The sequence below is a fragment of the Flavobacterium sp. A45 genome (assembly GCF_002001005.1).
Taxonomy (GTDB): Bacteria; Bacteroidota; Bacteroidia; order Flavobacteriales; family Flavobacteriaceae; genus Flavobacterium.
Map to the genome: position 1 here is coordinate 1 of NZ_MUNX01000045.1, position 45,997 is coordinate 45,997.

At 35.1% G+C, this 45,997-nt stretch carries 32 protein-coding genes; 19 read left to right on the forward strand and 13 right to left on the reverse strand.

The window, feature by feature from the left end; translation table 11 throughout:
• Positions 1 to 107 precede the first annotated feature (107 nt).
• Complete coding sequence (locus B0E44_RS02190; protein WP_077370567.1) at positions 108 to 986, reverse strand: AraC family transcriptional regulator; 879 nt, start codon at positions 984 to 986, stop codon at positions 108 to 110.
• Positions 987 to 1,264: 278 nt separating this feature from the next.
• Between B0E44_RS02190 and B0E44_RS02200 the strand changes: the two genes are divergently transcribed.
• The 8 genes from B0E44_RS02200 (at position 1,265) to B0E44_RS02235 (ending at position 11,968) form a co-directional block, all read left to right on the forward strand.
• Positions 1,265 to 2,410 carry a glycoside hydrolase family 26 protein gene (locus tag B0E44_RS02200; RefSeq protein ID WP_077370569.1) on the forward strand — a complete coding sequence of 382 codons (1,146 nt, stop codon included), beginning with the start codon at positions 1,265 to 1,267 and terminating at the stop codon, positions 2,408 to 2,410.
• Between the two features lie 25 nt (positions 2,411 to 2,435).
• A complete protein-coding gene (locus B0E44_RS02205; RefSeq protein ID WP_077370570.1) occupies positions 2,436 to 3,827 on the forward strand; it encodes an MFS transporter in 1,392 nt (463 codons plus the stop codon).
• Positions 3,828 to 3,850: 23 nt separating this feature from the next.
• Positions 3,851 to 5,044 (forward strand): glycosidase, encoded by a 1,194-nt coding sequence (locus tag B0E44_RS02210; RefSeq protein ID WP_077370571.1) that lies wholly within the window; start codon positions 3,851 to 3,853, stop codon positions 5,042 to 5,044.
• 2 nt (positions 5,045 to 5,046) lie between these two features.
• A complete protein-coding gene (locus B0E44_RS02215; protein ID WP_077370572.1) occupies positions 5,047 to 6,231 on the forward strand; it encodes an AGE family epimerase/isomerase in 1,185 nt (394 codons plus the stop codon).
• 12 nt (positions 6,232 to 6,243) lie between these two features.
• Positions 6,244 to 7,476, forward strand: coding sequence for a glycoside hydrolase family 26 protein (locus tag B0E44_RS02220; protein ID WP_077370573.1), 1,233 nt, complete (start codon positions 6,244 to 6,246; stop codon positions 7,474 to 7,476).
• A 186-nt stretch (positions 7,477 to 7,662) separates the two neighbouring features.
• A complete protein-coding gene (locus B0E44_RS02225; protein ID WP_077370574.1) occupies positions 7,663 to 8,961 on the forward strand; it encodes a beta-mannanase in 1,299 nt (432 codons plus the stop codon).
• A 43-nt stretch (positions 8,962 to 9,004) separates the two neighbouring features.
• Complete coding sequence (locus tag B0E44_RS02230) at positions 9,005 to 9,934, forward strand: ROK family protein (protein ID WP_077370575.1); 930 nt, start codon at positions 9,005 to 9,007, stop codon at positions 9,932 to 9,934.
• Positions 9,935 to 9,979: 45 nt separating this feature from the next.
• Entirely contained in the window at positions 9,980 to 11,968 is a 1,989-nt protein-coding gene (locus tag B0E44_RS02235) for a glycoside hydrolase family 97 protein (protein ID WP_077370576.1), read from the forward strand.
• Between the two features lie 164 nt (positions 11,969 to 12,132).
• Here B0E44_RS02235 and B0E44_RS02240 read toward each other — a convergent pair whose 3' ends face one another.
• From B0E44_RS02240 to B0E44_RS02255, 4 genes are all read right to left on the reverse strand, one after another.
• On the reverse strand, positions 12,133 to 13,089 hold the full coding sequence (locus B0E44_RS02240; protein WP_077370577.1) for an aldo/keto reductase: 957 nt from the start codon (positions 13,087 to 13,089) through the stop codon (positions 12,133 to 12,135).
• A gap of 98 nt (positions 13,090 to 13,187) precedes the next feature.
• The gene (gene bglX, locus B0E44_RS02245; RefSeq protein WP_077370578.1) at positions 13,188 to 15,482 is read right to left on the reverse strand and encodes a beta-glucosidase BglX; all 2,295 of its coding nucleotides are present in this window, start codon (positions 15,480 to 15,482) and stop codon (positions 13,188 to 13,190) included.
• 260 nt (positions 15,483 to 15,742) lie between these two features.
• Complete coding sequence (locus B0E44_RS02250) at positions 15,743 to 17,122, reverse strand: sialate O-acetylesterase (protein ID WP_077370579.1); 1,380 nt, start codon at positions 17,120 to 17,122, stop codon at positions 15,743 to 15,745.
• A complete protein-coding gene (locus tag B0E44_RS02255; RefSeq protein ID WP_077370580.1) occupies positions 17,112 to 18,209 on the reverse strand; it encodes an SGNH/GDSL hydrolase family protein in 1,098 nt (365 codons plus the stop codon). The genes B0E44_RS02250 and B0E44_RS02255 overlap by 11 nt, the downstream gene beginning before the upstream one ends.
• A gap of 350 nt (positions 18,210 to 18,559) precedes the next feature.
• Between B0E44_RS02255 and B0E44_RS02260 the strand changes: the two genes are divergently transcribed.
• A complete protein-coding gene (locus tag B0E44_RS02260) occupies positions 18,560 to 20,599 on the forward strand; it encodes a M48 family metallopeptidase (protein WP_217341286.1) in 2,040 nt (679 codons plus the stop codon).
• 84 nt (positions 20,600 to 20,683) lie between these two features.
• On the opposite strand, the gene B0E44_RS02265 is transcribed toward B0E44_RS02260, so the two are convergent.
• The gene (locus tag B0E44_RS02265; RefSeq protein WP_077370582.1) at positions 20,684 to 21,115 is read right to left on the reverse strand and encodes a DUF1573 domain-containing protein; all 432 of its coding nucleotides are present in this window, start codon (positions 21,113 to 21,115) and stop codon (positions 20,684 to 20,686) included.
• A gap of 141 nt (positions 21,116 to 21,256) precedes the next feature.
• Between B0E44_RS02265 and B0E44_RS02270 the strand changes: the two genes are divergently transcribed.
• Together B0E44_RS02270 and B0E44_RS02275 are read left to right on the forward strand one after the other, a co-directional pair.
• On the forward strand, positions 21,257 to 22,516 hold the full coding sequence (locus B0E44_RS02270; RefSeq protein WP_077370583.1) for a sensor histidine kinase KdpD: 1,260 nt from the start codon (positions 21,257 to 21,259) through the stop codon (positions 22,514 to 22,516).
• Positions 22,516 to 23,202, forward strand: a complete 687-nt coding sequence (locus B0E44_RS02275; protein ID WP_077370584.1) for a response regulator transcription factor — start codon at positions 22,516 to 22,518, stop codon at positions 23,200 to 23,202. Before B0E44_RS02270 ends, B0E44_RS02275 begins: the two co-directional genes overlap by 1 nt.
• 42 nt (positions 23,203 to 23,244) lie before the next feature.
• Here the strand turns inward: B0E44_RS02275 and B0E44_RS02280 are convergent, their stop codons facing one another.
• The 4 genes from B0E44_RS02280 to B0E44_RS02295 form a co-directional block, all read right to left on the reverse strand.
• The gene (locus tag B0E44_RS02280) at positions 23,245 to 24,786 is read right to left on the reverse strand and encodes an acyl-CoA carboxylase subunit beta (RefSeq protein ID WP_077370585.1); all 1,542 of its coding nucleotides are present in this window, start codon (positions 24,784 to 24,786) and stop codon (positions 23,245 to 23,247) included.
• Between the two features lie 3 nt (positions 24,787 to 24,789).
• On the reverse strand, positions 24,790 to 26,232 hold the full coding sequence (gene accC, locus B0E44_RS02285; protein ID WP_077370586.1) for an acetyl-CoA carboxylase biotin carboxylase subunit: 1,443 nt from the start codon (positions 26,230 to 26,232) through the stop codon (positions 24,790 to 24,792).
• 4 nt (positions 26,233 to 26,236) lie between these two features.
• Positions 26,237 to 26,722, reverse strand: a complete 486-nt coding sequence (locus B0E44_RS02290; protein WP_077370587.1) for an acetyl-CoA carboxylase biotin carboxyl carrier protein subunit — start codon at positions 26,720 to 26,722, stop codon at positions 26,237 to 26,239.
• Positions 26,723 to 27,041: 319 nt separating this feature from the next.
• Positions 27,042 to 29,240: a radical SAM protein gene (locus B0E44_RS02295; protein ID WP_077370588.1), complete on the reverse strand. Its 2,199-nt coding sequence runs from the start codon at positions 29,238 to 29,240 to the stop codon at positions 27,042 to 27,044.
• Between the two features lie 162 nt (positions 29,241 to 29,402).
• On the opposite strand from B0E44_RS02295, the gene B0E44_RS02300 reads away from it, so the two are divergent.
• Together B0E44_RS02300 and B0E44_RS02305 are read left to right on the forward strand one after the other, a co-directional pair.
• Positions 29,403 to 31,562, forward strand: coding sequence for a hypothetical protein (locus B0E44_RS02300; RefSeq protein WP_077370589.1), 2,160 nt, complete (start codon positions 29,403 to 29,405; stop codon positions 31,560 to 31,562).
• 362 nt (positions 31,563 to 31,924) lie between these two features.
• Entirely contained in the window at positions 31,925 to 33,445 is a 1,521-nt protein-coding gene (locus B0E44_RS02305; protein WP_077370590.1) for a T9SS type B sorting domain-containing protein, read from the forward strand.
• 62 nt (positions 33,446 to 33,507) lie between these two features.
• Here B0E44_RS02305 and B0E44_RS02310 read toward each other — a convergent pair whose 3' ends face one another.
• The 3 genes from B0E44_RS02310 to B0E44_RS02320 all read right to left on the reverse strand — a co-directional run bounded on the left by B0E44_RS02310 (position 33,508) and on the right by B0E44_RS02320 (position 36,028).
• The gene (locus B0E44_RS02310) at positions 33,508 to 34,884 is read right to left on the reverse strand and encodes a S9 family peptidase (protein ID WP_077370591.1); all 1,377 of its coding nucleotides are present in this window, start codon (positions 34,882 to 34,884) and stop codon (positions 33,508 to 33,510) included.
• A 228-nt stretch (positions 34,885 to 35,112) separates the two neighbouring features.
• Entirely contained in the window at positions 35,113 to 35,769 is a 657-nt protein-coding gene (locus B0E44_RS02315) for an SdpI family protein (protein WP_077370592.1), read from the reverse strand.
• A gap of 4 nt (positions 35,770 to 35,773) precedes the next feature.
• Positions 35,774 to 36,028 carry an autorepressor SdpR family transcription factor gene (locus B0E44_RS02320; protein WP_077370593.1) on the reverse strand — a complete coding sequence of 85 codons (255 nt, stop codon included), beginning with the start codon at positions 36,026 to 36,028 and terminating at the stop codon, positions 35,774 to 35,776.
• Between the two features lie 244 nt (positions 36,029 to 36,272).
• Between B0E44_RS02320 and B0E44_RS02325 the strand changes: the two genes are divergently transcribed.
• The 6 genes from B0E44_RS02325 (at position 36,273) to B0E44_RS02350 (ending at position 45,734) form a co-directional block, all read left to right on the forward strand.
• Entirely contained in the window at positions 36,273 to 36,890 is a 618-nt protein-coding gene (locus tag B0E44_RS02325; protein ID WP_077370598.1) for an RNA polymerase sigma factor, read from the forward strand.
• A gap of 89 nt (positions 36,891 to 36,979) precedes the next feature.
• Complete coding sequence (locus B0E44_RS02330) at positions 36,980 to 38,095, forward strand: FecR family protein (protein ID WP_077370594.1); 1,116 nt, start codon at positions 36,980 to 36,982, stop codon at positions 38,093 to 38,095.
• A 165-nt stretch (positions 38,096 to 38,260) separates the two neighbouring features.
• Positions 38,261 to 41,962, forward strand: a complete 3,702-nt coding sequence (locus tag B0E44_RS02335; RefSeq protein ID WP_174565122.1) for a SusC/RagA family TonB-linked outer membrane protein — start codon at positions 38,261 to 38,263, stop codon at positions 41,960 to 41,962.
• Between the two features lie 12 nt (positions 41,963 to 41,974).
• Positions 41,975 to 43,456: a RagB/SusD family nutrient uptake outer membrane protein gene (locus B0E44_RS02340; RefSeq protein ID WP_077370595.1), complete on the forward strand. Its 1,482-nt coding sequence runs from the start codon at positions 41,975 to 41,977 to the stop codon at positions 43,454 to 43,456.
• A gap of 17 nt (positions 43,457 to 43,473) precedes the next feature.
• Positions 43,474 to 44,331: a substrate import-associated zinc metallohydrolase lipoprotein gene (locus B0E44_RS02345; protein ID WP_077370596.1), complete on the forward strand. Its 858-nt coding sequence runs from the start codon at positions 43,474 to 43,476 to the stop codon at positions 44,329 to 44,331.
• Between the two features lie 59 nt (positions 44,332 to 44,390).
• The gene (locus tag B0E44_RS02350; protein WP_077370597.1) at positions 44,391 to 45,734 is read left to right on the forward strand and encodes a DUF4302 domain-containing protein; all 1,344 of its coding nucleotides are present in this window, start codon (positions 44,391 to 44,393) and stop codon (positions 45,732 to 45,734) included.
• Positions 45,735 to 45,997 lie beyond the last annotated feature (263 nt).

Here is a 45,997-nt window from a genome sequence, read left to right on the forward strand (position 1 = left end):
TTATTATTTAATACCTATTATATATACCATATACTTAATTATAAAAACAAAAAATGCCTCCAGAAAGATTCTCTCTGGAAGCATTTTAACAAAAAAGTAAATGTTTATTACAAAATTCTCTTTAATCCCGAAAAATCATCACGGTATTGGCTAGGAGTACATTTCTTAAAAGCTTTAAAGCTTCGATTGAAATTGGCTATATTATTAAAGCCTGATTTGAACGCAACTTCAGACACACTAAGGTCTTTCTCAACCAGCCATCTGGCGGCATAACCAATTCGAATATCATTAATATAATTGACAAATGTTTTTCCTGTTCGTTTTTTTATAAACCTATTAAAAGAAATCGTTGTCATATTGGCCACGCCTGCCACTTCTTCCAATGACAATTTCTCTGCAAAATTCTTTTGAATATAATCATAGATCAATTTCATTTTGTCATACTCTTCAAAAGTATCATTTTCGACGGTAAAAGTTGACAAAAGCCTTTGATTACGGGAGTTCGCTAGATCATACAATATTGAGATAATCTCCAAGAAATAGTCCATACCATCCAACTTGGATATCTTTATCAACCTCGGAGTGAGCATTTCGGCTACCTGATTTGAAAATAAAATACCATGTACAGAACGATTAAACATCTCCTTTATAGGTGTCATAATTCGCCTGGACAGCAAAAATTCATGAAAAAGATCATGATGAAACTGAATTGTTATCTCGTGAATATCTTTGTTTTTACATTTATGTTGTTCCCAACCATGATACAAATTAGGCCCAACCAACACCAACTCCACATCATCAATCTCTTCTATATTGTCACCTACCACGCGTTTTACCCCTTTTCCGTTCAATATAAAATTGATTTCAAATTCAGGATGATAATGAATTGGATAATCAAATTCATCCTTAACTCTGTCAAAAACCAAAAAACTATCTTGTGCTGCAAGGGGAACAATTTCCCTATGAAAATTTTTAAAAGCGCTCATAATTCATTTTTTTATTTGCAATAATAAGATATAAAATTGATAAAATAATATTAATCCAAAAGATCTTATTACTATATCTTTGAAAAATGAAATTTTATTTTTGAATATAAAAACAGCTTCAAAAAATACAAATCCTTTTAAAGCGTTTAATTTTTTAACATTTTGACAAAAAATTAGTAAAAACATAAAATTTCAACTTTAAAATAGCAACTATTTGAAAATCAATTTTAATCGATTTTAAATTTATTTTAAGCCAATCAAAACTCATTTTTTTAATTATGACAAAATCAAACTATATACTCTCACTTTTTTTTGCTTTTAGCACATTTTGTTCGTCTCATTCACAAACAAGTGATACTAAATTATCATTATCTGATAAAAAATCAACAAAAAACACAGTTAAATTATACGAAAATTTAAATAAAACAACTCAAAAAGGTATCTTATTTGGACATCAAGACGATTTGGCATACGGTGCGAACTGGAAGTATGAAGCAGGACGAAGCGATGTAAAAGATGTCGTTGGCGATTTTCCAGCAGTTTATGGATGGGATTTGGGAGGTCTTGAAAGCAAATCGGACAAAAATATAGACGGTATTCCTTTTGACAAAATGAGGCAATACATAATTGAAGGACACAACCGAGGAGCCGTTATCACAATCAGTTGGCATCCAAACAATCCTTTAACAGGAGGAAATGCTTGGGACACCACACCAAAATCATTAGCTTCTGCTTTACCTGGTGGTGTAAGCCATGAAAAATTCAAGTCTTGGCTGGATGAAGCAGCAAAATATATTTTAACTTTAAGAGATAAAAAAGGAGATTTAATTCCAATACTATACCGCCCTTATCATGAACTTACCGGAACTTGGTTTTGGTGGTGCAAAAACAACGGAAGTCCTGAAGAGTTTAAAATCCTTTGGAAATTTACTCTCGATTATTTTCAAAAGAAAGGAGTTAACAATTTAATTTACGTGTACAATACCGCCGATTTCAACTCTAGGGAAGATTTCTTGGAATACTATCCCGGAACCGAATATGTTGATGTTTTGAGCTTTGATAAGTATCAATACAGTGATCCTACAAAAGACAACTCATTCATTGAAAGTTGCCAAAAACAATTTGGAATCATAGACCAAATCGCAAAAGAGCAAAACAAAATTATTGCTTTTGCAGAAACAGGCTACGAGGCTATCCCGTATGACAAATGGTGGACAGACACCTTAATGAAAGCTATGGGTGACTACAAAATATCTTATGTGCTGGTTTGGAGAAATCATGGCTGGCAGGAAAAAGAACAAAAAATGCATTATTATGCTCCTTTCAAGGGACAAGTGAGTGAAAAAGATTTTGTAGATTTCTATAATCTAAACAACATTCTTTTTGAAAAAGATGCTGCAAAAATTAACCTATATAAAAAATAACCCCAAAAGACATTAACCTCTAAAAATGGAAGAAAAAATTAAATTAAAAGAAAAAATCGGTTACGGATTAGGTGATGCTGCTTCCTCAATGTTCTGGAAAATTTTCAGTATGTATCTAATGTTTTTTTACACAGATGTCTTTGGACTAGCACCTGCCGTAGTTGGAACAATGTTTTTAATTACGCGTATCTGGGATTCCTGTTTTGATCCTTTGGTAGGTATTATTGCAGACCGCACCAAAAGCCGTTGGGGAAAATTCAGACCTTACTTATTGTGGACAGCTATTCCTTTTGCCATAATAGGTGTACTTACTTTTTACACTCCTGATTTTGACGAAAAAGGAAAAATAATATATGCATACGTTACTTATTCCTTAATGATGATGATTTATTCCATCATTAATGTGCCCTATGCATCCTTGCTTGGTGTAATGTCGGGTGACCGCAAAGAACGCACAACACTTTCGTCCTACCGTATGGTTTTTGCCTTTGGCGGAAGTTTATTGGCTCTTTGGTTAATTGAACCTTTGGTTAATCATTTTGGAGGAAATTTAAATTCTAAAATGGGCTGGTTATACACCATTATTGTTTTTGGAATGATTACTACAGCTTTCTTTTGGGGTTGCTTTTTTCTTACCAAAGAAAGAGTACAGCCTATAAACGATGAAAAACCTAACTTAAAAGAAGACTTGAATGATCTTCTTAAAAACAGACCTTGGTGGATTTTATTGGGTGCCGGAATCGGAGCTTTGATATTCAACTCTATACGTGACGGAGCCGCAGTTTATTATTTTAAATACTATGTAAGCAGCACTGTAAGCTACAGTTTCAACATTCTGGGAGAGAATTTTGCAATGACTCCAACCACACTTTATTTAGTATTAGGACAAGCCGCAAATATCATTGGTGTTATTGCAGCTACGCCTATTGCAAATAAAATCGGAAAAAAGAAAACCTTCTTTGGTGCAATGGCTCTAGCTGCGATTCTGAGTGTCATTTTCTACTATTTAGGAAAAGAAGATGTTATGCTTATCATGATTTTCCAAGTACTTATCAGTATTTGTGCCGGCTGTATTTTCCCATTAATCTGGTCGATGTATGCTGATAGTGCTGATTACTCCGAATGGAAACAAGGAAGAAGAGCAACAGGACTTATTTTCTCTGCCTCTTCGATGTCACAAAAATTTGGATGGACAATTGGCGGCGCTGCTACAGGCTGGCTATTGGGATACTTTGGTTTCCAAGCCAATGTAGCACAAACAGTAACTGCACAGACCGGAATACAGTTAATGCTGAGCATTCTTCCTGCAATTGCAGCAGCCATCTCAGTACTTTTTATCATTTTCTATCCGCTGTCAGAAGAGAAATTGCAGGCTATTGAAGATGACCTTAATGACAAAAGAAATATCAATAAATAATATACGATTTAGAACATTCAATTATGAGTACAACAGCAATAAAAGCCGATTCAGGACAAATAAAAATGGAACTTGAAAAGCAATTTAACACGCTTATACAAACAGAAAACCAGCCTCAAGACGGGATCGGGAACGGCATATATACACGTTATAAAAATCCTGTTTTAACCGCTGCACATACACCATTGGAATGGAGATTTGATTTTAATCCAAAGACAAATCCGTTGTTTTTGGAAAGAATTCAAATAAACGCCACATTCAATGCAGGAGCTATAAAATGGAATGATAAATATGTGCTTGCTGTACGTGTTGAAGGTGCCGACAGAAAATCTTTTTTTGCTATTGCAGAAAGTCCGAATGGAGTAGATAATTTCAAGTTTTGGGACAAGCCCTGCGTTATTCCTCAAACTGAAGAACCAGATACTAATGTATATGACATGCGTTTAATAAAGCATGAAGATGGTTGGATTTACGGTATTTTTTGTACCGAAAGAAAAGATCCCTCTGCGCCACAAGGCGATACGAGTACGGCTATTGCAAATGCAGGAATTGTTCGTGCCAAAGATTTAATAAATTGGGAAAGACTGCCAGATTTGATTTCGAATACTGGACAGCAGCGGAACGTGGTATTGCATCCGGAATTTGTAGACGGAAAATATGCTTTATACACACGTCCTCAAGACGGATTTATTGATGTTGGAAACGGCGGTGGAATTGGGCTAGGCTATGTTGATGACATGACTAATCCAATTGTAAAAGAAGAAAAAATAATATATGGAAAAAAATATCACACCGTATATGAATTAAAAAACGGACTTGGACCTGCACCTATCAAAACTGAAAAAGGTTGGTTACATTTAGCTCACGGAGTTCGTAATACAGCTGCAGGTTTGCGTTATACACTATACATGTTCATGACGGATTTGAATGATATTGCAAAAGTTACTCATGCTCCTGCTGGTCATTTTATGGGACCTGAAGGTGTAGAAAGAGTTGGTGATGTTTCTAATGTTTTATTTTCTAATGGATGGATCGAAGATAAAGACGGTACAGTCTACATCTATTATGCTTCTTCTGATACTAGAATGCACGTGGCGGTTTCTTCAGTGGAAAGATTAGTGGATTATGTTATAAATACTCCTGAAGACACTTTGACATCTGCAGGTTCCGTAAATGCTATTATCAATCAAGTGAATAGAAACAAAGAAATTTCATAATTGTGAATTCCAATTTAAAAAATCTAAAAATAGAACTAAAGCTTGAGCTTCAAAGTATCCTCTCCTATTGGATGGATAATACTATGGACGAAAAAAACGGTGGCTTTGTTGGACAAATAGATTACAATAACAACACAAATAATAAAGCCGAAAAAGGGTCTGTACTTAATGCAAGATTACTATGGACTTTTTCTGCTGCCTATAAAATTTCACATAATAAAGAGCATTTAAACATTGCAAAACGTGCTTTTGAATATATTTCGGAACACTTTTACGACACTGAATTTGGCGGGATTTTTTGGAGCATCAATTATAATGGCACTCCAAAAGATACTAAAAACCAAATTTATGCATTGGCCTTTGTTATTTATGGTTTGAGCGAATATTATTCGGTTACCAAAGATGAAAAATCTTTGGAACTTGCTATCGCTTTGTACACTAAAATTCAGGAATACAGCTACGATGCAGACAAAGGCGGTTACTTAGAAGCCTTTACCCGCGATTGGCAGCCTATTGATGATTTACGCTTAAGCGAAAAGGATGCCAACGAAAAGAAAACAATGAATACTCATTTGCATATCGTAGAAGGATTTGCAAATTTATACACCGTTTGGAAAGACGAATCATTACGAAAAGTCATTGTTGAATTATTAGCAACTATCGAAAAATACTTCATCAATACCGAAACAGGACATTTAAGGTTGTTTTTTGATGAAAATTGGATTGAAAAGAAAGACGTCATCTCGTATGGTCACGACATTGAAGCAGCCTGGCTATTATTGCGATGCGCAGAAATTGTGGAAGACGAAAAACTCATTTCTAATTATAAAAAACATGCCATTCAAATTGCAGAAGTCACCAAAGAAGGAATAGATCACGACGGCGGATTATGGTATGAATACGATCCAGAAACGAATGAATTAATGGCCGAAAAGCATTGGTGGCCACAAGCCGAGCTGATGATCGGTTACTTTACTGCTTGGCAGCTTTCAGGAAAACATGAGTATTTGGACATTGTTTTCAAAAATTGGGATTTTACAAAAAAGCATATCATTGACAAAGAAAATGGGGAGTGGTTTTGGGGTGTACTCAGTGATTATTCGAAGATACAAAAAGACAAAGCCGGTTTCTGGAAATGTCCTTATCACAATGGCAGAGCGTGCATTGAATTAATTAACCGAATCTAAGTACACGACACTATGAGGAATACTTTTTTAAAGATTATAATTCCAAGCTTTCTAATTACACTTAGCAGCTGTTCCAAAGACGATCCTGCAACTGACCCAATTGTTGTTCCTCCAGTTGAAGTAACCGATGCACTGACGACACAAAACGTAAAAACCTATATGGTTGACCCAAATGCCTCAGCAGAAACGGTTGCCCTGTTTTATAACTTAAAAAAACTGGCTAAAACTAAATTTGCAATTGGACAGCAAGATGCTTTTAGTGGTTTTTACAATAATGGCTCAACTACTGAATCAGATATTAAGAAAACTACGGGATATGATCCAGCACTTTTAGGAAACGACTTTATATTTATAACTGATAAGCAAAATAATAATCAAGCGGACAATTGGTTTTACCAACAGGAGCAAAAAACAATAAATGATGTTAAAGCAGCTTACGCTAAAGGTATAATAAACACTTTTTCCTGGCACATAAGAGAACCGTATAATGAAGACAGCTTTTATACTGCCGATATGACAACAGAGCAAAAATCAACCGCTTTTAAAAGTATTTTGCCTGGCGGTGCCAATCACGAATGGTACAAGAAAAAACTCGATAAAATAGCCAGCGTTTTCTTAAAATTGACAGGGTCAAAAGGAGAATTTATTCCGGTTATTTTCAGACCTTTTCATGAGTTTGACGGAAGCTGGTTTTGGTGGGGAGCTAATTTTTGTACCGCCGAAGAATATAAAACGGCTTATCAATTTACAGTTACTTATTTAAGAGATACAAAAGGTGTTCACAATGTTTTATATGCCTTCTCACCTGATAATTCCTACTCCAAATCGGCTGATTATTTGAGTCGTTATCCTGGAGACAAATATGTAGATGTGCTGGGAATGGATAATTACGGGGATTTCGCTGCCGGACAAGCGCAAACAGGTGCTACTAAAGCCAATGCCAAACTAAAAATGATTTCGGATTTGGCAATAACAAAAGTAAAGATTGCCGCAATGACCGAAACTGGTTATTATGTTACCGCAACGACTCCGCCAATAAACGAATGGTTTTCGACCTATTTATATAGTGCACTGACAGCCAATAGCGTTCAAATTAGTTATGTTATGTTTTGGAATAATAGCAAAGACGGCTATTGGGTCCCAACCCCAACAGCAACAAATGCAGCTGATTTTAAAACATTTGCAACAAAACCAAAATCGGCATTGATAAATACTTTACCTAAAATGTATGAGTTGCCAAAATAAATTTTAAGTTCTCTTATATAACGAAAAGCTCTAGCCCTGATAATAGTGGAAAGCCCGGAGTCTCGCTGATTTAATTTTTTTGTGTTTGAAAAGCGACTGAAAGAAGCTCTTTCAAACACTTAAAAAATTTATCAGCGAGATGAGGACTTGTAACGGATAGCAGGATTAGCTTCTAAAAAATAAACCATGAAAAAGACATTCTTCTATTTAGCCTTAATTGCATTAGTACTTGTAAATCTTGATGGTTATGCCCAAAAACAGCAGGCAAGAATCACCGTAAAAGGAACGCAGTTTTATAAAGGCGACAAGCCTTATTCCTATATTGGAACGAATTATTGGTATGGAAGTTTACTGGCTTCAAAAAAAGTGGGCGATCGAAAAAGACTGCTTCGCGAACTGGATTTAATGAAGAAAAACGGTATCGATAACTTACGGATTTTGGTGGGTGGTGATGGTGGAAAATACGATTTTACCGTTCGTCCCGCTTTGCAGTATGAGCAAGGAAAATATGATGATGATTTACTGGACGGCTTGGATTTTTTGATTGCCGAAATGGGGAAACGCAACATGTATGCAGTATTATTTTTGACCAATAACTGGGAATGGTCCGGCGGAATGTCACAATATTTAGAGTGGAATGGTAAAGGGGCGATTCCTGTGCCTGCAATAGCTCCAAATACTTGGCCACAATTTATGGCGTACACAGAACAATTCCATAGTTGTGAGCCCTGCATTGAAGGTTTGAACAATCATGTAAAATATATTGTTGGCAGAACAAATACTTATACAAAAAGAAAATACACCGAAGACAACACGATTATGGCGTGGCAAGTCGGAAATGAACCAAGACTTTTTACGGTTGAAAATGAGGCGAAATTCACTGTTTGGCTGAATAATATTGTGAATTTAATTGACAGCTTGGATAAATACCACTTGATTTCTACTGGCTCTGAAGGACTAAATAGTTCGAATGATGACATTGGGATTTTTGAAAGAACACATTTAAACCCAAATATTGATTATTTGACAATGCACATCTGGCCGAAAAACTGGAATTGGTTCAAAGCTGATAATGCCGAGAAAACATTGTCAACAACTCTAGAAAACACAGGGATTTATATCGATAAGCATATAAAAGTAGCTCAAGATTTGAAAAGACCAATTATTATTGAAGAATTTGGTTTGCCTAGAGAAAATGAAAGTTTAGTAAATGGCACATCGGTTGCCAATAGAGATGTTTTTTACAATTATATCTTCAACCGAGTTGCAGAAAGTGTCGCCAACAAAAGCGTTCTGCAAGCTGCTAATTTTTGGGGATTTGGCGGTGAAGGAAAACCAGTTATGACTGATGGAAAATGGAATCCTGGAGACCCTTTGACAACGGATCCGCCACAGGAGCCACAGGGATTAAATTCGGTTTTTTCTTCTGATAAATCGACTTTAGAATTGGTAAAAAAGTACAATCTGGAATTGAAAAAAAATTAACCGAATTAGAACATAAAAAACAAATTAACTAACCGAAAAGACAATGAAAAAGGAGTATGCCGTAGGATTGGATATAGGAGGAACCCACATTACCGCTGGAGTCATCAATCTTACCAACATGAAAGTTCTCGAATCTTCCATGCATAAAGAGTCTTTTGATTCTAATCTGCCTGTAGATCAGGTTTTGGATATTTGGGAAAAAACGATCCGTGCTTCATGGGATAAGTCAGAAGTAGAAACTATGACAGGAATAGCAGTTTGTATGCCCGGTCCGTTTGATTATGAAAATGGCATTTGCTGGATAAAAGGACAATCCAAATACGAGCATTTTTATGGATTAAATATTGCGGATTTACTTCGAAATAGGCTTAAACTTCCTAATGATTTTAAAGTCTTTTTTGAAAATGATGCGGTTTGTTTTGGTAAAGGAGAAGTATATAAAGACAACACTAATCTTTCGAAAAAAGTAATGGCTATTACAATCGGAACTGGATTAGGATCTTGTTTTATTGATAAAGGATTCTCTATCAGTTCCGGAAATCAAGTCCCTACAGACGGAGAAATATGGAATCTTCGGTTTAAAAATGGAATCGCCGAAGACTATGTGTCGTTAAGAGGGCTTGTCTCAAAGTATTTTGATTTAGAAAAAACAACCGTAGAAAGTGGATTGGAACTTTATAATCGTGCCGTGGCTGGGGACGAAATGGCGATAAAAGCATTTGAAAAAATGGGAGAAGATTTAGCACAAATTGTGATTCCTTGTTTAAAGAATTTTTCGGTTGAACACTTTATTATTGGCGGGAAAATCGCAGATTCAAGTGCTTTATTTTTACCTTCTTTGAACAAAAAAATCAAAGATGCAGGTTTAGAAATTACCATACAAATCTCTGATGACAATGAAAATGCGGCTTTACTGGGTGCTGCAAGTTTACTTCTTAATAGCCGCATTTTAAATAATGCATTGGCTGAGTAAACAAAACGGTAAAATCACAGTCAACGAATATTACCTTTTAAAATTATGAAAAAAACGATACCCTTACTTCTAGCATTATTACTTTTTAGCCCCATTTTTTCCCAAAAGAAACAAAATTTTCAATTAGTTTCCCCAAATGGAAAAATTGACATCAATATTTCTCTTTCCGATAAAATAACTTGGGCGATTACGCACGAAAAAGAAACTATTTTGAGTGCTTCGCCAATGTCTATGACACTAAATGAAAGTGAAATATTAGGCAAAAACCCAGTACTTTTAAATTCAGAAAAAGTAAATATCAAAAATTCATTTGAAACTCCGTTTTACAAAAAGAAAACAGTCGAAGACAATTACAACCAATTATCACTACAATTCAAAGGCGACTTCAGCCTAGAATTTCGTGCTTTTGATGAAGGAGTTGCCTATCGATTTATCACTAAAAAGAAAGGAAATTTTACCGTAAAATCAGAAGAAGTAGTTTTGAATTTCGATCAGGATTACACTACTTTAATGCCCTATGTTCGCGATTTAAGAAACCCAAAAGACCCTTACATTTCTTCTTTCGAATCCCATTACGAAAACAAAAAAATAAGTGAATTTGCAAAAGACACATTAGCATTTCTTCCTTTTTTGGTTGATTTTAAAAATCAGAAAAAAGCCGTTTTTCTGGAGGCAAATCTTCATGATTATCCAGGAATGTTTGTGACCAACAACAAAACAAAATCAGGATTTGAAGCCCGTTTCCCAAAATACCCTTTGCAGGAAATGAACGGAGGATTCAACTACCTCAACAAACTAATCAGTCAAAGAGCCGATTATTTGGTGACCACAAAAGGCACTAGAACTTTCCCTTGGCGAATTGTAGTTATCTCAGAAAACGATGCGGTCTTAGCCAATAATGATATGGTTCAGCGATTATCAGAACCTTCCAAAATAAAAGATATAAGTTGGATAAAACCGGGTAAAGTGGCTTGGGATTGGTGGAATGACTGGAACATCTACAATGTCAATTTTCAGGCAGGAATCAACACCGAAACCTATAAATATTATATTGATTTTGCTTCCAAAAACAAAGTGGAATATGTTGTTTTGGATGAAGGTTGGAGCGTGGAGACCAACATTATGGAACACAATCCAAAAGTGGATTTGAAAGCCTTAATTGCATACGCAAAAGAACAAAATGTAGGCATTATACTTTGGGCGTCATGGATGGCATTGCACGAAAATATCGAGGCTATTTTCAAAAACTATGCAGATTTGGGAGTCAAAGGTTTTAAAGTTGATTTCATTGACCGTGACGATGCCAAAATGGTAAATTCTGTTTATGAAATTGCACAAAAAGCCGCCGATTATAAATTACTGCTTGACTTTCACGGGATGTACAAACCAACAGGAATCCAACGCACTTATCCCAACATTTTGAACTTTGAAGGTGTAAAAGGATTGGAGAACAACAAATGGACACCAAACGATGATGTTCCTACTTATGATTGCACCATTCCGTTTATCCGAATGATCGCTGGCCCAATGGACTACACTCCCGGAGCGATGCGAAATGCCACAAAAAGTGAATTCAAACCTAGCCATTCGAATCCTGTAAGTCAAGGAACAAGATGCCATCAACTGGCTTTGTACATGATTTTTGAAGCGCCATTGCAAATGATGGCCGACAGTCCAACAGCTTACATAAAGGAACAGGAATCAACCGATTTTATAGCAAAAATCCCAACCACTTTTGATGAAACGGTGGCATTAAATGGAAGTGTTGGTAATTATATTTCTATGGCCAGAAAGAAAGGAAACAACTGGTATTTGGGAGCCATTACTAACTGGAACGGCAGAGACGTTACGATTGATTTTTCATTTTTAGAAAAAGGAAAAAATTTCGAAGCCGATTTATTTACAGACGGCCATAATGCTGAAAAAGCGGCTGTCGATTACAAAAGAGAAAAAATCACAGTTGATTCCACTACTAAAATGATTTTTCATTTGGCAAGTGGCGGAGGATTATCGGCAATAATTTCGCCTAAATAAGAGTAGTCTTTAAAGAACAGAAGATAAAGAATGAATTTAAATTTAGAACCTGCGTGAAAATATAGGCACGCAGATTCAGCAGATTTATGCAGATTTTATAAAATTTGAATAACTGAAAATGTAAATTTTGTAAAAGAGTATGCCTTGAAATTTTATCTTTTTTATTATCTCAAAATATTTTCGATTGCATTCAATTCATCAGTCGAAAATTGCAGATTCTGCAAACTGTCAATATTATTATTTAATTGTCCCACAGAACTGGCACCAATCAATACCGAAGTAACTCTGTTGTCTTTTAGCAACCAAGCCAAAGCCATTTGCGCCAAAGACTGATTTCTTTCTTTAGCAATGTCATTCAATTGAATAATTTTCTGGATTCTTTCCTCCGAAACCTCATCTTCTTTTAAATGTCCATTTGGATTATGAGCACGAGAATTTTCTGGTATTCCTTTAAGATATTTATCAGTTAAAAGTCCTTGTGCCAAAGGAGAAAAAGCAATACAGCCTACCCCTTTTTCCTCAAGAACATCAAGTAACCCTTCTTCAGGTGTTCGAACAAACATTGAATACTTCACTTGATGAATCAAACAAGGCGTTCCCAATCGTTTCAAAATTTCGGTAGCTTCTCTTGTTTGCTCGGGATTATAATTAGAAATTCCTGCATACAAAGCTTTTCCACTACGAACGGCATAATCCAACGCCATCATCGTTTCTTCCAAAGGCGTTTCTGGATCAAAACGATGCGAATAGAAAATATCTACATATTCCAAACTCATTCTTTTTAGACTTTGGTCTAAACTAGACAATAAATACTTTCGGGAACCCCAATCGCCATAAGGACCATCCCACATCGTGTAACCTGCTTTAGTCGTGATTACGATTTCGTCACGAAGATTTCCCTGAAAATTATTTTTAAGAATAGTACCAAAATTAGTCTCCGCCGAACCCGGAATTGGACCATAATTATTTGCCAAATCAAAATGGGTTATCCCCTTGTCAAAAGCAGCTTTGGCAATACTTTCCGCATTTTCAAAACTATCTACTGAACCGAAATTGTGCCATAATCCTAGAGAAATTTGAGGTAATAACAACCCGCTTTTTCCACATCTATTGTATTTCATTTATTTAATTTAAAAATTGGTGTAAAAAAATCCAACACGAATTTCACAAATTTTCACGAATTAATTAGTGGAAATTCGTGAAATTCGTGTTTAAATATTTAATTCAATTCAAAACCACCTTCCAAACCTTTATCAGAGCTTCCTCCAACCATAATTTTAAAAGTTCCTGGCTCTACCAAATAATTCCCTTCGTTATCAAAGAAACCTAATTCCTTGCCCGTCAAAGTAAAAGTTACAGTTTTCGTTTCTCCTTTTTTCAAACTAATTAGTTCAAAACCTTTTAATTCTTTTACTGGTCTAGCGATACTTGCAGCAACATCATGAATATACAATTGAGCCACTTCTTTTCCGTCATAGTTTCCTGAATTGATAATATCTACCGAAACCACTACTGACTCTCCTTTTGCGAAAGCATTCTTATTGATTTTTAAATTTTTATATTCGAAAGTAGTATAACTCAACCCAAATCCGAAAGGATATAAAGGTGTTTTCTCTACATCGGTATAATGCGACCAGAATACGTTTTTATCACTATTTACAGGTCTTCCCGTATTGTAATTATTATAGTAAATTGGCACTTGCCCTACGTTCCTTGGAAATGACATTGGTAATTTTCCACTTGGATTGTAATCTCCGTACAACACTTGAGCCACTGCATTACCTGTTTGCGTTCCAAGATGCCAAGCCTCAACAATAGCTGGAATATGTTCTGCTGCCCAAGGCAAAGCCAGAGGTCTTCCGTTATTTAAAACCAAAACAATATTTGGATTTACTTTATAAATTTCTTCCAATAATTCTTGTTGCACACCAGGCAAATCTAGATTCGTTCTACTACGTCCTTCCCCCGACTGAAAACCATGCTCTCCCAAAACCATTACCACAACATCAGCGTTTGCAGCTACTTTTTTAGCAGCATCAAATCCGCTTTTGTTCGTAGTATTAAAAACCAATTCAGCTGTAAAAGTTGCTTTTTCTGTTATCAAATCGGCTCCTTTTTCAAACGTCAATTGATTGCCTTTGTATTGTTGCATTCCTTCCAAAACAGAAACTCCTGTATTGTCGTCAGAAGCTATTCTCCAACTTCCCAATGGACTGTTTTTGTCATTAGCCAAAGCGCCAATCAAAGCAATTTTCTGTCCTGATTTTTTTAGAGGAAGCAAACCTTTATCGTTTTTCAAAAGTACAATCGATTTTTTGGCCATATCCAAAACAGCGTCGTTATTTGCTTTGTTTCCAATTGTTGCTTTTTCTCTTTTCTCGTCACAATATCTGTAAGGATCGTCAAATAATCCCAATTCGAATTTAACTCGCAAAATTCTTCGAACAGCATCGTCAACCAAAGCTTCTTTTACTTTTCCGTCTTTTACCAATTTAACCAATTCGGAAACATATAAATACGCTTCCATATCCATATCCGATCCCGCAGTTATAGCTTTTGCTGAGGCATCTGCACCGTCTTTAGCATAACCATGAGCAATCATTTCGCGCATTGAAGACCAATCCGAAACCACAAAACCATCAAATTTCCATTTCCCTTTTAGAATATCTCTTTGCAAAAATGAATTTCCGGTTGCTGGAACACCATTCAAAATATTAAAAGAATTCATCATGGTACGAACGCCAGCATTAGTCGCAGCTTTAAACGGTGGAAAAACGGTATTATACAATTTTGTGTTACTAATATCCACAGTATTGTAATCCCTACCCGATTCGGCAAATCCATAGGCAGCAAAATGTTTGGCGCAAGCCGCAATCGTATTTACTTTTTGCAAGTCGGCTTTTGTGTCACCTTGAAAACCGGTAACTCTTGCCTTTGCTATTTTACTTCCCAAATAGGGATCCTCTCCCGCACCTTCCATCACACGCCCCCAACGGGCATCTTGCGAAATATCAACATTTGGTCCAAAAGTCCAGTTAATACCCGATGCCGATGCTTCGTCTGCCGCTATTTGAGCCGATTTCTTAATTGCTTCCATATCCCAACTCGCCGCTTCTGCCAGCGGAATTGGACTCAACGTTTTATACCCGTGAATCACATCAAAACCTATGATCAACGGAATTCCCAATCGGGTTTCCTCAACGGCAATTTTCTGAACAGCCTTTACTTCTTTTACACCACGGACAGATAGCATCGAACCAACCCAACCATCACGCAAATGTTTGTATTTCATTTCGGCATTTCCTCCTTTTGGAGCTGGTCCGGTTACTTCCCAAAAACCATTATATTGATTCATTTGCCCGACTTTTTCTTCCAATGTCATTTGTTTCATCAACAAATCAATTCGCTCTTCAATTGGTTTTGATTTGTCTAAATGTGGCATTTTCTGTGCATTCATAGTTCCTGTCGTAATCAGGGTAAAAATCCCTGCAATAATTAATGTATTGTTTTTCATAATTGGTATTTTATTTTTTGGGCGTATCCCTCCAGAAAAAGTCGGGTCGGGCTATCCGTTGCAATCTCCCGAGAAAAATCGGGAGGATTTTCACTACTATCCCTTACGCGGATTCACAACAACTTCAATTTATCTCGCGAAGACGCAAAGGCGCAAAATTCTGAGTCACTGTCTTTGCGTCTTCGCGCCTTTGCGAGAACTAGATTTAAAAGAAAACGAGAAACTCTTAATCGGGTGAAAACTGAAAACTGCAACCTTAACTATTCGCTTATAAAACTCGAAGCAGGCAAATTAGCTTTATTAAAAAGCGTTGCCTGATCGGTATTCTTCCAAGCATAACGCACTTTAACAGGCGATTTCACCTTATCCGATTTAAGTACCACTGTATTGTCCTTGATTACAGCGGCTGCTTTATAAAACACATTGTCACTTCCTGCAACTTCAAACAAATCGGCTTTCTTGTCCTTAAAATACAAACCGTCTGCATAATCAAAAGTGACTGTTATTTTATTTTTTTCAATGTAAATTCCTTTATAAAGCGGGCCGTTTACCAATGCTCTATTCGTTTTATAAGTATTCGCCAAAGCCAAATTCGCCAAACGAGTTCCAACCGATTTCTTGTCTTTTGGATGAATATCGTCAATTGGAGAAATGTCGCTGGTTACTGCCATTCCTGTATTCGGAACTTCCTGCAATACTTTTCGCTGCGCATCCCGAATGATTGAACCGCCAAAATGATCTTCTCCATATTTATAAGGAGCAATCTGTACATAATAAAACGAAAAATCATACTTCCATAATTTTCTCCAAGAAGTAATCAAAGACGAAAGAGTTCTGTCATAAACCGTAGATCCCACATTGCTTTCTCCCTGATACCACAATGCTCCAGCAATTTTAAATTTTGCCAACGGATAAATCATCGCGTTAAAAGCGCGTCCTGGCTGGTTTGGACCGTAACTTTCTTCTTTACGTGTTTTAGCAGCTTCTAATAAAATAACATCATTTTGGATTACTTCTTCCGGCATCCATATCTCAGCTGGCGTTCCTCCCCAATTGGATGAAATCAAACCAATCGGTACATTCTTTAATTCTTCCTGCAGGCGTTTTCCAAAAAAATACCCAACTGCACTAAAATATTTCATCGTTTCCGGTGTGCATTCTGTCCAAGTTCCAGACAAATTATTTTGAGGAGTTGTAGCCGTTAATTTGGGTACAGCAAAAAATCGAATCGAAGAATTTGTTGCATTTTTCACAGACTCATCACCGTTCTCAATTCCCCAACTGGCATTCATTTCCATATTAGATTGTCCGGAACAAATCCAGACTTCGCCAATCAGAATGTTTTTCAAAACGATTTCGTTATATCCTTTTATGGTAATCGTATAAGGGCCTCCTTCTTTTGGAGTAGGAATAATAACCTCCCATTTAGCCTGATTGCTGGCTTTGATTTTATAAATTTCTTTATTCCAGCTTGGCGTTATCACAACTTCTTCCTGCGGATTGGCAAATCCCCAAATGGTAACTTCACTATTGCGTTGCAAAACCATATTATCCGAAAAAATATTCGGAAGCGTAACATTTGCGGAAGCGATATTTGAAAATATTAGGAAAAGAACAAAGACAATAAGCTTACTTTTCATTTAGCATTTTTTTGAAATAAGGGATTAACTGATCGGCCATTACTTTATCATCAGCGATATCAGGATGATAACCACAGCCTTTTGGAGACATTGGCTGGAATTCGAACAATGCAATTGGTTTGTGCATTTTATCATTTTCAAAAGCCTGAATCACTTTTTTCAGACATTTTACCAAAGTCACATTTCGCTCTCCCGAAACCATCGGACTGTTCAATAAAACAATTCTCGTGTTTGGTGCGTGTTTGTAAACTGTTTTGATAAAATCAATATAATTTGAAACATATTTTTCTTCATTAAAAGGAAGTCGCGCTTTTTTACCATCACCGTCTGAAAGATCATTAGTTCCCAAACAAATGCTCACTAAATCAGGCTGAAAAACAAAATCATACGGTTTTGAACTGTCTTTATTCAGATACAGATTTTCATACACATCCGGAATAATGGGTTCGTTCTCATGCTCATCATTCCAGTTGCGGTACATCCCATAACCAGAAACAGAACTCAACACAAAATCGATATCCAATGCTCTGGAAAGCACTGGACCATAAGCCCAATAAGCATTGTGCTGATCGTACCAATCTCCGCTCCCGCAAGGAATTGTAGACGCATCATTACCATATCCGCAAGTTATAGAATCACCTATCAGTTCAATTTTTTTCTTCTTTTTGGACGCAGTAGATTCTACTAACTTCGCAGTTGTTCCTGCAAATAAAACACCACCGTTAGCGGCTTCGGTAGCTTTATAAATGGAAAGGTGATGCGTTTTTTTACTATTGGGTACAGCAATTGGAAAAGATTTTACTTCCCCTTTTTCTATACGAACTCTCCCGATATATTTACCATCGAGTTCCAAGGAAACATAGTTTTGGTGATCCTCCATGCTTTGTAATAAAACAGCACAGGAGTTTCCTTCAAAATCAAAAGACACTGACGAAGCTGCACCAATAAGGATCGCTTTATTGTCCAGCATTTTCTCGATTCTCCCTTGATATTCAAAAAGCGAATGGGTTTCAGCCTTTTTTTGGGCAACAGAAAAAGACGAAATGGCAATCAATAAAAATAAAAGGTATTTTTTTTTGTAATTCATAATCTTTTGGGACTTTCTTTGTAATATAGTAAACAAATATAAAACTATTGTAATTTAGGATTAGATACTATTTTTTCAAACTATAATCAAAAATTTACATGATTCATTACAATTCATCTTTTATTGTAATAACAGTATTTACGATTAAAAAAAACATAAACTAGAATAGTTTTTTATTTATTTTTATGGATCAATTATCTAAACTTCTAAAACAGATGAATTAAAACAACAAATAAAAAACGCGTATGCGGTCTGCCTGCGGCTGACAATTCCCCAAATCATGTAACGTAAAAAACCTAACCAAATAAACCTGCAAAATGAATATTCAAGTATCTAAAAACTTTAAAAAAATGACAACAAAAGCAATTTTTTCTATTGCTTTATTTATACTCACTTATATCATTTTATTAATCTTAGCCATTTGTCTAACCATTTTATGCATAGCTGGAGCTATTGCCATTATTGCAGCAAAACCAATGTTTGCAACTGTTGCTTTAGGAATTGGTTTAGGCAGTTTAGGTTTATTCATAATTGCATTTTTATTCAAATTCATCTTTAAAAAACATAAAATAGACCGAACACATTTAACAGAAATCACCAAGACTGATGAGCCCAAGCTGTTTCAGTTTATTGAAGAAATCACAATAGAAACAGAGACCCATTTTCCAAACAAAATTTATTTATCATCAGATGTAAATGCTTGTGTGTTTTATGATTCAAGTTTTTGGAGTATGTTCTTTCCAATTAAAAAAAACTTACAAATTGGATTGGGGCTTGTGAACACAATTACGGAACAAGAATTTAAGGCAATTTTGGCCCATGAATTTGGTCATTTTTCCCAAAGAAGCATGAAAGTTGGAAGTTATGTTTATAATGTGAACCAAGTAATTTTCAATATGCTTTACGATAACGAATCTTTCGATAAAATGATACAAAAATGGGCTAGCACTAGTGGCTACTTTGCAATTTTTGTGATGCTTTCACTGAAAATCATTAAAGGAATTCAATGGATACTTAAGAAAATGTATGACTATATTAATCTAAATTATTTGGCCCTTTCCAGAGAAATGGAATTTCATGCGGATGAAGTTGCGGCAAATGTTGCAGGATATCCACCTCTTAAACATTCCCTTCTGAGAATGGATTTGGCTGATCATTCCTATAATTCAGTTCTGAATTTCTATTCTGAAAAAATATCTGAAAATATTAAAAGTGAAAACATCTACAAAGAACAAAGTTATGTAATGAGTTTTTTAGGAAAAGAAAGCGATTTAACTTTCAAAAACAATTTACCTGAGGTAACGGAATTAGACCTGAGTAAATACAACAAATCAAAACTTAACATAAAAGATCAATGGGCGTCGCACCCTAGTGTTGAGGAGCGTATCTTAAATATTGAAAAAACAAATATCATAAAAGAAAACCCGAACAATATTCCGGCAATTCTGTTATTTAATAATCCAGAGTTAATACAAACAAAACTTACTGAAAAATTGTTTTCACAAATAGAATACACGGATAAAATCACTTCTTTTAAAATGGATGATTTTAAGAGTGAGTACGTTGATAACTATGAAAAAAACAGTTTTAATAAAATCTTCAATGGGTATTATGACAATAAAAATCCAAACTATTTTGATGTAGATACTATTGATACATCCCAAAAATCAGAAACCTTTGAATCGCTTTTTGATAAAGAAAAAATTGACATGGTTTATGATTTTATTGCTTTGGAAAATGACAAAAACACGTTAACCGACATCTCAAAGAATAATTTTCAAATAAAAACATTTGATTATGACGGACAAAAATTCAAAGCAAATGAAGCCCAAGGAATCACAACAAGACTTGAAGAAGAAATTGAAAATTTAAAAGCTAAAATTACCGAAAATGACATAAAAATTTACTCTTATTTCTACCAACAAACTCCAAACAAGGACTACCGTGAAGCATTAAATCTAAAATACCGTAACTTCTTTAAATTTGACGCAGCGTTTAATCTAAAAATTGAGATGTATTCCAATCTTTTAAATGCAGCGCATTTTTTCCATGTTGTTACCCCTCTTGAACAAATCAAATCAAATTTGACAGAATTTAAAAAAGTAGAAAAAGAATTTAAAAAGGAAATCTCTGATGTCCTTCACCAAGAAATTTACAAACCCGAATTGACAGAGCCAATAAAAGAAAACTTTGAAAAATACCTTGCTGAAGATTGGGTTTACTTTAGCAATCAAAACTATTTGGACAATGAAATGGAAATTTTATTTACAGCAATGAACGACTATAATTACGTTCTTTCAAAAGGATACTTTCAAACAAAAAAGGATTTGTTGAATTTCAAAAACAAACTATTCGAAAATAATCATCTCCTTAGCAATGTCGTTTCCTAAACTACACTGACTATTTCACAAACTTTATATCACAAAAAAACCACCCTCATCAGGGTGGTTTAAAATTATTTACCGATAATCAAACTAGCTTTTCACTGCCGTAGAAGCAGCCACTACTGTTCCTTTAATCGTTAAGACTTTGACAGTCGTTTCAGCATTTGTTGTTACCGATACTGTTTTGGTAAATGCCCCAGCATTTGCAGCGTTATAAGTCGCAGTAACGGTACCTGACTTCCCTGGCGCAATTGGTGTCTTGGTATAATTAGTTGCCGTACATCCGCAAGAACCTTGCACATTGGTAACTATAACAGCTGTTTTTCCTGTATTTTTAAATTCGAAAACAATTGGTTTCGGTGTATTTTGAGGAATTGTTCCCACATCTATAGTCTCGCTTTTCCATACAACTGATGAAGCTGCTGCAATAGTTTTAGAAACTAACGTTTTTACAGGTTCGATAGCCGAAAAAGACATTAAACTTAGAGTCAATGCCAGCATTGAAATTTTAATCATTTTCATATTGTTATTTTTTATTGGTTACTGTTTTGAATAATCCAAAAGTAGATTAGAAAAACAGATACCCTTGTTAAGCGGTATCCAATGTTTGTTAACGACTTGTTAATGCAAAAAAGACAGCCAAATTTTGACTAATATTACATAATGAAACTGACTAAACTCAATAGCAGCATCCTAATTGGATTAATCGCCATTATAGGAATCCTGATAGCCCAATTGCTTTGGACAAAAGAAGCTTTTACTATTGAAGAAAAAAAGTTCAGCCAAAGAGCACACATCGCCTTACTGGAAGTGGTCAAAAAATTATATCTTGGAACCAATCATGAACTTCCCGGTAAAAATCCTGTGAGCAAAATTTCTAATGATTATTATATTGTAAATGTTGATAACGATTTTGAACCCGAAATTTTAGAATTTTATCTCATATCAGAATTCCGAAAAATGAATATAACTACGGATTTTGAATATGCCATGTACAATTGTCAAAGCGACGAAATGGTTTATGGCAATTACATCTCACTATCCGAAAAGAAACAGACCAAACATTCTGTACATTTCCCCAAACACAAAAATTTTGTTTATTATTTTGCCATCCGATTTCCTAATGAAACTACATATCTGTTCAGCTCATTGCGGTTTTGGTTCGTACTTTCGATTGCATTAATTATCATTTTACTGGTCTATGTGTATTCAATTTTTACGCTTTTACAACAAAAAAAATACTCCGATTTACAGCGTGACTTCATCAATAATATGACCCATGAATTTAAAACTCCCTTGTCTTCCATACTAATTGCCTCCAATTACCTCATCAAGCAAAATCCAATTCTGCAAGATGAAAAACTGGAAAAGTACACCCATATCATTATTGACCAAAGCAACAAATTAAACCAACATATCGAGAAAATTTTAGCGGTTGCAAAATCTGATAATGCTCCTTTAGTGTTAAACAAAATTCAGCTGAATGTTTTACCAATTTTAGAATCTGTAATTGAAAACATTAAGCTAAAACATCCCGAAACCCAAATCGAAATTAAAACCGATTTAGCTTCCATCACTATTGAAGCTGACGAATTTCATTTCACCAATTTAGTTTATAATCTGCTGGATAATGCAATCAAATACTGTGAAAATAAACCCGAAATTAGTATTGCTATTGCAAAAATTGGAAAGCATTTGCAATTAAACTTTACTGACAACGGCATTGGAATCTCCCCAAAAAACATCCCCTTTGTATTTGATAAATTTTACAGAGTACCGAGTCAAAAAAGCAATGAAGTAACTGGGTTTGGACTAGGTTTATACTATGTCAAGAAAATTTGTGATCTTCATCATTGGAAAATAACTGTAAAATGTAATCTAGAAAAAGGTTGTGCCTTTTCACTACTAATTCCACAAAATTAATGAGTACTGTTCGAATATTATATACCGAAGACGATGCAACCTTAGCATTCCTGACCAAAGATAATTTGGAACAAAATCACTATGAAGTGACGCATTGCGAAGATGGAAAATCTGGTTTTGAAGCTTTCAAAAAGGGAGCTTTTGATATTTGTATTTTGGATATAATGATGCCAAAAATGGATGGATTTGAATTGGCAACCGAAATCAGGAAACTAGATACCGATGTTCCGATAATATTCCTCTCTGCCAAAACCCTGAAAGAAGACCGCATTAAAGGTCTCCGACTGGGAGCCGATGATTATCTCGTAAAGCCTTTTAGCATCGAAGAATTACTCCTTAAAATTGAAATATTTTTGAGGCGCTCCCGTAAAAATAATGCGGTTGACAAATCAATTTATGAAATTGGAAAATACCAATTCGACACCAAAAATTTCATCCTTTTTAATGAAACCGAAAAGATAACTCTCACCCAACGTGAAGCCGATCTCTTAAAATTATTTCTGGACAATAAAAATGTAGTTTTAAAACGGGAGCAAATCCTAACCTCTCTTTGGGGTGACGATGATTATTTTATGGGACGCAGTCTTGATGTTTTTATTTCCCGTCTTCGCAAAATTTTGGCAAACGAAAAAGGAATTGCTATTGAGAATTTACATGGTATTGGATTTAGGTTTACTGTAAAATAAAAAAACCACCCTCATCAGGTGGTTTTTCAATTCTTATAAAAACTACAAAGGAATATTCCCGTGTTTTCTATCAGGAGTTACACTTACTTTATTCTCCAGCATACTAAACGCTTTTATCAGTTTGCGTCTTGTGTCCTGCGGAAGGATAACCTCATCTACAAAACCGCGTTGTGCTGCTGTGTAAGGATTAGCAAATAACTCGGCGTACTCAGCTTCTTTTTCTAGAAGTTTGGCTTCGTGGTCTTCGGCATCGTGGATTTCTTTTTTGAAGATAATTTCAGACGCGCCTTTAGCTCCCATTACGGCAATTTCTGCAGTAGGCCATGCAAAATTCATATCGGCGCCAATGTGTTTAGAATTCATTACATCATAAGCACCACCATACGCTTTACGGGTGATTACGGTTACTCTTGGCACCGTAGCTTCGCTTAATGCGTAAAGCAATTTTGCTCCGTGAACAATAATTCCGTTCCATTCTTGGTCAGTTCCTGGCAAAAAGCCCGGTACATCCACCAATACCAATAACGGAATATTAAACGCATCGCAAAAACGAGTAAAACGCGCTGCTTTTATCGAACTGTTTACATCCAGACAACCCGCCAAAAACATTGGTTGGTTGGCTACAATTCCTATACTTCTACCTCCCAATCGGGCAAAGCCCACGAGGATGTTTTCGGCATAGTTTTTATGGATTTCAAAAAACGAATCTTCGTCAATAATCCCTCCGATTACACTGTGCATATCGTAAGGCTTATTCGGATTATCCGGAATAATATCAGCTAATTGCAAACGCACCTCATCTTTAAGCTCATAAGGCAAATTATGTGCAGTTTCTTTGTTGTTTTGAGGCAAATAACTCAACAATCTCTTGAGGTCTTCTAGACAAACCACATCATTCGTCGAAGTGCAATGTGCCACACCCGACTTGGTAGAATGCGTACTCGCCCCTCCCAATTCCTCCGAAGTTACGGATTCGTTAGTCACGGTTTTCACCACATTCGGACCTGTAACAAACATATAACTGGTGTCTTCAACCATCATAGTAAAATCGGTCATAGCTGGAGAATACACAGCTCCACCGGCGCAGGGTCCCATAATCGCAGAGATTTGCGGAATTACACCACTGGCTTGTACATTTCTGAAGAAAATATCAGCATATCCACCCAGTGAACGAACTCCTTCCTGAATACGTGCTCCACCCGAATCATTCAGTCCAATCATAGGCGCACCCATTTTGACAGCCATGTCCATGATTTTACATATTTTCTCTGCGTGTGTTTCGGAAAGCGAACCTCCAAAAACCGTGAAATCCTGAGCAAAAATATAAACCAATCTTCCATTGATGGTTCCGTATCCCGTGATAACACCATCACCGTAATACATTTCATTTTCCATCCCAAAATCGGTAGTTCGGTGTGTTACCAACATCCCGATTTCTTCAAAAGAACCTTCATCCATCAAATAATTGATTCGCTCTCTTGCAGTCAGCTTTTTGTTCGAATGCTGTTTCGCAATACGTTTTAATCCTCCACCCAAATGGGCTTCGGCAATTTTATCATTTAGTGTTTTTATCTTGTCTTGCATAATTTACTGAATTGGTAAGCGTACGATTTTTTGATCTTCAAAATACTGTTTCAATGCCACCAAAGCAGCAATTTCGGCTTCCTGAGCCATTTGGTTTTTCAATACATCAGCATTGTAATATTTCTTCACAAAATGTGTGTCGAATTTCCCCGAACGAAACGCCTCGTGTTCAAAAACAAATTTCCCGAAAGGCAAAGTTGTATAAACACCTTCCACTTGATAGTTTTCAATAGCTTTAATCATCAATTGAATTGCTTCTTCACGCGTTTGTCCGTAAGTGATTAATTTAGCCAACATCGGGTCATAATAAATCGGAATATCCATACCTTGTTCAAATCCGTTATCCACACGAATTCCTTCGCCAATTGGCAATTGATACACATCTAAATGCCCTACACTAGGCAAGAAATCATTCATCGGGTCTTCGGCATAAACACGCAATTCCAATGCGTGACCTTTTATTTTCAAGTCTTCTTGTTTAATGGATAATGCTTCCCCCCTTGCCACTCTAATTTGCAGTTCAACCAAATCAGTACCGGTAATCAATTCCGTAACAGGATGTTCTACCTGCAAACGGGTATTCATTTCAAGGAAATAGAAATTATTGTTTTCGTCCAATAAAAACTCAACTGTTCCTGCTCCAAGGTAATCACAGGATTTAGCCACCAAGACAGCTGCCTCACCCATTTTCTTACGCAATTCCGGCGTTAAAACAGCCGAAGGGGCTTCCTCTACCACTTTTTGGTGACGACGCTGAATACTACATTCTCTTTCAAACAAATACAAAATATTTCCGTGACTGTCTGCCATCACCTGAATTTCGATATGTCGTGGAGAAGCCACATACTTTTCGATAAAAACCGAACCATCACCAAACGCAGCAACTGCTTCACTTATGGCACGATTCATTTGAGACTCAAAATCAGCTTCGCTTTCTACCACACGCATTCCTTTTCCTCCACCTCCAGCCGAAGCTTTAATCAAGATAGGAAAACCAATTGTTGTTGCGGCTTGCTTTGCTTTTTCGATATCGGTAATCGCTTCGTCGATACCGGGAACCATCGGGATATTGTATGCTTTTACAGCATCTTTGGCAGCCAGTTTACTTCCCATAATTTTAATGGCTTTCGACTTAGGACCTATAAAAATGATATTATTTTTCTCTGCTTCTTCGGCAAAATCAGCATTCTCACTCAGGAAACCATATCCTGGATGAATCGCATCAACGTTCAAAGATTTGGCCACTTCAATAATTTTACTTCCCAACAAATAAGATTGGCTAGAAGGTGCTTCTCCAATCCAAACTGCTTCATCAGCAAATTTTACGTGAGGTGCATTTCTATCGGCTGTAGAATAAACTGCCACGGTTTTAATGCCCATTTTTTGTGCGGTTTTCATCACCCTAATGGCGATTTCTCCTCTATTGCCAACTAATATTTTCTTCATAATTTTATTCGAATTCAATTAACAACTGCCCTTTGTCTACGGCATCTCCCGTGCTCACCGAAATGGATTTGATCACACCATCACGAGGCGAAAGAAAACTGTTCTCCATTTTCATGGCACCAAGAATAATTAGGTTATCATTTTCTTTCACGATTTGCCCGACAACGACACTAATCTCCAAAATTAATCCCGGCATAGGTGCTTTGATCGCGTTAACCTGTTTGGTCAACCCAACTTCGAACCCCATTTCCTTGATCAAAATATCCAAAGGATTCGAAATCTCCACCCTATAATTTGTATTGTTTACCTTAACCGTATAGCTTTTATGATTGAAATCCGAAGTGATGATTTCCGCTTTATAAGGTAAGTTTTGATGCAGTATATGAAATTCATTTACTCCCGTAGGTATTGCATCCAGTTGAGAAATACTTTCCTTTTCAAAATCAAAATGGAAAGCATCGTTTACAGTTACTTTGTAATTATCACTCATTCTTGGTCTTTTTAGGGGAGTAAAAGTATGAAAAGAAAACGTTTTCGTAAACAAAAAAACAAATTCTAGATAAAATCGTCTGAAGAGCAACAATTAGGGCGTGCCTCCAGTAGAAAATGGCCCTACTTTACTTTGCGCATATACGGCCCATTCTCTACTGGAGTCGGGCTATCCATGCTACTTCGGTAGCTTATTTCTATCCCTCACGCAAACTCGTTGAACCAGAAAGTTAAGTGGTAAAATTGGACTTTACATTAAAAGATAAAAAATCCGTGATAATCAGTTTCATCCGTATAATCTGTGGCCAATTCAAAGTATGCTACAACACCAACAATCCAAATTCTCTCAAAGTATTCACAGGTTTTGAATACCAAAACAACTCAAAATCTTCTAGCTGTAGTTCAAAATCGGTTTTTACTTCCTGAAAAGAATAAGTTTTCACATTCGAAACTGAGATTTTCTGAAGCATTTCAACAAGCCATTCTCCTTCCGTTTTATTGGTCTGAATAGTGAAGCTTTCTTTTTTGTCGTGAAAAGTCAAAGCCATCATTTCCCAAGAATTACCTTTTTTGGATTTGGTAAATGTTTCAATTGATGGTTTTCCTCCCAGCCAAACAATTTTGGCGGTAGGTTTAATATTAAAATTAGTTTCTTCCTGCAAGGCATCAAAAATAAAATCAGAACTTATTTTTGTCTTCGGAATTTTGAAATCAAACCAATCCTGCAATTCATAGTCAAAGCAAATGCCGTGCATAAAATTGAACAGCGATTTCTTGAGTCCGAAACTAAATTTATCATGATCGATTCCTGTTGAATCAACAAAATTAATATCATTATTAGCAAATGTCCCTATGGCTTCCGTTTCTTTAACGGCACCAAATTGCTCTGGGAACATTCCCACTGGGCTGTGAGCCGTCATCGCAAACTGATGCCAAAACCCAGACTGCAATACACCTGCTTCAAACAACTGTCGTACCATTTCGAGGCTATCCACTGTTTCTTGAATTGTTTGTGTTGGGTAACCGTACATCAAATACGCGTGAACCATAATGCCCGCTTCGGTAAAATTGCGAGTAACTTTCGCTACTTGTTCTACCGTTACGCCTTTGTCAATCAGTTTTAACAATCTGTCCGAAGCTACTTCTAGCCCACCCGAAACGGCAATACAACCCGAAGCCTTTAGCAACAGGCACAAATCTTGGGTAAAGCTTTTCTCAAACCGAATGTTTGTCCACCACGTAACTGCCAATTTTCGGCGAAGGATTTCGAGTGCCAAAGCGCGCATTAATGCCGGAGGTGCAGCTTCATCTACATAATGAAAACCGGTTTCACCCGTTTGGGCAATCATTTCTTCCATTCGATCGCACAACAAACTAGCCGCAACAGGTTCGTAAACCTTGATGTAATCTAGAGAAATATCGCAAAATGTACATTTTCCCCAGTAACAACCGTGCGCCATGGTGAGCTTATTCCAGCGTCCGTCACTCCACAAACGGTGCATCGGATTCACAATTTCGATAACCGAAATGTATTTATCCAGAAGCAAATCCGAATAATCGGGCGTTCCCACTTGGGATTGTTTGTAATCCGGTTTAGTGGAATTATTTTTATAAACCACTTTTCCATCTTCAAGTAAAAATGTTCTTTTATAGGTTCTAGTCTCCCCTCCTTCGGAGGGGTCGGGGGAGGATAATTCTTCAATTGGAGTTTCGCCATCATCCAAAGTGATATAATCGAAAAACTCAAAAACACGTTCATCCGAAAGTGAACGTAATTCTGTATTCGGGAAACCGCCACCCATCGAAATCTTGATATTCGGATAGTGTTTTTTCACCCATTGTGCAGAACGAAAAGCTGAGTATAAATTCCCAGGAAACGGAACCGAAATCAAGAATAAAGTCGGCTGAATCGTTTCGATTCTCTCTTTCAAAATCGAAAGCAGAATATTATCTATATAAGTCGGTTCTTGTTGCAAAGCTTCATACAATTCATCAAAAGAATTGGCACTACGCCCCAATCTTTCTGCATAACGACTGAAACCGAAATTTTCATCGACACATTCCACTATAAAATCCGAAATATCCTCAAGATACAAAGTTGCCAAATGTTTGGCTTTGTCCTGCGTTCCCATTGTTCCAAAAGCCCAATCAAGTTCTTCCAATTGTGCAAATCTTGAAGCTTCCGGCAAGAAATCTTCCTGACATATTTGGAGCGCCAAAGTTGGATTCTTCCCCTGTAAAAACGCAATAACCGAATCAATGGTTTTGATGTATTCGTCCTGTAAAGCTAGAATTCGTTGAGCGTTTGTAGTTTTTGGTTTATTGTTTATTGCTGCTTGGCCAAAGATCCCTTCCAATCCTTCTTTCGAAAACAATTTCAAAATCACTTCTATACCCAAATCTGCCTGAACTGATTCGATATTTTTGGTATTCAGAAACCCTTTGATATAAGCCGTCGCTGGATAAGGTGTATTCAGTTGGGTAAACGGAGGCGTGATGAGGAAAAGTTTTGGTTTCAAAAGTGAGAATGTTTTTGTGCAAAAATAAGGGATATTTTTAGTTTCTCTCCATAAAAGCGAATTGTAACTTTTCTGTTTTTTAATTTATACCGAAATAAAAATAGAATTAGATACTTTGTAAAGATTTAAATACATTTACAAAATCATTAAAAACCGCCTCTAGTGAACTTAAAATTACTCTTCTTTATAGCATTAATTACCATTTCTTCATTTGCCCAAAATAAAAACAAAACCATTGGTTTTAAAGAAAATAAAGGTCAGATTATAGATCAAAAAGGCAAGCCTAACAATGCCGTAAATTACCTTTTAAATTCTGGTGGATTGAATGTTCAACTGAGAAAAAATGGCTTTTCGTATGATGTTTATGAAGCAAAAAAACATCCTATCAATCATTCTCATAACGAAAAGAAAAAACCTTTGCCATTTCCTTCAAAAGACAATGATAAACTTCCTGACTATACTTTAGAATACCAATTTCACAGAATTGACATTGATTTTGTAAATTCAAATCCAAAGGTAGAATTGACAACCGAAGAAAAATCTTTGGACTATGACAATTACTATAATATCCCCAACAAACCCGAAGGAGTTTTGATGGTGTATCAATACAAACAAATAACCTATAAAAACATTTATCCGAATATTGATGTCGTTTTTTTTGTACCAAAAGATACTTTAAAAACAGTAGAATACAATTTTGTAGTTCATCCAAAAGGAAAAATATCAGATATTCAATTAAAATTTAGCGGAGCCCAAACGGAATTGGTTGATAATAAAATTAGAATGAATGTACGTTTTGGCAAAATGGAAGAAACCCTTCCCGACAGTTGGACTGAAGAAAGAGAACTTAAAAAGGAGATTGCTGTAGGTTATACTAAAATCAAGAAAAATGTTTATGGTTTTGAAAGTGCTGAAAATGTTTCTGACAAAACGTTAATTATTGACCCTGTGCCTATTAGACTTTGGGGAACTTATTATGGCGGAGAAAGTATGGATGATTCATCATCCATATTTGTAAAAGATGGATTTATATATTGGGCAGGAGAAACCCAAAGCGCTAACAACATTGCGTCAATTGGCTCATATCAAGATTATTATACATCAAATGGCATTTCTGATGCATTTTTCACTAAGCTTAATTCAGATGGTACAAGAGTTTGGGGAACATATTACGGAGGAAATAATGAGGATGGAATTTCTCAAATCAAAGTTTCAAATAATGATAACATTTATATAGCTGGCACAAGTCGAAGTATTACAAACATATCTACATCCAGTAGTTATCAGCCTATTAAAAGTGATTACTCTGATGCGTATTTGGCAAAATTTGACACTAATGGCATCCGGCAATGGGGAACTTATTATGGCGGATTAAGTAATGACAAATTTTATTCAATTATGATTGATTCTGATGAAAAAATATATGTTTCTGGCGACACAGGTAGTAAGGAGAATATTACATCAAATGGAGCATTTCAACCTAATTTTTTAACTACCATTACAGACAATTCGGGCGGTTTAGTATACAATGGCATGATTGTCAAATTTGATGCTGACGGAAATCGAATATGGGGAACCTATTATTATCCAGGAACTATTTTTGATTCAAAAATAAATGCTAATGGAGAATTATTTTTTTTAGGGACGTCTTTAGATTTTTCTTTACCAAAATCAGATTGGAAAAGAAAAGGGCTATTAATTAAACTTGATCCAAACGGGAACAAAATATGGGATACGTTTTTTGGAGGTAATAACGACGATGCTTTTTTTAACCTTGGAGTCGATATAAACAACAACCTATATTGTTCTGGGGATACTGATAGTAATTCTGGTATTGCAAGCAGTGGAGTTTTTCAAGAAAATTATATTCAAAATTCTATATCTAAAAGTGGTTGTATATTTAAATTTAATCCGAATGGAGTTAAAATTTGGGGATCTTATTTTTTTCCAGAAACACTTGGAGCGTCTGTTTCTAAAAATGGTGACATTTATTTTACTGGAAGAGCAGAAAATGGTTTTCTTCCTACTCCAAATGCATATCAAGAAATTAGAAATCCATTAGCGGATTCTTATTTAGTGAAATTTAATACAAATGGGCAAAGAGTATGGGCAACGTATTATGCTGGAGAAGGTGCTGATAATGCACATATCACAACAGTAGATGATGATTCATATATCTATTTGTCAGGCATGACGAATAGCACTATAAATATAGCTTCAACAAACACTTATCAATCAAACCTTTACCCTCGTAGCGCAAGTTATCTACCAAACGTAGCAGATGCTTTCTTAGTCAAATTTAAAGACTGTTTTTCCTTGTAACAGCCTCTTCCAACTCTCCAATCTGTATTGGAAAATCTCTTCAACTAAAAGCATCTGGAGGAACAAATTACGCATGGACAGGACCAAACGGTTTTACATCAACAGATCAAAACCCAACAATACCAAATGCAACAGCTATCAATAGTGGTCAATACAGTTGCAATATTACTGGAACTGGTGATTGTGATGGAGTTCTTACTGTCGATGTTATTGTTCGTGATACAGTTCCTCCCATTCCCGACCTCGTAGCTCTACCAACAATTACAGGAGATTGCCATACAGCATTAACAATAATCCCAACTGCAACAGATAATTGTGTAGGAACAATTACTGCAACAACTGTAAGCCCTCTTTCTTATGGTTTGCCCGGAACTTATACTGTAATTTGGGATTATAATGATGAGAATGGAAATATCTCACATCAAAACCAAACCGTTACAATTACCAATCAACCACTACCAACAGCTACTTCCCCACAAACCTTCTGCATTCAACAAAATGCAACTATAGACGATATTGCAATAACAGGACAAAACATAAAATGGTATAACCAGTTAACAACCGGAAATCTTTTATTAAATACAGTTCCTCTTCAAAACGGTACAATCTATTATGCTTCGCAAACAATAAACGGTTGTGAAAGCGAAAGAATTCCTGTTACTGTAACTATTCAAAATACACTGGCTCCAACAGGAGACACTTCTCAAAGTTTTTGCGCAAGTCAAAATCCCTCTTTGAGCAATCTTATAGTTGTTGGAACAACCATAAAATGGTATGACAGTGCAACCCTAGGTAATCTTTTGACTGATAACACTCCTTTAGTCGATGGTAAAACCTATTTCGTAACACAAACCGAAAACAATTGTGAAAGTTCCAATAGAATGGCAGTAACGGCTTCTCTAATCAACTCTTTGCCTGCCAATGATTATGACTTCTCTATATGTGATGATTTGAATGACGGTGCAGAATATGTAAAACTGGAAGACTTTAATTCTTATTTAATTTCAAACACTGCCAACTATAATTTCGGTTATTATCCGTCTCTTTCAGATGCCGAGAATGAAGTAACTAGTAATAAAATCACAACAGCTTTCAATTACAAATTAGCATTGGGAGAAAATAGAATCTACATCAGAATCAATTCAAACACACCATGCTATGCGATAGCTGTTTTAAGAATTTCTCTTTTTCCAAAACCAATTATTCCTATTGAAGATATTGTGCCTATTTGCGAAAACAAAAGTATTTTGATAGATGCCGGTTCTGGTGCCGACAGTTATTTATGGTCTAATGGAAAAAATACACAAACCATTAACATAGATAATCATGGAGATTTATCGGTAACTGTTACCAAAACTTATGGTACTCTTTCTTGTTTTAGTGACAAAACATTTACGGTAAAAACATCCAATATTGCCAAAATAACTTCAATAGAAACCAAAGACTGGACAGACAATGACAACTCAATTACGGTTTTTGTAACTGGAGCTGGAGATTTTGAATATTCAATTGACGGAACTAATTACCAAAACAGCAACCAGTTCTCGGGTATAAACAGTGGCGATTATACAGTACATGTAAGAGACAAAAATGGCTGTGGCACAGCAACAGAGGAAGTTTATTTATTAATGTACCCTAAGTTTTTTACTCCAAACGGAGATGGATTCAACGACACTTGGAAAATTAAATCTTCAGAGACTGAAAAGGATTTAACGCTAAAAATATTCGACCGATTTGGAAAATTACTAAAAGAATTAAATTCCAATTCTAATGGCTGGGATGGAACTTACATTGGACAAACCCTACCCGCTACCGATTATTGGTTTGTGGCTACACGAAAAAACGGAAAAGAATATAAAGGCCATTTTAGCTTGAAGAGGTAAAACTGTCATAAACACAAAAAGCCCAATAAAATGAGCTTTTCACGTGTAATATAAATTCAGTTTCACTTCACTTGAACCAAGATCCATTTGGAAATTTCCTCTAAAGCTACTGGTGAAAATGTCTGTTCAATCGTTGCATACTCATCAGGAGAACCCGTTTTGGATTCCTGAAAGAGATGATTTAGATTGGACAACTTCTTAGTGGTTACGTTTTTATTTCCTCCTTTGGTAAGAGCTGCTTTGATGGCTTCGAGATTTACATCCGCTGGGACTTGTAAATCTTTTTCACCATTGAGAGCTAGGACTGGGCATTTTACTTTTTCTAAAGCTATTGTAGGATCTAATTTTAAAAAACTAACCAGCCAAGGGCTAGTAATTTGAGAGGAAAGTGCACTAATCTGGGTATCATTGGCACTATCACCTAACTTTGATTTTAGATAACCAAAGGCCTTGCTTTTTAGATTTTCATCATTTGCTGAGGAAGCTACAATAATATCATAAGCCCCTTTAAAAATTTCCTGCCCTTTTTTAATTTCATTTTCTGAAATTCCCTTTTGACGTTCAATCATTTCTTTTTGCAAAAGCATCAATTGATCTCCGCGAAGTCCTGGTCCAGCCAATAATATAATGAATTTTACATCCTTCGAGTTCTGTGCAACAATAGGAGCAATTATTCCGCCCTCGCTATGACCTATTAATCCTATTTTATTTTTATCTATTTCTTTTCTAGTTTGCAGATAAGCAACACCAGCCCGAACGTCATTTGCAAAATCCAAAGTAGTTGCCATTTTATACTCTCCTGTAGATTTTGCAGTACCGCGGTCATCAAATCGTAGAACCGCAATACCTTTTTTTGTCAAATAATCTGCTAAAACTAAAAACGGTTTATGTCCTAATATTTCTTCATCTCTGTTTTGTGGGCCACTTCCGCTTATCAAAATCACAACTGGAAATTTGCCTTCTTTGCTAGGTAAACTTAACGTTCCTGCCAAAACATTTTTATCTGTTTTATTTTCGAAAGTGACATCTTCTGTATAATATGAATACGGTTTTTGTGGTTCTTGCGGTCTTTTTAGAATTTCTTTTTCTAGTTTTTCTTTAGACAAATTCAATGGAAAAGATTGACCACTTTGAGTAAAAGTACCAACAATCACATTATACTGATTTAGCTCCCCCTCAAAAACAATCCGGGCACTTGGAATCTCTAATTTTAGAGTAGCATTCTCAAATTTGGTTGTTGTAACGGGAATTCCTTTTGCTCCTTGGTCTGGACTATCCATCGTAGCACTGTATCCATTTTCACTTTTGCTTATATTAAAAACAAGTGCTAATTGTCCTCCGGGAACTTTTAAAAAACCATTCCATTGTCCCGTAATTTCTTGCCCGAACATTGTAAAAGACAACAAAATTGTCATTAAAAAAAATACTGCTTTCTTCATTTTATTTGATTTTATTTTTAAATTAAAATTGATGTGAAATACCTTGAAACCTTAGTTCTATTTTTCTTTTTTAGATGATGGCAAAAAGGCAAAATCTCTCCTCTAGCCCCGATAGCAGTGAAAATCCTTTGTGGCTGGGGTTCAGCCTACAAAGATTGCAACGGATAGCGGGACGATACTGGCAAAAATGCCAAATCTTTCTGCTTCAAATTAATGATCAAACTCGAGTTATACACTTTTCTTTTCTATTTCCTTAAACTTTATGTAAGAATACACAGTTGGGACTATTACCAAAGCAAGAACGAGGGAAATAAAGACAATAGTGAACGAATTATTGTCGAAAATCAATCCGCCCAATACGATTGCCAAGCCTCCAATGACCCAAAGTTTACCTGCAAAAATGTGGGTAAGTTTCCAAACTTCATTGTTTTCTAATGTCCATGGTGTGCGTATCCCGATGAAATAATTGGGCTGAATTACTTTGAAATAATTGCCCAACACTAAAAACAAAACCCCGATAATGATATAGATTAAATTAGGACTGGAAAAAGACTGATTCTTCGTAATAAAAATGATAAACAAAGCCAGCATTGACATGCATAAAACAAGAAAGAACTTCAATTGATAAAACTTCCCGCCCATTAAAGCGATTCTTTTTTTGGGATCAATTTTTGGGATAACAAGCAGTAAAACATACATCAAAACGGGCAGCATATATAGCAACCCAATCAAGGAAAACTTATCTCCCCAGTGGTCGACCTCGCCTTTGTAATTCCAATGCGTTGGGACTTTATCGGGCAATGCACTCCAAATAAAAGTCAGATAAATAAAAGGCATTAACACAATTCCAATAATAGGAAGTTCTTTCCTGAAAGTTGAATTCATTTTATTATTTTTTAAAAGTTAAAATCCACTGCAACACATCTTCCATTATAGTAGTGTTGATGGAATAGAAAATAAATTGTCCTGATTTTTCGGCAGTAATTAAATCGGCTCGTTTTAGAATATCCAAATGATGGGAAATACTTGGCTTCGACATATTGAACTGATCGGCGATTTCACCGGCTGATAAATCCTTTGTTTTCAAAAGCTCCAGTATTTCTCTCCTCGTGGCATCATTTAATGCTTTAAATATGTCATTCATAATTTAAAGTATTTATGTATTTAGACAAATGTCTAAATACTTTTTTATTCTGCCAAATATCTAACAACAATTTTCTTTGCAGTACACATCAAGCGTCAAAATCAAACACAGGGATTATGCCTGTATTTTAACACAAAATGATAACTTTATCCATAAAAAATAACATTTTAGTTATGTTTGTTTAAAAAAATTTACGTTATTGCGCGAAATTACACCACTACCAAACCACCAAAAACCACAATTCTTGAAAAGCCTAATTCAAAACATTAAAAAATCTGAAGATTCAGATGACTCTTTACTTTGGTCAAATTTAAAAGCGGGTGACGAAAAATCATTCTCATTACTTTTTGAAAAATATTATGCAGATTTAATTCGCTATGGTAATTCATTTTCTCCATTTAAAGAGAAAGTACAAGATTGCATACAAGATGTTTTTACAGATCTATGGATTTACAGACAATCAATAAGTGATTCAGTTGTTGTGAAAGCCTATTTATTATCTAGTGTACGCAAAAGAATTGCGCGATTAAATGAACGCGATTATATATTCATGAAAACTACCACAACTGATTCTATTGAATTTTTATTTGATTTCTCAATAGAACACCAACTTATCTCCGATGAGGAATCGGCTATAAAAGTAGTTCAACTAAATTCTTTCTTGAACAACCTACCCGCCCGTCAAAGAGAAGCACTATATCTTCGTTACCATCAAGGGCTTAGTGTGGAACAAATTGCTGAAATGCTTCAAATTAATTATCAATCTGCAAACAACCTATTACACAGAGCATTACTTCAACTCAGAAAAGAATGGAAAGGCAATCTCTCCCTATTATTACTACTTACTTCAACAACTTTTTAAATGTTTTTTATTTAATTTAAAAATAACACTAATTTAATGAGTATCTAATAAAGAAACTGTCCTCTATGTTCTTGTAAGCTAATTTTTTTATGCAAGAACGAAACAATTATACAGAAATAGAAGATTTCTTGAGCGACACCTCATTCCAGTTATGGGTTCGATCAAAAATAGATAATCAAGGTTGGGAAGAGTGGACTTTAGAAAATACAGATCGTGCTAAATTAGTAGAAGATTCAAGATTATGGCTATTGGCGATGACTGTTCACCATGAAGAAATCTCGACTAATACTATTCAATCAGGATTAGAATCCACTTGGAAAAAAATCAATAAAAAAGAAGAATTATTAGCCGAAGTAAAAATGCCTACACTAAAATTATGGCAAAAAAAATGGTTAAAAGGAGCCGCCGCGGTACTATTCTTTGGTTTTCTATCTAATTGGTTTTTCAGCAATCATTTTATTTCCACAAATTCAGACTCTACTTATAACAAAATCATAAAGGCAGATTACACTGAACTGGTTGAACAAACTAATTATTCACAAAAAGCACAAATAATAACCCTGTCTGATGGAAGTTCCGTTCTATTAAAACCAAATAGCAAACTGAGTTATCCTAAAATTTTTGAAGGTAACACTAGGAAAGTATTCCTTTCTGGAGAGGCCTTCTTTGAAATTAGCAAAAATCCAAAAAAACCTTTTTTTGTGTATGCAAATGAAATTGTTACCAAGGTTGTTGGAACAAGTTTTAGAATAAAAGCCTATGCCGATTTGCCAAATGTTGAAGTAATTGTTCGCACAGGCAAAGTTAAGGTAAGATCCAATCCAACAATAACAAATTCAAAAGAAAAAGAAATTGTATTGCTTCCCAATCAAGCACTGCGAGTTACTCGTAAAAATCTCACCTTCAATAAAATTACCGATATAACTCAAGATGAATCTTTTTTCCATACACAGGGAAATATTGAACAATTAAGCTTTGAATTTACTGACATACCTGTTGCTCAGATATTCAAAACCATTGAACAAGCTTATCTAGTTAATATCGACTTCCCACTAGAGAAATTAAAAAGTTGTCATCTTACGACTTCATTAATCGATCAACCTTTGCCCGAAAAATTAAAAATTATCTGTAAAAGTATTGGAAACAATACCAGTTACGAAATGAATGGAAACCAAATCATTATAACATCCCAAGGATGCAATTAAAAATCAAGCCTATGTGAAATTATTTTTGACTCAATAAAAAACGCCGAATATGCTGTAACACATTCGACGTTAAATTAATATCAAAAAGCTTTCTGTAAAAAGCATTTTTGGTACGTTTTTCAGAACACCCCTATAAAAAGTATTAATCAAAACAAAACCAAAATTATGAAAAAACCTGTTGTTAAACAACGATTACTCTTTCAAATCATGAAAATAACACTCTTTCAGATGGTATTGGCTTTTGTCTTCTCAACTGTTATGATGGCCAACAGTGCCAAAGGACAGAAAAAACTAGATACAAAAGTTACTATTTCCATAACCAACTTGAGTTTATCCAATGCGTTATCTAAACTTGAAAAATCTGCTAAAGTAAAATTTTCCTACAATTCAAGAATCACACAACTTAACCAAAAAGTGAACATTACTGCAAATAATGAAACACTTTCTGCAATTTTAAACGAAATACTTACACCTTTAAACATCAATTATTCTGAGATAAGTGATCAGATTGTTTTGCAAAAATCGCCTATAAACGATTCATCAAATCTTGATCTTTTGAACGCATTAAATTATAATTTAATTGCAAATCCTATCAAAGGTAAAGTAATTGACAATAACGGGAATGGGCTACCAGGAGCATCGGTATTTGTAAAAGGGACTAAAATTGCAACCTTAACCGATTTTGATGGAAGTTTCTCGATAGAAGTACCTTCTGGAAGTACAAAATTAGTAGTTAGCTATGTTGGCATGAAAACGAAAGAAGTTGATGTTACAGCTGATTTTATGACTATAACTTTATCTCAATTAGGACTAGATCTTAACGAAGTTATAATTACAACAGGTTATGAAAAAACCTCAAAAAGAACTTTTACAGGAGCTACAAGTAAAATTAGCGCTACCGAACTAAAGGTTGATGGTGTAGTTGATGTGAGCCGAATGATCGAAGGTAAGGCTGCAGGTGTAACAGTGCAAAACATTACAGGTACTTTTGGTACAGCTCCAAAAATTACAGTTCGTGGATCGTCTTCTATTTTTGGTGATACAAAACCATTATGGGTAATTGATGGTGTAGTCCAAGAAGACATCATCAATCTTTCCTTTGCTGATTTAGCTTCAGGAAATTCAGAGACTTTATTAAGTTCATCAATTGCTGGTCTAAATGCTAATGACATTCAAAGTATTGAAATTTTAAAAGATGCATCTGCAACTTCTATTTACGGTTCAAGATCGCTAAACGGTGTTGTTGTTGTTACTACAAAACAAGGAAGAAGAGACTCGCCTCTAAAAGTAACCTATTCATTAGAGCAAACCCTTAGAACTGTCCCAGAATATAGCCAATATGATATTTTGAATTCTCAAGAAACGATGAGTATTCTAAAAGAAATAGAAGGAAAAGGTTTTCTTGATTTGCCTTCAACTTTACAAGGAAGATATGGTGGCGTTTATAATTTATTAGGACAAGCAATAAACACTTACGTTCCAGCAACCGACAGTTACTTGGTAAAAAATGATCAGGCAAGTCGTAATCAATTTTTAAAAAAATATGAACTAGCCAATACGGATTGGTTCAATGTCCTATTTAGACCATCTATTACTCAAAACCATTCATTGAGTTTCTCGGGCGGTGGAAAAAACAACACTTTTTATGCTTCATTAGGTTATTATAATGACCCAGGATGGACAGTAGCTGATAAAGTCAATCAATTATCGTCAAATCTAAAAGGAACTTTTTATGTAAATGATAAACTAAACATAACGCTATCAACATTAGCCTCAGTAAGAGACCAAGAAGCACCTGGTAGTTATGATAGCGAAAAAGACGAAGTTTTTGGAAAAGTAACTAGAGATTTTGATATCAATCCTTTTAATTATGTTCTAAATACCAACAGAACGCTTAGACCGTACGATGAAAACGGAAATTTAGAATATTATAGAAACAACTGGGCTCCAATTAATATTTTGAACGAATTAGAAAACAATCGCATGGAGATTGAAGTAAAAGATATTCGTTTTCAAGCTGATTTAGACTATAAAATCAATAAGCATCTAACATATAATCTTACTGGATCGGCACGTTATGCCAATACAAGTCGCGAACATAAAATATTAGAAAAATCTAATGTTGTAGGTGCTTATAATGCAATGGAAACTACAATTGTTAGGGATGAAAACATCTTTCTATATCAAGATCCTAACGACTTAACTGCTCCAAAAGTTTCTGTGCTTCCAAATGGTGGTTTTTTAAGAAAGTATACTAATGATTTAACATCTTACAACCTTAGAAACAGTGTAAACTACAGAAATACATTTAACGATAAACATGAACTAGAAGGTTTATTTGGTACCGAATTGAGATCTGTAGATAGAAATAGTGATAATTTTACTGCTGCTGGATTACAATATGACAGAGGATTGACTGCTTTTACTGATCCTAGATTATTAGAAAAAATAATTAACGAGGGAGATTCTTATTATGACTTTAATGCAGAAAGAGAACGAACTGTTGGTTTTTTTGGAAAAGTAGGATATACTTATGATCGTCGCTATACTGGATCTATAACTGGTCGTTATGATGGATCGAACAGACAAGGAGATAGCGGATCATCAAGATGGCTACCAACTTATACGGTAAGTGGTAAATGGAATGTTATCGAAGAGGAGTTTATGAAAGAAGTTACTTCAATAACTAATCTAGCACTAAGAGGTTCCTATGGTTTAACAGCAACTGCAGGACCTGCTACAAACTCATTGGCTATCTATAAAAGCTTCATTACAGATCGTTTAAATTTATCTGATAGAGAGACAGGAATTGAAATCGAAGAGCTACAAAATAAAGATTTAACCTGGGAAAAACAATTTGAAACCAACATTGGAGTTGATCTTGGAATGTTTAATAACAGAATCCAATTTACTACAGATATATACAGCCGTAAAGCTTTTGACTTAGTAGATTTTGTAATCACATCAGGAATTGGTGGTCAAAGAATTAAGCAAGGTAATAATGCAAATATGGAAACCAAAGGTCTTGAAGTTGCCTTTACTACCAAAAACATTAATAATAAAGATTTTAAATGGTCTACTACTCTTAATTTCTCTATCTATAATCAAGAGATTACTAAACTCGAAAACAAACCAACAGCATTTGATTTGATCGAAGGAAATGGTGGAAATGCTATTGGACACCCAAGAAACTCATTGTATTCGTATCAATTTACAGGTTTAAATAATCAAGGTTTACCAACTTTTATTATGCCTAATGGAGAAACGGATCTTATTACAGGTGCTAATTTTCAAGACAATGACAATGTTACGGATTACTTAAAATACGAAGGATCTATTGAACCAAATAAATCTGTTGGTCTTGCCAATACTTTTACCTACAAAAATTGGTCACTATATGTTTTCATTGTTGGATCAGGAGGAAACAAAGTACGTTTAAACCCTGTTTACAGTAGCCAATACGATGATTTAACTGTTTTTACAAAAGACTTTACAAATCGTTGGATCAATCCTGGGGATGAAAACTTTACAAATATTCCTGTAATTGCCGACAAAAGACTAGCTGAAAATTATGGTGGTATTAGCCAGCTTGAAACGGCATATAATACCTATAATTATTCTGATGCACGTATTGCAGATGGCGATTTTGTAAGACTAAAAAACATTTCATTAAGTTGGGAATTTCCAACCGATTTGAAGAAAAAATTAGGTCTTAACACCTTTACATTAAGAGGTTCTGCAGTAAATCCATGGTTGATTTATTCTGATGAAAAATTGAACGGTCAGGATCCGGAATTTAGAAACACAGGAGGTGTAGCGTTTCCTGTAACAAGTCAATACACATTTGCCATAAATATTTCATTGTAATAATATATCATTATGAAAAACCTAAAAATAACTTTATCCCTATTAGTGCTTATAAGCATTACTAGCTGTGATGACTTTCTTTCAGAAACCCCAGACAACAGAACTCAAATAGATACTCCCGAAAAAATTTCAGAATTATTAGTAAATGCATATCCAAATGCCAACTATATGGATATTGCCGAAACTATGTCTGATAACGTTTTTGACAGTGGAGAACAATTTGGTAGTGCTCCTCTAAAAAACCTCCAAAGTTACAATTGGGAAATGCAAGATCAAACCGATATTGATACCCAAGCTGCATATTGGGATGCCTGCTATAGAGCCATTGCACATGCAAACAAAGCTCTAGAGGCTATTGAAGAACTTGGTAACACTACTGATCTTCAGCCGCAAAAAGGAGAAGCTTTACTAGCTAGAGCCTATGCACATTTCATGTTAGTTACACTTTGGTCTAATCGTTATAATCCTGCAACTGCAGATAAGGATTTAGGAATTCCTTATGTAACAGAACCCGAAGATGTTTTAATTAAAAAATACACTCGAAATACTGTCGCTGAAGTTTTTAGTTTAATTCAAAAAGACATAGAAGAAGGATTACCATATGTTTCTAATAACTATAAAGAGCCCAAATTTCATTTTAATAAAAATGCAGCAAAAGCATTTGCAAGTCGTTTTTATCTAATAAAAGGGGATTGGGATAAAGTTCTAGAAGTTTCTGCTGAATTGGGAGCTAACCCTGTTGGAAAACTTAGAGACTATGAATCCTATACGTTTGACGATTTTAATACACAACGTATTAGATATGCCAAAAGTGATGAAGCAACAAATTTATTAATAGCATCGCCATATTCTATCTACTCAAGAGCTACGTCAGCCAATAGATACTATCTATCTGGCGCAAGATCTGAAGAAATCATTGGTAGAGAAACCAATATTTTTAACAAAGACTGGTATTATTCTAATTACTCGTACAATGGATTCATAACTACTTTTGTACCAAAATATTACGAATATTTTAAATACACCAACACAACTGCTAACATTGGAGAACCCTATACAGCCATTGTCTTATTAAGCAATGATGAGTTTTACCTAAACCGTATCGAAGCACTTGTAATGAAAAACCAACTTGCAGAAGCAACTACTGCACTGGAATATTTTCTCGCAACAAGAACCGATGGTTATGACCCTGCTACCGATGTATTAACCGAACAAGACATTCTGGACAAATACCCTGTAATTGTTGATGAATTCACACCGTTTTATACATTATCAGCAACGCAAACATCCTATATAAAAGCAATTACAGAAACTCGTAGAAGAGATTTTATTCATGAAGGAATAAGATGGTTTGACGTAAAACGATTCAACATAGTAGTTGAACACGAACGTTACAATGAGCCTACTATTATTTTAGCAAAAGATGATAAACGAAGAGCCATACAAATTCCTCTTAGCGCATCAACAAATGGTGTTGAAAAAAATCCACGTTAACTATTATTCAAAAAACTATGAAAATAACAAAATACAGTCAAGTACTAGTACTTATGCTACTAATACTTACACTAGGGTCTTGTGCAACCGAAGATCACCTAACAGAAAGTCAATTAGATTATAGTCAACCTGTAAAAACAGAACTAGACAATTGGATAACGAGCAATTATCTGACACCTTACAATATTAATGTACAGTACAAATGGAACCAAAATACAGTCGACAACAATCGTTATTTATATCCACCACAAGTAGACTTGGTAAAAAATGCTTTAGAAATTGTTCAAAAAATTTGGCTGGATAGCTACAAAGCAATTGGAGGAAATGATTTTGTCAAAAAAATTGCTCCAAGAGAAATTGTTATGGTTGGAGGAGTAAATTTAAATACTGTTGGAACAGTGACACTAGGTCTGGCTGAAGGAGGACAAAGAGTTACCCTTTTTGAAACTGATTATGTAGATAGAACAAGTAGCGAAAGTGTTAAGCGTTTTATTCATACAATTCAACATGAATATATCCATATCTTAAATCAAACTAAACCTTTTGATGAAGAAGCTTGGGCAAAAATAACTCCAGTAGGATATACTGCAAGCTGGCATTTAACAACGACCTCGGATTCAAACGAACTAGGTTTCATAACAAGCTATTCCAGATCAAATATTAATGAAGATTTTGCAGAAACGGCTTCGTCAATGCTAGTATACTCATATGATGAATATGAAGCAATTATTGCTGGTATTAAAAGTCCAACAGCAGTAGCTGCATTAAGAGCTAAAGAAGCGCAAGTAGTTAAATACTTTAAAGAAGCTTTTGATATGGATTTTTATGCCTTAAGAAAACAGGCAGAAATTAATACTAATGCAATAATTAATTAAGCATTAATGAAACTTAGTATAAACAAGTACGTTTTACAGCATTAACTAAACAAAATATTATGAAAATAAAACCACTATTTAAGTTACTGATTCTTGCTTTTCTGGCAATACAATTGGTTTCTTGCGACAATAATGAAACGGAGCAAAAATTTGATCAAACACCAACCGAAAGATTAAATGCTCAGAAAACCGAATTAAACAACTTACTATTATCATCAGAGTATGGCTGGAAAGCTGTTTATTTCACAGACAACACACAATTAGGCGGTTATACTCATCTTTTTAAATTCAAAAATGGCGGACTAGTAGATATGGCCTCCGATTTTGATAGCGATACAGCTATCTATGGTAGTGAGTACCAAATTCAATTAGGAAGCACCGTGAGTCTTGTCTTTACTACAAAAAACAGAATCCATTTACTATCCGATTCAGATAGTTATCCTACAACTGCTCTCAGAGGAAAAGGATACAAGGGTGACTTTCAATTCTTGTATTATGGTCAGGAAAATGGTGAAATAATTTTCAAAACCAATAGAGATTTTATCGAACTTCATTTTGTAAAAGCTACTGCGCAAGACTGGGCTGATCTTCCTAAAAACATTGACATGATTGACAATGTGATTGGAGCTCCTACTCGACCACTTTTTAGATTACTAGAAACAAACGACGGTACTAAAATTAATCAATTTGACTTTAATTTTTCTGATGTGACTCGTTTTGCCCTTGCAAACTCTATAGAATCTGGGTCAAATATGAGCTATAATATGGGCATCGCTTATACTCCTACCGGTATTACAGTTAATCCTGCAGTACAAGTTGGTACCCAAAAACTAACCAACTTTATTTATGATGATGTAACAGGTGAATTTACTGCAACAGGAACGAATAATGTTACTGCAACAATAAAATATAGCGCCGCCCCATTAATAAAAACGGATGATTACAAAAAACTTTTGGATGGTGAACCTCAAACAGTATATGGCTATATTGCTGCCTACTTATCAACTGCGCCTACAAATTCTCCTTTATGTACTTCATTATTAAATGAAATTAATGCGACATTACCAGCAAACCAAAAATTGAGCAGGATTCAATTGTATTTCAATACTCCTTATGGTAATTATATTGAGTATCGATTCTCGGGAGGAAAACCAACAATTTATCATACAGTTTCAACCGTTGAAAATGCTGCAGATAAAACTATTGTTCTTATCAATGAATATTGGGATAATGGTGCTGCAATTATACCAGAACCTAAATTTTTAAAAGCTATTGATCAAAAACTATTAGACCCAGCAGGTTTATATGTTAAAAAAGAAGATTTTAAAATAAGATTTACGAATACTGTATATACTTTTACTAGTGCTTCAAGCCCATTTAGAATAACAACTTATGGACTATAGACACAAAACAATCAGATAGCTCAAATACTATTGTATTTTTAATCATTATTTTTTGAATTTTTATTATTTAAGTAATGATAGCCCGCCAAATAAGTTAGATTTTGCGGGCTTTTTTTTGTTTTATTGATAAACAATATCATCAAAAGGCATTAATAAAGAGGCAAATCAATTGAAATCAGAAATAATCAAAAAAACACTTAATTCATTTTTAAAATATGATAAAGAAATATATTACACCGATAAATGTTATTATCTCCCTATGT

Excerpts from the sequence above, each read along its gene's own strand:
- B0E44_RS02235 (WP_077370576.1), top strand. The coding sequence starts at position 9,980 with ATGAAAAAAACGATACCCTTACTTCTAGCATTATTACTTTTTAGCCCC.
- B0E44_RS02280 (WP_077370585.1), bottom strand. The coding sequence starts at position 24,786 with ATGCAAGACAAGATAAAAACACTAAATGATAAAATTGCCGAAGCCCAT.
- B0E44_RS02340 (WP_077370595.1), top strand. The coding sequence starts at position 41,975 with ATGAAAAACCTAAAAATAACTTTATCCCTATTAGTGCTTATAAGCATT.
- B0E44_RS02190 (WP_077370567.1), bottom strand. The coding sequence starts at position 986 with ATGAGCGCTTTTAAAAATTTTCATAGGGAAATTGTTCCCCTTGCAGCA.
- B0E44_RS02225 (WP_077370574.1), top strand. The coding sequence starts at position 7,663 with ATGAAAAAGACATTCTTCTATTTAGCCTTAATTGCATTAGTACTTGTA.
- B0E44_RS02250 (WP_077370579.1), bottom strand. The coding sequence starts at position 17,122 with ATGAAAAGTAAGCTTATTGTCTTTGTTCTTTTCCTAATATTTTCAAAT.
- bglX (WP_077370578.1), bottom strand. The coding sequence starts at position 15,482 with ATGAAAAACAATACATTAATTATTGCAGGGATTTTTACCCTGATTACG.
- B0E44_RS02350 (WP_077370597.1), top strand. The coding sequence starts at position 44,391 with ATGAAAATAAAACCACTATTTAAGTTACTGATTCTTGCTTTTCTGGCA.
- B0E44_RS02220 (WP_077370573.1), top strand. The coding sequence starts at position 6,244 with ATGAGGAATACTTTTTTAAAGATTATAATTCCAAGCTTTCTAATTACA.
- B0E44_RS02270 (WP_077370583.1), top strand. The coding sequence starts at position 21,257 with ATGAAACTGACTAAACTCAATAGCAGCATCCTAATTGGATTAATCGCC.
- B0E44_RS02320 (WP_077370593.1), bottom strand. The coding sequence starts at position 36,028 with ATGAATGACATATTTAAAGCATTAAATGATGCCACGAGGAGAGAAATA.
- B0E44_RS02315 (WP_077370592.1), bottom strand. The coding sequence starts at position 35,769 with ATGAATTCAACTTTCAGGAAAGAACTTCCTATTATTGGAATTGTGTTA.
- B0E44_RS02310 (WP_077370591.1), bottom strand. The coding sequence starts at position 34,884 with ATGAAGAAAGCAGTATTTTTTTTAATGACAATTTTGTTGTCTTTTACA.
- B0E44_RS02335 (WP_174565122.1), top strand. The coding sequence starts at position 38,261 with ATGAAAAAACCTGTTGTTAAACAACGATTACTCTTTCAAATCATGAAA.
- accC (WP_077370586.1), bottom strand. The coding sequence starts at position 26,232 with ATGAAGAAAATATTAGTTGGCAATAGAGGAGAAATCGCCATTAGGGTG.
- B0E44_RS02260 (WP_217341286.1), top strand. The coding sequence starts at position 18,560 with ATGACAACAAAAGCAATTTTTTCTATTGCTTTATTTATACTCACTTAT.
- B0E44_RS02265 (WP_077370582.1), bottom strand. The coding sequence starts at position 21,115 with ATGAAAATGATTAAAATTTCAATGCTGGCATTGACTCTAAGTTTAATG.
- B0E44_RS02205 (WP_077370570.1), top strand. The coding sequence starts at position 2,436 with ATGGAAGAAAAAATTAAATTAAAAGAAAAAATCGGTTACGGATTAGGT.
- B0E44_RS02275 (WP_077370584.1), top strand. The coding sequence starts at position 22,516 with ATGAGTACTGTTCGAATATTATATACCGAAGACGATGCAACCTTAGCA.
- B0E44_RS02330 (WP_077370594.1), top strand. The coding sequence starts at position 36,980 with ATGCAAGAACGAAACAATTATACAGAAATAGAAGATTTCTTGAGCGAC.
- B0E44_RS02255 (WP_077370580.1), bottom strand. The coding sequence starts at position 18,209 with ATGAATTACAAAAAAAAATACCTTTTATTTTTATTGATTGCCATTTCG.
- B0E44_RS02290 (WP_077370587.1), bottom strand. The coding sequence starts at position 26,722 with ATGAGTGATAATTACAAAGTAACTGTAAACGATGCTTTCCATTTTGAT.
- B0E44_RS02345 (WP_077370596.1), top strand. The coding sequence starts at position 43,474 with ATGAAAATAACAAAATACAGTCAAGTACTAGTACTTATGCTACTAATA.
- B0E44_RS02210 (WP_077370571.1), top strand. The coding sequence starts at position 3,851 with ATGAGTACAACAGCAATAAAAGCCGATTCAGGACAAATAAAAATGGAA.
- B0E44_RS02200 (WP_077370569.1), top strand. The coding sequence starts at position 1,265 with ATGACAAAATCAAACTATATACTCTCACTTTTTTTTGCTTTTAGCACA.
- B0E44_RS02240 (WP_077370577.1), bottom strand. The coding sequence starts at position 13,089 with ATGAAATACAATAGATGTGGAAAAAGCGGGTTGTTATTACCTCAAATT.
- B0E44_RS02230 (WP_077370575.1), top strand. The coding sequence starts at position 9,005 with ATGAAAAAGGAGTATGCCGTAGGATTGGATATAGGAGGAACCCACATT.